This is a genomic window from Cryobacterium sp. Y57, assembly GCF_002929505.1.
In the GTDB taxonomy this organism is placed as follows: Bacteria; Actinomycetota; Actinomycetes; order Actinomycetales; family Microbacteriaceae; genus Cryobacterium.
In genome coordinates this window covers 1-57671 of the sequence record NZ_PJJL01000071.1, presented here as the reverse complement: position 1 = coordinate 57671, position 57671 = coordinate 1, and the positions used below count along the sequence as shown (strand labels likewise).

At 61.9% G+C, this 57671-nt stretch carries 47 protein-coding genes, 2 tRNA genes and 1 pseudogene (1 of these 50 running past the window's edge); 36 read left to right on the top strand and 14 right to left on the bottom strand.

All coding sequences use genetic code 11. From position 1 onward, the window contains the following. Positions 1–2310, top strand: the 3' portion of a protein-coding gene (locus tag CXY72_RS14410; protein WP_104128367.1) for an oligosaccharide flippase family protein. Its footprint begins 636 nt before the window's first position; 2310 of the gene's 2946 nt are visible here — the last part of the coding sequence; the start codon falls outside the window, past its left edge; the stop codon is at positions 2308–2310. 13 nt (positions 2311–2323) lie between these two features. Beyond that, on the top strand, positions 2324–3484 hold the full coding sequence (locus CXY72_RS14405) for a glycosyltransferase family 4 protein (RefSeq protein WP_158252588.1): 1161 nt from the start codon (positions 2324–2326) through the stop codon (positions 3482–3484). Position 3485: 1 nt separating this feature from the next. Here CXY72_RS14405 and CXY72_RS14400 read toward each other — a convergent pair whose 3' ends face one another. Then, positions 3486–4577, bottom strand: coding sequence for a glycoside hydrolase family 16 protein (locus CXY72_RS14400; RefSeq protein ID WP_233197872.1), 1092 nt, complete (start codon positions 4575–4577; stop codon positions 3486–3488). 359 nt (positions 4578–4936) lie between these two features. Between CXY72_RS14400 and CXY72_RS14395 the strand changes: the two genes are divergently transcribed. The 18 genes from CXY72_RS14395 to CXY72_RS14315 all read left to right on the top strand — a co-directional run bounded on the left by CXY72_RS14395 (position 4937) and on the right by CXY72_RS14315 (position 25912). After that, on the top strand, positions 4937–7225 hold the full coding sequence (locus CXY72_RS14395; protein WP_104128364.1) for a hypothetical protein: 2289 nt from the start codon (positions 4937–4939) through the stop codon (positions 7223–7225). A 426-nt stretch (positions 7226–7651) separates the two neighbouring features. Continuing rightward, complete coding sequence (locus CXY72_RS14390) at positions 7652–8503, top strand: glycosyltransferase family 2 protein (protein ID WP_199184053.1); 852 nt, start codon at positions 7652–7654, stop codon at positions 8501–8503. Further along, positions 8500–9546, top strand: a complete 1047-nt coding sequence (locus tag CXY72_RS14385) for a glycosyltransferase family 2 protein (RefSeq protein WP_104128363.1) — start codon at positions 8500–8502, stop codon at positions 9544–9546. Before CXY72_RS14390 ends, CXY72_RS14385 begins: the two co-directional genes overlap by 4 nt. Beyond that, positions 9543–10862 (top strand): glycosyltransferase family 2 protein, encoded by a 1320-nt coding sequence (locus tag CXY72_RS14380; RefSeq protein WP_104128362.1) that lies wholly within the window; start codon positions 9543–9545, stop codon positions 10860–10862. Before CXY72_RS14385 ends, CXY72_RS14380 begins: the two co-directional genes overlap by 4 nt. A gap of 6 nt (positions 10863–10868) precedes the next feature. Next, a complete protein-coding gene (gene recO / locus CXY72_RS14375; protein ID WP_104128583.1) occupies positions 10869–11609 on the top strand; it encodes a DNA repair protein RecO in 741 nt (246 codons plus the stop codon). Next, positions 11606–12439 carry an isoprenyl transferase gene (locus CXY72_RS14370; protein WP_233197856.1) on the top strand — a complete coding sequence of 278 codons (834 nt, stop codon included), beginning with the start codon at positions 11606–11608 and terminating at the stop codon, positions 12437–12439. The genes recO and CXY72_RS14370 overlap by 4 nt, the downstream gene beginning before the upstream one ends. 117 nt (positions 12440–12556) lie before the next feature. Continuing rightward, entirely contained in the window at positions 12557–13213 is a 657-nt protein-coding gene (locus tag CXY72_RS14365; RefSeq protein ID WP_233197871.1) for a DsbA family protein, read from the top strand. Next, positions 13210–13350 carry a hypothetical protein gene (locus CXY72_RS19630; RefSeq protein ID WP_158252586.1) on the top strand — a complete coding sequence of 47 codons (141 nt, stop codon included), beginning with the start codon at positions 13210–13212 and terminating at the stop codon, positions 13348–13350. The genes CXY72_RS14365 and CXY72_RS19630 overlap by 4 nt, the downstream gene beginning before the upstream one ends. Positions 13351–13482: 132 nt before the next feature. Continuing rightward, complete coding sequence (gene dusB, locus CXY72_RS14360; protein WP_104128360.1) at positions 13483–14661, top strand: tRNA dihydrouridine synthase DusB; 1179 nt, start codon at positions 13483–13485, stop codon at positions 14659–14661. Then, entirely contained in the window at positions 14654–15904 is a 1251-nt protein-coding gene (locus CXY72_RS14355; protein WP_104128359.1) for a deoxyguanosinetriphosphate triphosphohydrolase, read from the top strand. Before dusB ends, CXY72_RS14355 begins: the two co-directional genes overlap by 8 nt. Positions 15905–15996: 92 nt before the next feature. Further along, a complete protein-coding gene (gene dnaG / locus CXY72_RS14350; RefSeq protein ID WP_104128358.1) occupies positions 15997–17862 on the top strand; it encodes a DNA primase in 1866 nt (621 codons plus the stop codon). A 220-nt stretch (positions 17863–18082) separates the two neighbouring features. After that, positions 18083–19711, top strand: a complete 1629-nt coding sequence (locus CXY72_RS14345; RefSeq protein WP_104128357.1) for an ABC transporter substrate-binding protein — start codon at positions 18083–18085, stop codon at positions 19709–19711. Positions 19712–19807: 96 nt separating this feature from the next. Continuing rightward, positions 19808–20899 (top strand): ABC transporter permease, encoded by a 1092-nt coding sequence (locus CXY72_RS14340; protein ID WP_104128356.1) that lies wholly within the window; start codon positions 19808–19810, stop codon positions 20897–20899. 2 nt (positions 20900–20901) lie between these two features. Then, positions 20902–21993, top strand: coding sequence for an ABC transporter permease (locus CXY72_RS14335; protein ID WP_104128355.1), 1092 nt, complete (start codon positions 20902–20904; stop codon positions 21991–21993). Further along, positions 21993–23690: an ABC transporter ATP-binding protein gene (locus tag CXY72_RS14330; RefSeq protein ID WP_199184052.1), complete on the top strand. Its 1698-nt coding sequence runs from the start codon at positions 21993–21995 to the stop codon at positions 23688–23690. The genes CXY72_RS14335 and CXY72_RS14330 overlap by 1 nt, the downstream gene beginning before the upstream one ends. A 5-nt stretch (positions 23691–23695) precedes the next feature. Continuing rightward, positions 23696–24610, top strand: coding sequence for an ATP-binding cassette domain-containing protein (locus tag CXY72_RS14325; RefSeq protein WP_104128354.1), 915 nt, complete (start codon positions 23696–23698; stop codon positions 24608–24610). A gap of 229 nt (positions 24611–24839) precedes the next feature. Next, a tRNA-Asn gene (locus CXY72_RS14320) sits at positions 24840–24912 on the top strand. Between the two features lie 124 nt (positions 24913–25036). Further along, positions 25037–25912, top strand: coding sequence for a sensor histidine kinase (locus CXY72_RS14315; RefSeq protein WP_104128353.1), 876 nt, complete (start codon positions 25037–25039; stop codon positions 25910–25912). Positions 25913–25953: 41 nt separating this feature from the next. On the opposite strand, the gene def is transcribed toward CXY72_RS14315, so the two are convergent. Beyond that, on the bottom strand, positions 25954–26526 hold the full coding sequence (gene def, locus CXY72_RS14310; RefSeq protein ID WP_104128352.1) for a peptide deformylase: 573 nt from the start codon (positions 26524–26526) through the stop codon (positions 25954–25956). 40 nt (positions 26527–26566) lie between these two features. Here def and CXY72_RS14305 point away from each other — a divergent pair, with 40 nt between their 5' ends. The 5 genes from CXY72_RS14305 (at position 26567) to CXY72_RS14285 (ending at position 30625) form a co-directional block, all read left to right on the top strand. After that, positions 26567–27481, top strand: a complete 915-nt coding sequence (locus CXY72_RS14305; protein ID WP_104128351.1) for a DMT family transporter — start codon at positions 26567–26569, stop codon at positions 27479–27481. Positions 27482–27636: 155 nt separating this feature from the next. Further along, positions 27637–28917 carry a glycosyltransferase gene (locus CXY72_RS14300; protein WP_370446266.1) on the top strand — a complete coding sequence of 427 codons (1281 nt, stop codon included), beginning with the start codon at positions 27637–27639 and terminating at the stop codon, positions 28915–28917. Between the two features lie 39 nt (positions 28918–28956). Further along, a tRNA-Ile gene (locus CXY72_RS14295) sits at positions 28957–29030 on the top strand. A gap of 171 nt (positions 29031–29201) precedes the next feature. Next, the gene (locus tag CXY72_RS14290; RefSeq protein WP_104128579.1) at positions 29202–29438 is read left to right on the top strand and encodes an AlpA family transcriptional regulator; all 237 of its coding nucleotides are present in this window, start codon (positions 29202–29204) and stop codon (positions 29436–29438) included. A gap of 119 nt (positions 29439–29557) precedes the next feature. Then, a complete protein-coding gene (locus tag CXY72_RS14285; RefSeq protein ID WP_158252585.1) occupies positions 29558–30625 on the top strand; it encodes a site-specific integrase in 1068 nt (355 codons plus the stop codon). 150 nt (positions 30626–30775) lie between these two features. Here CXY72_RS14285 and murJ read toward each other — a convergent pair whose 3' ends face one another. Further along, positions 30776–32326, bottom strand: coding sequence for a murein biosynthesis integral membrane protein MurJ (murJ, locus tag CXY72_RS14280; RefSeq protein WP_104128349.1), 1551 nt, complete (start codon positions 32324–32326; stop codon positions 30776–30778). Positions 32327–32987: 661 nt separating this feature from the next. Here murJ and CXY72_RS14275 point away from each other — a divergent pair. From CXY72_RS14275 to CXY72_RS14265, 3 genes are all read left to right on the top strand, one after another. After that, positions 32988–35174: a transglycosylase domain-containing protein gene (locus CXY72_RS14275; RefSeq protein ID WP_158252584.1), complete on the top strand. Its 2187-nt coding sequence runs from the start codon at positions 32988–32990 to the stop codon at positions 35172–35174. Between the two features lie 22 nt (positions 35175–35196). Further along, positions 35197–36231, top strand: a complete 1035-nt coding sequence (locus CXY72_RS14270) for a hypothetical protein (protein WP_104128347.1) — start codon at positions 35197–35199, stop codon at positions 36229–36231. Positions 36232–36449: 218 nt separating this feature from the next. Then, complete coding sequence (locus CXY72_RS14265) at positions 36450–37325, top strand: helix-turn-helix transcriptional regulator (protein ID WP_104128346.1); 876 nt, start codon at positions 36450–36452, stop codon at positions 37323–37325. Positions 37326–37423: 98 nt separating this feature from the next. Here CXY72_RS14265 and CXY72_RS20705 read toward each other — a convergent pair whose 3' ends face one another. The 3 genes from CXY72_RS20705 to CXY72_RS14245 form a co-directional block, all read right to left on the bottom strand. Beyond that, positions 37424–37792 (bottom strand): DUF4440 domain-containing protein, encoded by a 369-nt coding sequence (locus CXY72_RS20705; protein ID WP_104128345.1) that lies wholly within the window; start codon positions 37790–37792, stop codon positions 37424–37426. 552 nt (positions 37793–38344) lie between these two features. After that, positions 38345–38578 carry a DUF2283 domain-containing protein gene (locus CXY72_RS14250; protein ID WP_233197855.1) on the bottom strand — a complete coding sequence of 78 codons (234 nt, stop codon included), beginning with the start codon at positions 38576–38578 and terminating at the stop codon, positions 38345–38347. 112 nt (positions 38579–38690) lie between these two features. Continuing rightward, positions 38691–39569, bottom strand: a complete 879-nt coding sequence (locus tag CXY72_RS14245; protein ID WP_104128343.1) for a LysR family transcriptional regulator — start codon at positions 39567–39569, stop codon at positions 38691–38693. Positions 39570–39678: 109 nt separating this feature from the next. On the opposite strand from CXY72_RS14245, the gene CXY72_RS14240 reads away from it, so the two are divergent. After that, on the top strand, positions 39679–40644 hold the full coding sequence (locus tag CXY72_RS14240; RefSeq protein ID WP_233197854.1) for a DMT family transporter: 966 nt from the start codon (positions 39679–39681) through the stop codon (positions 40642–40644). 201 nt (positions 40645–40845) lie between these two features. On the opposite strand, the gene CXY72_RS14235 is transcribed toward CXY72_RS14240, so the two are convergent. After that, entirely contained in the window at positions 40846–42000 is a 1155-nt protein-coding gene (locus CXY72_RS14235) for an MFS transporter (protein WP_255409294.1), read from the bottom strand. Between the two features lie 150 nt (positions 42001–42150). Between CXY72_RS14235 and CXY72_RS14230 the strand changes: the two genes are divergently transcribed. After that, positions 42151–42513 carry a MerR family transcriptional regulator gene (locus CXY72_RS14230; RefSeq protein WP_104128341.1) on the top strand — a complete coding sequence of 121 codons (363 nt, stop codon included), beginning with the start codon at positions 42151–42153 and terminating at the stop codon, positions 42511–42513. Between the two features lie 436 nt (positions 42514–42949). On the opposite strand, the gene CXY72_RS14225 is transcribed toward CXY72_RS14230, so the two are convergent. Both CXY72_RS14225 and CXY72_RS14220 read right to left on the bottom strand, forming a co-directional pair. After that, on the bottom strand, positions 42950–43624 hold the full coding sequence (locus CXY72_RS14225; protein ID WP_104128576.1) for a response regulator transcription factor: 675 nt from the start codon (positions 43622–43624) through the stop codon (positions 42950–42952). Then, entirely contained in the window at positions 43621–44916 is a 1296-nt protein-coding gene (locus CXY72_RS14220; protein ID WP_104128340.1) for a sensor histidine kinase, read from the bottom strand. The genes CXY72_RS14225 and CXY72_RS14220 overlap by 4 nt, the downstream gene beginning before the upstream one ends. Before the next feature lie 132 nt (positions 44917–45048). Here CXY72_RS14220 and CXY72_RS14215 point away from each other — a divergent pair, with 132 nt between their 5' ends. The 3 genes from CXY72_RS14215 (at position 45049) to CXY72_RS14205 (ending at position 47491) form a co-directional block, all read left to right on the top strand. Then, positions 45049–46020, top strand: a complete 972-nt coding sequence (locus CXY72_RS14215; RefSeq protein ID WP_104128339.1) for a CPBP family intramembrane glutamic endopeptidase — start codon at positions 45049–45051, stop codon at positions 46018–46020. A 219-nt stretch (positions 46021–46239) separates the two neighbouring features. Next, positions 46240–46671, top strand: coding sequence for a GNAT family N-acetyltransferase (locus tag CXY72_RS14210; protein WP_370446265.1), 432 nt, complete (start codon positions 46240–46242; stop codon positions 46669–46671). A gap of 190 nt (positions 46672–46861) precedes the next feature. Then, entirely contained in the window at positions 46862–47491 is a 630-nt protein-coding gene (locus tag CXY72_RS14205) for a class I SAM-dependent methyltransferase (protein ID WP_233197852.1), read from the top strand. 114 nt (positions 47492–47605) lie between these two features. Here CXY72_RS14205 and CXY72_RS14200 read toward each other — a convergent pair whose 3' ends face one another. Beyond that, entirely contained in the window at positions 47606–48463 is an 858-nt protein-coding gene (locus CXY72_RS14200; RefSeq protein WP_104128338.1) for a chromosome condensation regulator, read from the bottom strand. 422 nt (positions 48464–48885) lie between these two features. On the opposite strand from CXY72_RS14200, the gene CXY72_RS14195 reads away from it, so the two are divergent. Beyond that, positions 48886–49476, top strand: a complete 591-nt coding sequence (locus CXY72_RS14195; protein ID WP_104128337.1) for a recombinase family protein — start codon at positions 48886–48888, stop codon at positions 49474–49476. 320 nt (positions 49477–49796) lie between these two features. On the opposite strand, the gene CXY72_RS14185 is transcribed toward CXY72_RS14195, so the two are convergent. Then, entirely contained in the window at positions 49797–51101 is a 1305-nt protein-coding gene (locus CXY72_RS14185) for a cell wall metabolism sensor histidine kinase WalK (RefSeq protein WP_146071193.1), read from the bottom strand. Between the two features lie 137 nt (positions 51102–51238). On the opposite strand from CXY72_RS14185, the pseudogene CXY72_RS14180 reads away from it, so the two are divergent. Next, positions 51239–51451: pseudogene (locus CXY72_RS14180) on the top strand (helix-turn-helix domain-containing protein); the annotation flags it as partial. Positions 51452–51476: 25 nt separating this feature from the next. Here the strand turns inward: CXY72_RS14180 and CXY72_RS14175 are convergent. From CXY72_RS14175 to CXY72_RS14160, 3 genes are all read right to left on the bottom strand, one after another. After that, on the bottom strand, positions 51477–52343 hold the full coding sequence (locus tag CXY72_RS14175) for a DNA/RNA non-specific endonuclease (protein ID WP_104128334.1): 867 nt from the start codon (positions 52341–52343) through the stop codon (positions 51477–51479). 1140 nt (positions 52344–53483) lie between these two features. Next, complete coding sequence (locus CXY72_RS14165) at positions 53484–53828, bottom strand: hypothetical protein (RefSeq protein ID WP_146071192.1); 345 nt, start codon at positions 53826–53828, stop codon at positions 53484–53486. Between the two features lie 468 nt (positions 53829–54296). Further along, positions 54297–56303, bottom strand: a complete 2007-nt coding sequence (locus CXY72_RS14160) for a fructose-specific PTS transporter subunit EIIC (protein WP_104128331.1) — start codon at positions 56301–56303, stop codon at positions 54297–54299. A gap of 663 nt (positions 56304–56966) precedes the next feature. On the opposite strand from CXY72_RS14160, the gene CXY72_RS14150 reads away from it, so the two are divergent. Then, positions 56967–57671: ABC transporter ATP-binding protein (locus tag CXY72_RS14150; RefSeq protein WP_104128573.1), on the top strand; the 705-nt coding region annotated here is incomplete at its 3' end.

Below are 57671 nucleotides of genomic sequence, written 5' to 3'. Positions count from 1 at the left end.
CTCATCGTGGCTAGACCGGCGCTACGGGGATTGCTGGACTGGCCGGTGGCCTGGCGTGCGATCAAGCTCGGTGTTCCGCTCGCGCTCGGCGGCTTGGCAATTTTTGTGCTCAACGCGGGCGATCGAATTGTAATTCAGCGCATTCTCGGGCCGGAGGAAGTCGGGCGGTACCAAATCGCGTACGTGGTGGGTTCGGTCGTTATTCTCCTGCTCACCTTTACCAGTTCGGCCTGGACGCCGCGTTTCGCGGCCCTGCGCGATGAAAGCCAGCGCTGGCTCCTCGCGGTGCAGTCTCGCAATGAGCTCTATCGACTGCTCATGCCAATGGTTGCTGGTGTGACCCTGGCAGCGCCGGCCTTGCTGCGAATTGTGGCTCCTTCCAGTTTTCGTCCGGAACCCCTCACCCTCATTGTCTTCGTGGTTTCGATTTCCGCGTTCCCCGTTGCGGCGAGTGGCGCAACCGGACGACTCCTCATCACACTGCGGCGGGGAAAGACGATTGGCCTCATCGCCATCGTCGCGGCGGCCGCAAACATCGGCCTCAATATTGTCCTGGTACCGTTTTACGGCATTTTGGGGTCTGCCCTGGCTACCCTTCTCGCGTTCGCTATGCTCGCCGCTCTCCAGCGGTTAGCTCTGCCAGATCGCCCGGCCTTTGCCCGTCCGCCCACTCGGCTGATCTGTGCGGTGGCTGCCACTGTTCTTATCGCAGGCGGGTCAGTTCTGCTTCCGCAAACCTCTGGCTGGAACGCGGGCCGGTTCGTCATCGCCGTGCTGTGCCTGCCCTGGTTCCTCGGAGCATTGCGACGGGTACGGGCCGTCCCGTCCGAACGAGCTGCCATTGTCTCGCCACGTCTCTCTGTCCGCGCCGACTTTTCCAATCCTGAGGAGCCACTCTTGCCCCACACAGTGCAATTCGCCCCAAACCCAGCCCTGCCAGCGGATCTTGTGGACTTGCCCCCCCATGCCCCCGGACCGTGCCGGATCATCGCGGTAGACGTGGACCAGCCATTCCCCGAGCTGGACATGGAAAGCCGGTACGAGCGTGCGCTCATCGTTTGTTGGCGCGCAGGCCACCCTATTGGGACGGCTTACGTTGAGCTTGGCGGCACGAGTGCACCCGTGCTTGACCAAATGCAGCACCTGATCCAAAAGACCCAACCGGTCGGTTCCCGGAGTTCGCGACCGATCGCCGATACGGAACTTCCGAGTATTACTGTCGTGGTGACGACAACCGTGCGTCGTGTGCGAGAGCTGCGACTGCTCCTGGATTCGTTCAAGCGTGTCGACTACCCGTCGGTGGAATTTATTGTCGTTGACAACCGTCCGGTGATCGGCGAAGGTGACCCGCTTCCTGAACTGGTCAGGGGCCGCACTAACCTACGAGTGATTCGCGAAACCCGCCCTGGCGTTTCCGCCGGCCGCAATGCGGGAATGGCAGCCGCTACCGGCGATATCGTCGCCTATGCCGACGACGATGTGCGTGTGGACTCCCAGTGGTTGCGCGCTTTGGGTCGCCGTTTTGTACTCCAGCCGGACGTTGACGCGGTGACAGGGTTAATCCTGCCAGCCGAGCTGGAAACGCCCGCGCAGATTTGGTTCGAGCGCTATTACGGCGGATTCAGCGGGGAACGAACTTTTACGGCCCTCACCCTTGCAGCCGAACCCGGGCCGGTGCGAGCCTTGCGCGGATCACGCATCACTGTGCGCACCATGGATGGCGCGCTGGAGCGCCGCGTTTCGCTCTACGGGGTCGGAGCCTTCGGGGCCGGAGCGAACATGGCGTTTCGTCGCCGGGTGTTGGAACGGTTGGGGGGCTTTGACACCGCGCTGGGCACTGGCACTCCGGCACGCGGAGGAGAAGACCTGGCGACACTGATCGATGTGCTCTGGGCCGGAGGAAAACTGGCCTATGAACCAGCAGCTGTGGTTCACCACAGGCATCGGCGGGATTATCCGGGACTCGTCAGCCAGTTCCGGGGGAGCGGTGTCGGCTTTACAGCCATGTTGGTGTCGTTGATTCAGCATGATCGTCGTCACCTGCTCTCGATAGCCTGGCAGCTCCCACAGGCTGCGGCGCGCATTCTCCAGCAGGGATCGACTCGTATACGCGGCGGTCGGGTCGCCCGCTCAAGATCGCGCGGGCCTGCCCACGTCGAAGTGTGCACTGGCGGGTATCCGAGATCGCTCGTCCTCACCGAACTAGGCAATTACTGGCGCGGTCCAGCGGCCTACCGGCGCAGCCAACGAGCAGATCAGGCGTGGTCGAAAACATCTACTGAGGCCATCCACGTCGAGCGCCGGGCGTGACATGGGCGGGAATTTGAATATTCTGACGTCGGCAACAGCGCTGGCGGCAGCCGGGGGCCTCGAACTGTGCACGTACCAGGACTCGACGGCATTACTACAACGTGGGCACCGCGTGCAGGTGCTGTATGAACGCGATGGAAAACAACGTGCCGTGCTCGAGGACGCGGGCGCACGCGTCGACGGCCCGTTCCGGTTCGGCTTCGATCCCAGACATGCCCTGCGTGACCTGGGTCGATTCTGGCCTGCTGCCAAACTGGTTCGTAAATCGCGCGCCAACGTGCTGTGGCTCAACCGTCCTGAACATATTATTTGGGCTCAGATCGTGGCCAGATTCGCGGGAATTCCGATTGTCTGTCACCTGCACCACGCTCCGAATTTCCGTTGGACCCGTCTCGTGAACGTTGGGGTTACCCATTTCATCGCCGTCTCCCGATTTGAACGAAAGCAGTGGATCGACCGGGGCATTCAGCAGGAACGAATTACCGTGTTACACAATGCGATTCTGACGACGGACTATCCCGTGGGCGATCGCGAAGAACAGAAGAACGCCCGTCAAACGCTGGGCATTGACCGAGATCTGCGCGTGGTGCTGTTCTGTGGGCGGATCACCGCGGGTAAGGGGATTCTGACGTTGATCGAAGCCTGGCGACGCCTCCACTATGCGCCAGGACGGGCGCTCCTCGTGCTGGCCGGTCCGTTGGATGCAACGGAGGCTCCAGCTGTGGAGCGTGCTCTCGCCGAGATGACTCCTGGCAGCTATCGACCGTTCCCCGCGCAATCACAGGTTCTGCCGTTCCTGCATGCCGCCGATATCATCGTGGTCCCTTCGCTGGACGCCGAGCCCTTTGGCCGCGTCGTTATCGAAGGGATGGCAACCGGGCGATCGGTCATCGCTTCCCGCAGCGGCGGCATCCCTGAGATCCTGTTCGGAACAATGGACCGGTTCCTGGTCGCGCCAGGCGCCGGTACGGAGTTCGTGGCGCAAATTGATGCACTCCTCGATTGGCGCCGCACCGAGCCGCGGCTCGGTGCGGCCTGCCACGCGTGGGTCGAAGAGAACTTTCCCTATGCCGAACACGTGAACCGCCTCGAGCAACTGCTTCAGCGATACGGGCGGGTAAGGAAACCCGGCCGTCTCGCTGGCAGTCGTCGCACGTCGAAACTGGTGGGTTGATCTATGGAACGTAGTTGTAGATCGTGGCCCAGTCGATCAGTAGGTGGCCAGTCGTCGATGCCGCCGGCGTCACGCCGGTCGTGCCGACCTGCATCACCCAGTGCAATGGCTTGGTGGGAATGTTCGTCGTGGTCGAACCGATGACGGTGCCATCGATGATGAAGCTGAGCCGCTGCGGTGTCCAATCGATGGTGTACGTGTGCCAGTCGGAGTATTTTGCGGAAGTGTTGACGACTAAGCAGTTACGCGACGGGCTGGCGAGACAGTGGTTATAACCCTTCACGACGTCCGTGAGTCCGCTCTCCGGAAAGTCGATCTCACCATCGTTCCAGTTGTTGCTGTCAGGCCAGAGCAGAAAGCCTGTGCCATAACCAGCGGCCGGGTCGGCCTTCATCCGCACGCTGAAGCGCCCATAAACTTGGCCACCCCACTGACCGTTCACGAGGGGAACCGGGGCAGCGCCGAGGGGACGACCGTTTTCCGTGTGCAGGAGCAGATCCAAGTTACCGTCCTGGGCCGAAATGATTCGCTGGTCGTAGTCGCCCATTTTCGAGGTGTCGGTGAATCCGGTATAACTGAGCCATTTCGATCCATACGATCCAGGGAACGAACCCCGTGCCAGCGGTGCCGTGAAATCCTCGGTGAAGGTCTGCTTCCAGCCGGTGAGATCCCCGACCGGCATGGCGACGCCGCTCGGGTTTGTGACCGTGGGCACCGGAGCCGGAGCCGGATTCGTGTTCGCCGCTGCCACGGTGAAGTATCTGACCGGGCCAATGTCGGTCCAGCTGCCGCCCACGTTCACGCAGGGCCAATAGCTGAAGGTACCCGCAGCAAATGTGGCAGTTTTGGCCAAGGAAGTGCCCGTGCGGGTAAGGGGCACATTGGACTTCAGCGGAAAGTCGACGTTTGCCTTCGACGCGCTGCGGGCACAGATTCCAACTTGTGTGGCGGTGACGGACTGGCTACTCGCTATTCGTGCGGTTGCACGCACGGAAGTTCCGGTTACGGAGGCCGTCACGCTCGTGGCCGAGTAGCTCGTGGCCGCGAAGGCCGGAGCCGTCGCGGTCAGGCTCAATGCGAGCAGAATGCCCACGGTCAATGCGGCGGTCAGCGTGCGGGCATGCCGAATAGCGCCGTGATATCTGGATATGGTGGTGCCCCTCGATTGGTCATGACTACTAGAGACCAAGCCCATGGCCAACAATCGACCCGCCGTCGGAACCTCGGATGGTTCCCTGTCTCCAACGCGCTTTGCTCGAATTTTCTCCACAAAAGAGACGCGTTTTCTTTGGTGAGAAAGAATCTAACACGGCCTCGAGCATCGTGGGTAAAAAATTTTTACGGAATCTCGGTACTCCGTTTCCGTCCCCTCTCCCGTTCTCACCGTTTCCCTGCCGACCGTCGAACTTCACCTGCTGGTCGATACGCCGGACGCTATCAAGGAGTCTGCTCATGAAATCACCCCAACTCACCGCGCCACCGGTTGCCGGTGTCGCTGGCGAAATTTCCTCGCCTCGCACATTGCGTGACGCAAGTTCGCTGCGTGCGCCGACCGGCCTCGGCCTACGGGCCGGTGGTCAGGAACTCCTGACCGCCCGTGCGCGGCTCTGGATCGCCGCCACGGTACTGATGACCCTACTGATGGCTGCGGTCGGGACTGTTTTTGACCTGGGTCCACTGCGTACCGTGACGGTGAGCCTGTTCCTGCTGGTTGAACTAGGCATTGCCCCGATGCTCCTCATCGGTCGGATATCCGTTCTCTGGTTCGCATTGTTGTCGGTCGTGACGAGTCTGGCCACGACTATTAGTATCGGTTTCGTGATGTCGGTGACCCACCTGTGGTCCCCAGGTGAAGCCCTCGGGATCGTGATTACCGCGACAATTCTGTTGCTCGCGCTGTCGTTCCGTCGGGATCTTGTCCTGGCGCGTGGTGCGGGGCGGGAAACTGATCGAGCCGCACGTACTCCCCGTGGACAGGTGACCCCGGTCTCGTTCCTGACCCCGGCTCGGTTGATCGCAGCCGGGACCATCGTGGGGTTGATCCTGGTCATCGTCGCAGCGGCCGGCGCTGCCGGGAACCCATCACCCGGAGGCCTGTTCCGGTTACTCGGCCCGACCTGGTACCTGGGACTGGGTGTCCTCGTTCTCTGCGTGCTCGGCGCCTATCGACTGCGGACGAGTCCGGCCGTTCCCATCGTCGCGTTGTCCACGGTCGTTGTGCTGTCCCAGGCTATTACGTATGGCACACCTGCCGTGATGTCGGCAGCCAGACACATTGGCATCGTCTCCTACATTCGTGCCAATCAGGGCACACAGCCGGAGTTGGATATCTATCAGGCGTGGTCGGGACTTTTCGCCGGTATCGCTTGGCTGTGTGACGCCGCGGGCATCGCAGATCCGATCGGCGTGGCGACCTGGTGGCCCGTCTTGCTCAGCCCGGCGCTCACGCTCGGTGTTGCAGCACTCGCGAGTCGCTGGCTGTCTGGTTCCTTTCGCATCTGGTTTGCAGCCGCAGTGTTCACGCTCACCAGCACCCTCAACATCATCTATTTCTCACCACAATCGGTCGGCCTGCTGTTTTCGCTCACGATATTCGCGCTCGCAGTCGTACCGCGCCGGATTGGAAAACCCGGGTCATTCGGGCAGATGCGACCACTCGGATATGGGCGCCTGGGCCTCATCTTCCTGCTCTCCTGCGCTATGGCGGTGTCGCACCAGATTTCGCCGTATCTCACGGTGGCGGGGCTCGTGGTGCTGAGCCTCTTTGGCTACGTCCGACCCTGGTGGACTTCACTGCTGGTGCTTGCGCCGGCGCTGGGCTGGGCCGCCCTCAACTGGGGAGTGCTGGGCCGATTCATCTTCCTGGGCGCCATCGGTCGGTTTTGGGAGAACCTTCAACCGCCGGAGCATACTTTCACGCAACTTCCGATACCCCTCGTCACGAAACTCACTTTCTACGGCCCCGCCCTGTTCCTCGTTATTGTCGGAGTGCTCGCAATAATCTGCGTCGTGCAGGTGCGTACTCGGTACGTCTTCGCGCTACTGGCCGCAGCGGCCAGTTCGGTCAGCCTGTTTGCCGTCACAAATTACGGTCAGGAGGGTGTCTTTCGGGTCTCGTTGTTCGCCGCACCCTGGCTTGCCATACTCGTGGCTGGCCTGGTATGGCGTGGTCGAGGGGTGACGAATCGTCACCGTGGCAACCGCTGGTGGTCATTCTGGCACGCTCGAACGTGGACCACGGCAGGCCTGTCGGTGACGCTCGCTGCGCTGCTGGGCATGAACGTTTACGGACAGACAGCCCTGGATTGGAATCGAGTGATGGCCCGCGATACCGTCGAAGCGCTCAACGTTTACGAAGCGACGGCCCCTGACGGCGCAATGATGATGCTGACCGGAACGGGCAATGCCACCCCACAGGGCGGCACCTCACGCTATTTGAGCCTCGGCTATCTGTCCCGCGAAGCACTCGGCGGATACCCGTCGGGATCCGCCGATTATGACGCGGATGCCGACGTCGTGCTGCTCACGAAAAGCCTCGTGACGAACTGGCCGGCAACGCAGCATTACGCCCTGATATCGGAGTCGATCGGCGCATACGACGAACGCTATGGGTTTCAGAGTTACGCGCATTATCAGGATTTGTCTGCGGCAATGGCAGTATCAAGGCTCTGGGTACCAATCTTTACCGGAGAGACAACAACGCTCTACCAACTGCGCGCATCGGAGGCACCGATCAGCTAGCCCCGTCGGCGAAATCGATGTGTTGTGGCCGCTGTGAACCGGGTGCATTCGCCTGATTCGCAGCGGCTGCAGTCCGTGCCGCGCCGGTAGTGTTCGTGGGCGTTTCGGTCGTGACCGCAGGTGCACAGCGCGTCCATGGGGTTGCCTCTGGCGCTGTTTTTGCTCTCGGCTGCTTCAGCCATGTGAGGCTCTCTTTCCTGGTTCTTCAACGAGCCACCTTACGAACCAAAACCTGCGCAGGCGTGATCATTGCACAGTTGGGGATATAAATGAACCCCCAGTTGGGTGGCTTGTCACGTATTACTACAGCGCTATCCTGAGACTGCTCGGTGAGTAATGCTCACTGAGTAGTTCGGGGCGCATCGTTACCGATGCCGCTGGGCTTTTTCCTGAATACCGCAACCCGAAAGCTGACAGGACATACTTGTGAAGGATAACTCCGCAGTACCCACGCACCATAACCCGCGTATTTCCATCGTCATTCCCGCTCGAAACGAAGCGCGAAATCTTGAAGTGATCTTGCCCATGCTTCCTCTAGTACACCAGGTGATTCTGGTCGACGGCGCATCCGTCGACGGCACAGCCGATGTCGCTCGTCGGGTGCTTCCCAAAATTGAGGTCATTCATCAGACGCGGCGGGGGAAGGGCAACGCGCTCGCCTGCGGTTTTGCTGCAGCGACCGGCGACATTATCGTCATGTTCGATGCGGATGGTTCGGCGGACAGCGCCGAGATTCCGGCATTCATTGCGGCGCTGACCGCTGGCGCCGATGTGGCCAAAGGGAGTCGGTTTCGTCCAGGAGGAGGAAGCCACGACATTACCCGATTCCGTGGCCTGGGCAATCACTGTCTCAATCTCCTGACGAATATTCTGCTGCGCACCCGCTACACCGACCTGTGTTACGGCTACAACGCTTTCTGGCGGGACATTCTTCCCCACCTCGACCTTCCCGACGTCACCCTCAAGCAGCGCTCAGACGGGCGCATGATTTGGGGTGATGGGTTCGAAATCGAAACCATTCTCACCTGCCGAATGGCCGCTGCCGGCCTGATTGTGACCGAGGTTGCCAGCTTCGAAAAACTGCGCATTCACGGTGTGAGCAACCTCAACGCTGTCAGTGATGGATTGCGCGTGCTCAAGACGATTCTGGACGAACACCGACGAGCGCGCCGCGCCGGCCCGGCCAGGTCGATTGAACGTACCCGCGTCCGCACGAGCCGATCGGTGCCTGCCGTTCACTTAGCCCTGGTGTCGAACCCCGCTGAGGAAGCTGCGTGATCTCCACGCCACGTGACGTAAGCATCATCATTTGTGCGTACACCCAACTACGTTGGGATGACATTGTCGCCTCGGTCACGTCAGCGACCGATCAACCAGAAGCGGCCGAAGTCATTCTGGTGATCGACCACGAAGAGACACTCCTCAAACGTGCCCAGCTGCGCTGGCCAGAACTCAGTGTGATCCCCAATACCGAGCGTCAGGGATTGTCGGGAGCGCGTAATACCGGGGTTGCCGCGGCGCAGGGCCGGATCGTTGCGTTCCTCGACGACGATGCCGCTGCCGCCGACGACTGGTTGAGTTGGTTGGTGCAGCCGTTCACTGATCCCGACGTCGCCGCAGTCGGTGGCCGAGCCGATCCCGTCTGGCCACACGCAGACGCGCCGCGAATCCTCCCACCGGAACTGTTCTGGATCGTCGGCTGCAGTTATCTGGGCCTGCCCACCACGCGATCGGATGTCCGCAACGTTATCGGCTGTTCAATGGCCTTTCGGCGCGAAATCCTGATCAACCTCGGCGGTTTCAACGTCGACACCGGCCGGGTCGGCCGGGTTCCGCTTGGCTGTGAGGAAACTGAACTGTGTATCAAGGTGCATCAAGCGGATGCGACGGCTCGGGTCGTTTATGAACCGCGCGCCGTGGTGCGTCACCGGGTGACTACGGACCGCACCGGCTGGTCGTACCTGATTCGGCGGAGCTTCTTCGAAGGCATCTCCAAAGCCGTCCTGAGCAGGCACCTCGGTTCGGGTGATGCCCTCGCCTCGGAGACGTCGTACACGCTGCGGGTTCTCCCACGTGGAATCGTTCGGGAACTCGGCAGTATCGGCCGGGGTGGCGCTGCCCGCGCAGCGGCCATCGTCCTCTCGTTTGGAGCGGCCGGTGCCGGGTATCTCCGTGGCACCCTGGGCCATCACAGCGGTACGGTGCTCGCGCCGACACCTGCGCATCCAGCCCCGAGCGCCCGGGTCGTTGAGACACCTTCGGCCATCACTCCCAACAGCGCTGAAGCGGCACTTTTGCGGTCGCGCGAGACTGCGCGATGAACCGGCAGGTACTCCATCCGGCCATGGCAAGCGAGCAGCGGCCGGACTGGCCAGGGGCCGTCTGGGTCGGAGAGATCGACGCGGCGACGATCGCGGCGGCCGACGCGGCGGCATCCGTTCTGCTGGCTTGTTCTGCGGGATACTCCCGGGCGCGTTTGCTCGTGCGTGACGGTGCCCGAATTCGTGGATTTATCGACATACCGATAGAACAGGGGAAGGTGGGCTGCGACGTCATTCGCGACCGTATCGCCGATCTCGCGCCGGCACCCGACGTCTGCATTCCCCACACGCTTCCGACCTTCACGGTGGTGGTGTGCACGCGCGATCGCCCCGCGATGCTGCGCGAGGCGCTTCGCTCCATCGTGAAATTGGACTATCCGCATTTCTCCGTCATCGTGGTCGACAACGCCTCGGCCACCAGCGCAACCCAGGATCTGGTCGCCCAAGAATTTCAGTCGGGTCTCGTCACTGTTGTGGTCGAACCGGTGCCGGGCCTGTCGCGAGCGCGCAATGCCGGACTCCGACACGCTACCGGAGAATTTGTGGCCTATACCGACGACGATGTAGTGGTGGATCGAAACTGGCTGCGCGGACTCGCGGCCGGCTTCGCACGCGGCGATGACGTCGATTGTGTTTGTGGGTTGGTTCCAAGTGGTGAGCTGCGCACCGAGGTGCAGTTGTATTTCGACGGCAAGGTCACCTGGTCGCGCAACCTGCGCCCGCGAAAGTTCAGCCTCGCCAGTCCACCGATCGACCTCCCGACCTTTCCGTTTTCGGTCGGAGAGTTCGGCACCGGGGCGAATTTTGCGCTGCGCCGCATCCGCGGCCTGGCCCTCGGCGGATTCGACACGGCCTTTGGCGTGGGAACCCGCACCGGCGGCGGCGAAGACCTCGACCTATTCACCCGGGTGTTGTTTTCCGGGCGGAGCCTGGTAGTGGAACCGGCGGCGATTGTCTGGCACCGCCACCGCGACGACCTCGCCGCGCTGCGCATCCAGGCACGCGGCTACGGAATCGGCCTCGGCGCATGGTTGACGAAGATAGCGCTGAACTCGCGAACGGCCGTGCTGGCGGTGGCCCGATGCCGATCGGCCCTTTCCGTTCTGCACGCGAAAGCCCCCCGACGGACACCCGACTCCGGTGTGCAGACCCTCGCGGGGGTCGGCTGGTACGAGATCACCTGCATCGCGCAGGGTCCATGGCAGTACTTTTTGCAACGCTGGGCCGGTGAAGGCGTGCTACCGGTCGCGCTGCGATGCTCGGCGCACGACACCGAGCTCGCGATGCGCGGGGAAGGAGTCCCAACAGTGGGATAATTGGATGTGCCTGTCTACCGAGATGAAGCCGTCGTGCTGCGCACCCACAAGCTGGGTGAAGCCGACCGCATCGTCACCATGCTCACTCGGCAACACGGCAAGGTGCGCGCAGTCGCCAAGGGAGTGCGGCGCACCGGCTCTAAATTCGGGGCCAGGCTCGAGCCGTTCATGGTCGCCGACGTGCAGCTCTATGAGGGCCGCAGTCTCGATATCATCACCCAGGCGGAGTCACTCGGCTCGTATGGCGCCCTGATCACCGCCGACTACGGCAGCTACACCGCCGCGAGCGTGATGGTCGAGACCGCCGACAAACTCACCGAATCCGAGGGATCGCTCCAGCAATACCTGCTGCTCGTCGGCGCGCTGCGATCACTGTCCCGACAGGAACACGGTTCCCACCTCACCCTCAACTCCTACCTGCTGCGTGCCGTGTCGATGGCTGGCTGGGCACCGAGCTTTCAGGACTGCGCCCGGTGCGGCGCGCTCGGCGAGCTCAGCGCGGGAGGTCAACACAGCGCTATGGTCGTGCAGATGGGCGGCATCGTCTGCGACGAGTGCGCCGCCCCCGGATCGCCCCGGCTCGATGTGGAGACCATCGACCTGCTCAGTGCATTGCTGACCGGCGATTGGGAGCACGCCGCCGAGTCGCCCGAACGCGCCCAGAATCAGGCGGCCGGCGTCGTAGCCGCCTACACCCAGTGGCACCTGGGCCGCGGGCTGCGCTCGCTGGAACACGTCGCTCGATGATGGCGAGTCTGTTCGGTCTCAAAGGTTCAGCGCACGCCCCGTTCACCCACCGAGACGCCGTTGCGTTCAAACCGCTCGACTGGACCGGCCTATATCCGCCCGATCTGCCCCGCAAAGTCGTGCCGGATCATGTCGCCGTCGTCATGGACGGCAACGGCCGCTGGGCCAACGGGCAAGGCCTCACCCGCATTGAGGGGCACAAAGCCGGCGAGGCAGCCCTGCTTGACGTCGTCGCCGGAGCCATTCAGATCGGCGTCAAACATCTCAGCGTGTACGCCTTCTCCACCGAGAACTGGAAACGTTCGCCCGAGGAAGTACGTTTTCTCATGGGCTTCAACCGCGACGTGCTGCACCGCCGCCGCGATCAACTCAACGAGTGGGGCGTGCGCATCAGGTGGGCCGGGCGCAAACCGAAGCTGTGGGCATCCGTTATCACCGAACTGCAGTTCGCCGAGCGACTCACCGCCGGCAACGATGTGCTCACCCTCACCATGTGCGTGAACTACGGCGGTCGCACCGAAATAGCGGATGCCGTGCGCGCTCTGGCCGAGGACGTCGCCGCCGGCAGGCTGAAGCCGTCCGGTATTACCGAGAAAGCCATCGCCCGGCAGCTGTACGTGCCGGAACTGCCCGACGTCGACCTGTTCGTGCGCAGCTCGGGGGAGCAGCGCACGAGCAACTTCCTGCTCTGGCAGAGCGCCTACGCAGAGATGGTCTTTCTCGACACGCTCTGGCCGGATTTCACGCGGGTCGACCTCTGGCACGCTATCGGGCTCTACGCTTCGCGCAACCGGCGCTATGGCGGCGCAGTCGACACTCCCGCGATCTGAACACCGCCGGTAATGGTCCAAACGGGGAATACGCAGACACCAGCCCCCGTTGTGACGAAGGTGACTGACACCAATACGAGCGCTGCGACCGCATCCACAACAAGCCCACCAACCGACATCCGCCCCATCAAGGTCGACATCTGGTCGGATGTGCAGTGCCCCTGGTGCTACATCGGTAAACGCAAGTTCGAGGCCGGCGCCGCCCAATTCAACGGTACCGTCGAGGTGGAATATCACAGCTTCGAGCTTTCACCCGACACCCCGGTCGACTATGCCGGCACGCCGTCTGAGTATCTGAGCGAGGCTAAAGGCATGTCTCCCGGCCAGGTCGCCGAGATGCTCGAACGTGTCACCGGTATTGCCGAAAGCGTGGGCCTGCACTATGACTACGACTCGGTGCACCAGACCAATACGGTCATTTCCCACGAGTTGTTGCATTACGCCAAGGCGCACGGTCGTCAAATCGACATGAAAGAGCGTCTCCTGAAGGCGTACTTCGTCGATGGGCGTCATATTGGCCGAATCGAGGATCTCGCCGATCTGGCCGCGGAAATCGGCCTTGATCGCGGGGACGTCTTGCGGGCGTTGACCGCGCATGACTTTCTCGCCGATGTGAAAGCGGATGTCGCGCTGGCTACTGAGTACGGCATCCAGGGAGTTCCGTTTTTCGTCATCGATGGCAAGTACGGCATCTCCGGCGCGCAGGATCCTGCTACTTTTACCCAGGCTTTCAACCAGATACTCACCGAAAGATCAGAGGAGAAAATCGCATGAACGACACCAACACCGCCATCGTCCCGCCGGTAACCACCGAACCAGCCGGTCGACCCACCATCCAACTCCTCGGACAAACCGAAGCGACCACCGACGAGGCTGCCGGCTCGTGCTGTGGCGGCGGCTGCTGCAGCTGATCTAGACCCAGCGCGCACCGGCGCAGCTATCGCACGGTCCATTCCCTGCGGCAGCTGCGCTTTTGTGTGCCGTGTGGCCTGGCGCCGCGGCCGATTCGCGGATCCTCCGCTTTCTGGGAGAATTGAACCAATATGACTTCACGCACCCCTGCAATCGGTGATCCGGCGCCGTCAGCGGTCGAACCGCTGAGAATAGGCTCACTCACGCTCGATGTGCCCGTGGTGCTCGCGCCGATGGCCGGTATCACCAACACGGCGTTCCGCCGGCTGTGCCGCGAATACGGTGCTGGATTGTTTGTCAGCGAGATGATCACCTCTCGCGCACTCGTGGAGCGTAACGCCGAGACGATGCGGCTGATTACCCACCACGAGAGCGAAACAACCCGTTCCATCCAGCTGTACGGCGTCGACCCGAAGACCGTGTCCGAGGCCGTGACCATGCTCGTCGCGGAGGACCGCGCCGATCACATCGACCTCAATTTCGGCTGCCCGGTACCCAAGGTCACCCGCAAGGGTGGGGGAGCGGCCCTGCCCTGGAAGATCGGTCTGTTTCGTCAGATCGTCGAAGCTGCCGTCACCGCGGCCGGCCCGATTCCCCTGACCGTGAAGATGCGTAAGGGCATCGACGCCGACCATCTGACCTATATCGAGGCCGGCAAGGCCGCTGCCGGGGCCGGCGTGTCGTCCATCGCCCTGCACGGGCGCACGGCCGCCGAGTTCTACTCCGGCCAGGCTGACTGGTCGGCCATCGAGAAGCTCAAGAATGCCATCAGCGACGTGCCGGTACTCGGCAACGGCGACATCTGGTCAGCCGACGACGCCCTGCGCATGGTTCGTGAGACCGGATGCGACGGCGTCGTCGTCGGGCGCGGATGCCTGGGCCGTCCGTGGCTGTTCGGCGACCTTGCCGCTGCGTTCCGCGGCCAGCAACTCAAAGCTGAACCCGGCCTCGGCCAGGTCATCGACGCCTTCCGCCGCCACGCTGAACTGCTCACCGAATACTTCGATAGCGAAGACCGTGCCTGTCGCGACATCCGCAAGCATGTTGCCTGGTATTTCAAGGGTTACCCGGTGGGCGGCGACCTGCGCGCGAGCCTTGCCATGGTGCAATCCCTGGCGCAGCTCGACGACCTGCTCGGTACCCTCGACGCCTCGTTACCCTACCCGGGCGCCGATGTCGAGGGGCCGCGTGGTCGCGCGGGAACACCGAAGAAACCGTCGCTGCCCGAGCATTGGCTCGAGTCGCAGGATCTTGTCGGTGCGCAACGACTGAATCTGACCGAGGGCGAAGGGGATACCAGCGGTGGCTAACAAAACCGGATACAGCGAGACCGATGAGGCGCGTTGGCTTCCCGAGGAGCATTATTCGCGGCGCAGCGATTTTGCCCGCGACCGGGCACGCCTGCTGCACTCGAGCGCGCTGCGCCGCCTCGCGGCCAAGACGCAGGTGCTCAGTCCAACGGCGGGGCTCGACTTCGCCCGAAATCGGCTCACCCACTCGCTCGAGGTCGCTCAGGTTGGGCGAGAGATTGCGTCGCGCCTCAACGTCGACCCCGACATCGTCGATACAGCCTGTCTCGCGCACGACATCGGGCATCCGCCGTTTGGGCACAACGGTGAGAAGGCACTCAGCTTGTGGTCCGAAGACATCGGTGGTTTCGAGGGCAACGCCCAGACCCTGCGTCTGTTGACCCGGCTGGAACCCAAGGTGTTCGGGCCCGATGGTCACAGCTATGGCCTCAACCTCACCCGAGCCAGTCTCGATGCAAGCTGCAAATATCCCTGGCCCGAGAGCTCCTCGGTCTACGACCCGAGCGGGCGCGCCAAGTTCGGGTTCTACCAGGACGACATCGCCGCGTTCGAGTGGCTGCGCGCCGGAGCGCCCGACCGCCGGCTCTGCATCGAAGCACAGGTGATGGATCTCTCCGACGACATCGCATACAGCGTGCACGACTTTGAAGACGCAATCGTCAACGGCTACGTCGACGTGGCCGCCCTGAGCAGCCGCACCGATCATGACGAACTCCTCGCCACCATGTCAGAGTGGATCGGCGACGCCACCAGCGCCGACGACCTCGCTACCGCGTTCAACCGTCTCGACTCTCTCGATGGCTGGATGGAGTCCTGGACCGCCGGACGCCGCGACCAGGGTCGGCTCAAGAACCTGACGAGCCAGCTCATCGGTCGTTTCAGCGGTGCCGCTGTGCACGCCACCAAGGAGGCGCACCCCGGCGCGAATATGCTGCGCTTCGGGGCTAACGTGGTCGTGCCGCGCGAGATCCAGGCCGAAATCGCGGTGCTCAAAGGTATCGTGGCGGCATTTGTGATGACCCGCAACACGCGCAAGCCCATCTACGTGCAGCAGCGGCAGGTGCTCACCATGCTGGCTGAAACCCTGCATCAGTCCGGCGACGAGCACCTTGACCCGGGCTTTCGCGAAGACTGGCATGCTGCCGCCGATGATGCCGCCCGAAAGCGCGTCATCGTCGACCAGGTGGCCAGCCTCACCGACCAGTCAGCACTGGCCTGGTACGAACGCCTGGTGCAGGGCTAAAACTCCCCCCTCCCGACACCTTTCTGTGGACGGGGCCCGGGCCCGGGCGCCTGGCGACGGAGCCCGTCGCCCCGGGACGATAGAATTTAGGCATGGCTGGACTGATTCGACAAAGTGACATCGAAGAGGTCAAGGCCCGCACCAATATTGCCGACATCGTCGGTGATTACGTCACCCTGAAGTCCGCGGGTGTCGGCTCGATGAAGGGTCTGTGCCCCTTTCACGACGAACGCAGCCCGAGCTTTCACGTACGTCCCCAGGTGGGTTTCTACCACTGCTTCGGCTGTGGTGAGAGCGGTGATGTGTACTCTTTCCTGCAGAAAATGGACCACGTCAGCTTCAGTGAGGCCGTCGAACGCCTGGCCGGTCGGGTCGGCCTCGACCTGCACTACGAAGACGGTTCTGGCGCAGCTCCCGACCACGGTAATCGTGCGCGACTGCTCGCTGCCAATCAGGCAGCATCCGATTTCTTCATTGAGCAGCTCGGCAGTGCGGGTGCCGAGGTCGGCCGCGCTTTCCTGGGCCAACGCGGATTCGACGCCGACGCCGCGACTCGATTCGGGGTTGGGTTCGCCCCGAAAAGTTGGGACGAATTAACCAACCACCTGCGTGGTCGCGGGTTCACCACCGAAGAACTCACCCTGTCCGGCTTGGTCTCCAGTGGCGACCGCGGCATCTACGATCGCTTCCGTGGTCGCCTGGTGTGGCCCATTCGAGACATCACCGGGCAGACCATCGGCTTCGGCGCCCGCAAACTGCTCGAGGATGACAAGGGCCCCAAGTACCTCAATACGCCGGAGTCTCCCGTGTACCACAAGGCCCAGGTGCTCTACGGCCTCGACCTGGCCAAGCGTGATATCTCCCGCAGCCACCAGGTCGTGGTGGTCGAGGGCTACACCGACGTCATGGCCTGCCACCTGGCCGGAATCACCACGGCCGTCGCGACCTGCGGCACCTCATTCGGTGTCGACCACATCAAGGTGCTGCGCCGTGTGCTCGGTGACGATTCGGGCGTTGGCGAGGTCGTCTTCACATTCGACCCGGATGCCGCCGGCCAGAAAGCCGCCATGCGCGCCTTCAGCGAAGAGCAGCGGTTCTCCGCCCAGACTTATGTGGCCGTCGGCCCGGAAGGACTGGACCCCTGCGACCTGCGGCTGCAACGCGGGGATGACGCCGTACGACGGCTGGTCGACTCGAAGAAGCCCATGTTCGAGTTCATGATTCGGCAGATTCTCTCTCAGTACAATCTCGACACCGTTGAGGGCCGAACTGCGGCCCTGCGTGCCGCGGCTCCCGTGGTCGGCGATATTCGCGACCCCGTGCTGCGCCCTGGCTATACCCGCGAACTCTCCCGCATGCTTGGAGTCGACATGGGCGAAGTGGCCAAGGCGGTCACGAACGCCCAATCCGAGGCACGCGCCGCGGCGAGCGGCGCACCGAACGCGCCGCGCCACGCCGGCACGATCGAAGTCCTGCCCGAGCGCCCGTTCTCGCTGGTCGAATTGCCCGGCGACCCGGTCACCCGGCTCGAGCGCGACGGCCTCATGGCGATGCTTCAGCGACCGACACTGATCGGCAGAGACATCCTTGACAGCGCGGTGCAGACATCCTTTTCCAACACCTCGCTCGCGGTCGTGCGCGATGCCATCGCGGCGAGTCTCGCTCATTTCGACGCGCTCGACTGGCTCGATCGGGTGGTCTCCGAGGTGCCTGACACCTTCAAGAACCTCGTGCAGGAACTCGCCATGGCGAATCTTCCTGAGCGCACCGAAAAAGATGTCGCCCGTTACGTACGCGACATCACGATCGTGCTCATTGACAAAGACCTGCTCAGGCTCAAGGCAGAATTGCTCGGGCGCCTCCAGCGAGCGGATACCGCCGACACCGAGATGTACCGCGCTCTTCAGCGGGAACTCGTGCGGGTCGAGGCCGAGCGCCGCGCCCTCCGCGAGGAATGACCGTACAACCGGCATTTTTCATATGCTCGCCAGTAAATCGCAGCAAAGAACTTCACCCTGCAACATCTGAGCGCGAGTTTGTTGCAGATCTGTAAAGAAGCTGCGGCTGATCGTTGCTATCTGCAACTTCTGTGCTAACTCTTGGCTAACAGCAAGGAACAGCTGCGCTCTGTTCGAGCGTTCCTGATCAGAGGACTTCTAGAGGAAGAGGACGACGGATATGACATCCGCATTCACTAACGGCACGCGCGCTCTCGCTGCCACAGCCGGACTAACCGCTGCGGCGCTCGTTCTGGCCGGCTGCGCTTCGGGCGGTTCTACCCCCAACGCCGGGGGCACTATCATCCTTGGTACGACCGACAAGGTCACCACCCTCGACCCAGCTGGTTCTTATGACGCTGGATCGTTCAATGTTCAGCTGCAGGTGTTCCCCTTCCTCATGAACACGCCGTACGGCAGCTCCGAAGTCGAACCCGACATCGCCACCAAGGCGGAGTTCACCTCGCCGACGGAATATACCGTCACTCTCAAGCCCGACCTCACCTGGGCCAACGGCAATGCCCTCACCTCATCGGACGTGAAATTCAGCTTTGATCGCCAGCTCGCGATCGCTGCCGATAACGGCCCGTCATCGCTTCTCTACAACCTTGCGAGCACCGCGGCCGTGGACGACACCACGGTTGTCTTCACCCTCAAGGCTGCCAACGATCAGATCTTCCCCCAGATCCTGTCGAGCCCGGCCGGTCCCATTGTCGACGAAGAATCCTTCTCGGCCACGGAACTGACCCCCGACAACGACATCGTCGCCGCCAAGGCGTTCGCCGGACAGTATGAAATTGCGAGCTACGACTTCAATAACATCATCTCGTACAAGAAATTCGACGGATACCAAGGGCTTTGGGGCGCCGCGAAGAACGACGGCGTCAACGTGAAGTACTTCACCGACTCGTCCAACCTCAAGCTTGAGGTTCAGGAGGGCAGCGTGGATGTCGCCCTGCGCAGCCTGTCAGCTACCGACATTGACGACCTCCGCGGCAACGACAATGTGTCTGTTCTGGACGGCCCCGGTGGCGAGATCCGGTATATCACCTTCAACTTCAACACGCAGCCGTACGGAGCGACGACCGCCGAGGCCGACCCGGCCAAAGCATTGGCTGTGCGTCAGGCAGTGGCCGATATTGTCGACCGCGGCGAGCTCGCCGACCAGGTCTACAAGGGCACAAACACCCCGCTGTATTCCTATGTTCCCAATGGCTTGACCGGTGCGAACGAGTCCCTCAAGGGCCTCTACGGTGACGGATCGGGTGCGCCTGACCTCGACAAGGCTAAAGCGACCCTGGAGGCTGCCGGAGTGAGCGTTCCAGTCGATTTCAGCCTGCAGTACAACACCGACCACTACGGGCCCGGATCGAGCGATGAGTACGCGCTGATCAAGGATCAGCTCGATTCGTCCGGCCTGTTCAACGTCTCACTGCAGTCGACCGAATACGTGCAGTACGTCAAGGACCGTACCGCCGACGTGTACCCCGCGTACCAGCTCGGTTGGTTCCCGGACTACACCGACGCCGACAACTACCTGACACCGTTCTTCCTGACCGACAACTTCCTCAGGAACCACTACAGCGACCCGGAAGTCAACGACCTGATCCTGAAGCAGGCCGTCACGGTTGACCCGGCAGAGCGCACCGCACTCATCGGTGAGATCCAGAACAAAGTCGCGGCCCAGCTGTCGACTCTGCCGCTGCTGCAGGGTTCACAGGTCGCGGTGACCGGTACGGACATCACCGGCACCACGGACACGCTCGACGATTCCTTCAAATTCCGCTATGGAGCACTCTCCAAGGGATAATCGGCACGTCGACTAAAGTTTTTTAGTCAGATCACCGGGGGTGTTCAGCGCGAATTCGCTGGATGCCCCCGATTCTTTTGCAATCGTGAGGTAGTTATGTCCATTGTGGCCCTGAAGCCATCCGCGTCGACAGGCGGACGCGCTTCGAAGAAGAAGCCCAGTCAGGAGGGCGGAATCGGTCGATATCTGCTGATTCGGTTTCTCCTGATCATTCCCACGATTTTCATCCTGGTCACCATGGTGTTCTGGCTCATGCGCGCAACGGGCGACCCCATCACAGCGGCTCTTGGTGGCCGTCTTGCGCCTGAGCAGCTGGCCGAACGCATCCACGAGGCCGGCTACGACCGCCCTATCCTGGTGCAATATTTCGAGTACCTCGGCCACATCTTCACCGGCAATTTCGGCACCACGATCAGCACCAACCGGCCAGTCTCCGAAGTTCTCCTCACCTACGGGGCGGCGACTGCTGAGCTGGTCTTTTATTCCCTCCTGGTGGCACTCATCGTCGGAATCCCGCTCGGTATGGTCGCGGCTTACTGGCGCGACAAGGCACCGGATGCCGTCCTGCGCGTGTTCGCCATCCTCTGCTATGCCACACCAGTATTCTTTGCCGGACTCCTGCTCAAGCTGGTCTTCGCCGTGTGGCTCAAGGTGCTCCCCGTAGCAGGGAGAGCCACGACCGGCTCCGAACTGGAAATGGGGTTCCTGCCCAATAAGACCGGCGTCTACACGATCGACGCCCTGCAGACCGGCGACCTCGCGGTCTTCGGGGATGTTCTGGCCCACGCTGTGCTCCCCGCGCTGGCCCTGGGGCTACTGACGGCCGGAGTGTTCCTCCGCCTCGTGCGCACCAACGTCATCGGCACTCTGGGCACCGACTATGTAGATGCCGCCCGCTCGCGCGGTGTCAATGAATTTCGTCTGGTGAGCAAGCACGCCTACCGGCCAGCCCTCATCCCCATCATCACCGTCATCGGCCTGCAGATCGCACTGCTGCTCGGTGGCGCCGTACTGACCGAAACCACCTTCGAGTGGAAGGGCCTGGGATTCATCCTGATCGAATTCATCAAGGCCCGCGACTTCGTGGCCGTGCAGGGCATCGTCGCACTGCTCGCCGTCATCGTTGCCCTGTCCAACTTCATCGTGGACATCATCGCCGCGCTCATCGACCCGAGAGTGCGGTACTGATCATGACAACGCTCACTGAAACCACTCTCTCACCCCGGGCTCCGCTGTGGACCCGCCTGCCCGTCGTGCATCAACTCCGCCAGAGCGTCGGCCTGCAACGCGGCATGCTCGTAGCCGGCCTCGTCATCACCGGCGTCTTCATTCTGACCGCAATCTTCGCGCCACTGCTCGCGCCGTACGGCTACAGCCAGCTGCGCGATGACAGCGGCCCCTTCGGAGCCCAGCAGGCGCCCGGCGGCGCACATCTGCTCGGTACTACCGTCGGCGGCTACGACGTGTTTTCGCGTGTTATCTGGGGCTCGCAGACCGCGATCACCGTGATGGTCATCGCCATCGTGCTCTCGATCTTTGCCGGCGTAGCCCTCGGCCTCGTCTCCGGTTACTTCGGCGGATGGCTCGACCGGGTGCTCGTCGTCATCTGCGACGCCGTGTACGCCTTTCCGGCGCTGTTGCTGGCGATCGTCATGGGCATCGTCATCTCTGGCGGCCGCTCCGGCCTGTGGGGCGGGATATTCGCCGCCGCGATCTCGATCACCGTTGTCTTCATTCCGCAGTACTTCCGAGTGATTCGTGCCGAAACCGTGCGCATCAAGGCTGAGGCCTACGTGGAGTCGGCCCGGGTGCTCGGTGCGAGCAACGGCCGCATCATGTTTCGCCACGTTTTGCGCAACGCCACGCGAACCCTGCCCCTCATCTTCACGCTGAATGCTTCCGAGGCGCTGTTGACACTGGCGGGCCTCGGCTTCATCGGCTTCGGCATCGAGCCATCCTCGGCTGCCGAGTGGGGGTACGACCTGAACAAATCACTGTCCGACGTCTCGAGCGGTATCTGGTGGACCAGCCTGTTCCCGGGGCTGGCCATCGTGCTTGTCGTTCTCGGCATCACCCTGGTCGGCGAGAGCCTGAACGACCTCGCCGACCCACGACTGCGCAGTCGACGTGCGCCCGGCAAGACCGCCAGCGGCGTCGTCGCTGCCACCAGCGTCGTCCCCGGCGGAACCCTCAATGCCGGACCTGGCGGTATCGACGGGCTTGAGGCCAGCTCGCCGGCTTATGACCAACACCCGAACGACGACCCATTCGAGGCCAAATAATGAGCTCCCTGCCCGACGTCGTTCGCATCGACAACCTCAATGTGACCTTTGCCACCGATGGCGGAGCGGTCACGGCCGTCGACGGGGTCACGCTGCGCGTCGCGCCCGGTGAGGTTCTCGCTATCGTGGGGGAGAGCGGCAGCGGCAAAACCGTTACCGCCAAGACCATTCTGGGTCTGCTTCCAGAAACGGCGATCGCCCAGGGTGCCGTGATTCTCAGCAGCAAGGACGGCTCCCAGTCCAATGACGTGCTCTCCGTGAGCAAGCAGAAGCTGCGCCAACTGCGGGGAACGGATGTCTCCATGGTTTTTCAGGAGCCGTCTACGGCGCTGAACCCCGTGTACACCGTCGGCTGGCAGATTGCGGAGGGCATTCGCGCCCATGGTGAGTTCAGCCGCACAGAAGCGCGCGCCAAGGCGATTGAGATTCTCGGTCGGGTCGGAATCCCCGACCCGGAGAGCCGCGTCGACTACTATCCACACCAGTTCTCGGGCGGGCAGAAGCAGCGCGTGGTCATCGCCATGGCCCTCGTGCTCGACCCCGGGCTGATCGTCGCCGATGAACCGACCACGGCCCTCGACGTGACGGTGCAGGCCGAGATTCTCGACCTGCTGCGACGCTGCCGCGACGAGTTCGGCAGTGCGATTGTGCTGATCACCCACAACATGGGCGTGGTCGCCGACCTCGCCGACCGCGTGGTCGTCATGTACGAGGGCAAAATCGTCGAAGAGGCCCCCGCTCAGGAGCTGTTCTCGAACCCGCAGCACGACTACACCAAACGACTGCTCGGCTCGGTGCCGCACGTCGGTCAGGGCACGACGCGGGCCACCGCAAGGCTTGAGGCTCGCGAGGCTCACTGGGCAGCAGCTAAGCCGGTCGTTGTCGCCGACAACCTGAAAATTCAGTACCCAGGTCGGCTCGGCAAACCTGGTTTCACCGCCGTCGATGGAGTGAGCTTCACCATTCGTCCGGGCGAGGTACTCGGCCTGGTCGGTGAGAGCGGATCGGGCAAGACCACGATCGGGCGGGCCATGGGCGGGCTGACCCGGGTGACTGGTGGATCCCTCACCGTGCTCGGCCATGAGATGAACGGATTCAAGGAACGCGCCTTCAAGAAGGTGCGCAGTGACATCGGTTTCGTCTTTCAGGACCCGGCATCGAGCTTCAACCCGCTACTCACGATCGCTGAGTGCGTGGCCGAACCGCTCGTCGTACACGGACGTGCGGCCAACCCCCGTGCCGCCCGTAGGCGCGTCAACGAGCTGCTTGAGGCGGTCCAGCTGCCGCGCGCATTCGGTGACCGCTACCCGCACGAGCTCAGCGGTGGACAGCGTCAGCGCGCGAGCCTAGCGCGCGGACTCGCGCTGGAGCCGAGCCTGCTCATCGCGGACGAGCCGACCAGCGCGCTCGACGTGTCGGTGCAGTCGAAGGTGCTCGAGCTCTTCGCTGAGCTGCAGAAAGAGTTTGGCTTCGCTGCGCTGTTCATCAGCCACGACCTGGCCGTCGTCGACATTCTCGCCGACCGCATTGCCGTGCTCTACCAGGGAAAACTGGTCGAGGAAGGAACTGGCGCGGAAGTACTCGGTGCCCCGAAGGATGCCTACACCCAGAGGCTGCTGGCGTCGCTGCCGGTTCCTGATCCGGCGGCGCAGGCTGTGCGGAGGGATGAACTTCGTATCCTGCGTGCGGCAGGATAGATCGAATGAAGCATGGCGCTGCATCCGTTCCCCCGATTCAAACGAGCGATCTGACCATCGAATACCCGCCGCACGGGGCGAGCCCGGCGTTCGTCGCGGTGCACGGGTTCACCCTGCGCGTCGCACCGGGGGAGGTCGTGGGTCTGCTCGGTGAGAGCGGCTCGGGCAAAAGCACCCTCGCCCGGGTGCTCTCCGGTGACGCATTCGTGAACGATGCCGCTGGCATCCGTCCGCAAATCACCGGGGGAGAGGCAACCGTGCTCGGGTTCGAGCTGCGCCGTATCAGCAAACGTAAGCTGACCCGGCTGACCTTCGAAGTGGGGCTGCTGGCCCAGGATGCCGCCGATACCCTGCCGTCGACGATGACGGTGGCCGAGATTGTCGCCGAACCGGTACTCGAACGGGATCGACGGTTCAACCGTCGTGCGCTCGGCGCCCAGGTGGCCACCATGATCGATGCGGTGCGCCTGCCGCTGGCTCTTCTCAGTCAGTATCCCTATGAGCTCTCCAGCGGTCAACGACAGCGGGTAGCGCTGGCCCGAGCCCTCGTATTCGGTCCGGCCCTGTTGATCGCTGACGAGCCCACAGCGGGCGTTGATGTACTGGTGCGCGACGCCGTGGTTGACCTGATCCGCGAATTGCAGCAGGAACGATCCTTCTCCGCGTTAGTGATCAGCTCCGACCTGGCCGTGCTGCAGCGCGTCACCAGTCGCATCGGCGTCATGCACCAGGGCGTGCTGGTCGGTCTCGGTACCATCGACGACGTCTTTCGAGACCCCTGGCACCCGTATGTCCGTGGACTCGCCGCAGCTTTGCAGCCGCCCGCCGTCACTCCCGCAGGCCCTGCTGTCGTCGATGATGTGGGCAGCATCGAGGTTGGCGACTCCAGCGGTGAAACCGGTGGCGTGGCCGGGAACTGATCTGGGTCGCGATCGATCGCATCCGCTGTGAATCGTGATCGCTCACGATCGGCCCGACACGCCCGACCTGCTTTGGCGCACCAGACTGCTCAACTGTTGCCCATGGCCCACTTTTCGTGGCCTGCAGAGGCTTTTCGGTGATTGAAATGAGAAGTTAGAGCCAATCGGCAGTCGTCGTGGTTTTGGCACAACAAGAAATCTTGGTACAGTAACAACGCTGTTCCAGTATTCCTCGATAGCTCAATTGGCAGAGCAGCGCACTGTTAATGCGCAGGTTCTTGGTTCGAGTCCAAGTCGGGGAGCGAAAGGCCACTCAGGGCTCCACCCCGGGTGGCCTTTTTTGTCGGTATATTTTTTGTTTCGACAGAAAGTTTTTTCACCTCTTAAAATGCGCCATGCTTTCGGCACAAGAAACGGCGGTCAGCAGTGGAATTCTCGCAACTTCTGGTACCGGCACTCGGCGTAGTATCCGGGGCGCTACTCGTGTTGTGGACCATCTCGTTGCTGCGCTCACGTCGGGTCATCTTCGATCGCAATGCCGCTGAACGTGTGCGCATTGAGCTGGAACTCTCCCTCGCCGAGCAACAAGGGCGCCTGGCCATCATTCGGGAGTTACAGGATGGCGCAGTGCTCACCATCGCTCGCCTCGTCACGCGGGCCGAGGGCGCCCGCTACATGGCGGAGAGTGATCCTTCAACGGCCGTACGCGCCGCCACGGCGCTCGTTGATGATGGCCGGGTGGCCCTCGCTGACATGCGTCGCGTGCTGACAATCGTGCGCGAGGGTGAAACGGTTGGGGCCTTACAGCCAGGCCCGCAGTCAACCCGCGACCTGTTTCGCGTGATGCGTGACGCCGGTCTGGTGGTCGGCTTCATCGAATCGGGCGAACGATTCGCGCTCAAGGCGGGTGCCGAGCTGGCCATCTTCCGAATTCTGCAGAGCGCCCTCTCAAACGCGCTCAAGCATGGCGGCGTTGGAACCGAAGCGCGCGTGTCGTTCACCTGGACCAGGGACGGCCTGCAATTGCTCGTCGACGATGACGGCATCCGCGCCGCAGCCCGTCGGGACGGCAAGGAAGCCGGCGAACAGGCTGCACGCACCCCGTACACGATCGAGGACGACCTCAAGGCCCTCAGCGAGAGCATCGCCGGCCCCGGCATCACGCAGATGCGGGAGCGCGCACAGCTTTTCGGCGGTGTCTTCAACGCCGGAACGGTACCCGGGCTGGGTTTCTCGGTGTCGGCCGTGTTCCCATCCCTGCGGTTTCACAACGGCGTGCACGGAGTAGACCTCGGCCGGTGACCTCGGGACCACTCACCGTGCCTGATCCTTGTGTCTAGCTGTTAGCCCTCGAGGTTGTCGACCCCAGGAGTCCAGCTCAGGCCGGGCACGCCCCAGCTTTTCTTCCGTTCGATTTTCGCCGCCGCCTTCGCGTAGACGTGCTCGAGGCGGTCAACGTACAGGGTGCCGTCGAGGTGGTCGAACTCATGCTGAAAGATACGGGCGAGCCAGCCGTCCGCTCGAATCTCGAATGGTTGTTGCTCGGCGTCGACGGCGCGCAGAATGGCCGACTCTGCCCGTTTTAGTGGAAAACGTTCGCCCGGAAATGACAGGCATCCTTCGTCTTCGTCGACATCTTCGTCGTCAACGGGCTCGGCCGACACGGGGGTGATCCAGAGTTCAGGGTTGATCGCGACGCCTCGCCAAGACAGGTCATCGTCGTCCTGGTAGCTGTACGTGAAGATGCGCAGCCCGACTCCCACCTGCGTGGCGGCGAGACCGACCCCCGGCGCAGCATCCATCGTCTCAAACATGTCTTTCACCAACGCGCGCAAATCGTCGTCGAAATCAACGACGGGAGCGGCGGGGGAGTGGAGAACGGGGTCACCTGAAATTACTATTGCGCGTACGGCCATTCCTCCAGAATATCGTCAAGCTTGTCGATAGGGTCGTCAAGTGACTCCTGACCTAACCGATCTGGCGACAGAAATCGCCATTGATCCGCGGCAGGCCATCGGAATTCCGCTGGCCTTGGTCGGCGCCGTCTTTCTCTCCCTCGGCGCGCAATTTCAGCATCGCGGCGTGAATAAGGTCGAGGCGCGCACCAAAGCGGTCACCGGCGGGCTCAGCGTGCGCCAGCTGACCCTGCTGCTGGCCCGGCCGTCCTGGGTGTTTGGATCTCTTATGCTCGGCCTGGCTGTTGTGTTCCAACTGACGAGCCTTGCCTTCGCGCCCATCATCGTCGTGCAGCCGCTCGGGGCGGTCGCTCTCGTCATCACTGCCGTTCTGAATGCACGAGTCAGCCAGGTCAAGCTCAATCGGGCGAGCATTATCGCCATCTCTATGTGCGTGGGCGGCGTAGGCCTGTTCGTGACCGTGGCCGCGTTCACGGCCGTCGACAAACCGGTCACTGATCAAAACCTGGTGACAATCCTCATCGTTCTCGCGGTCGTTCTACTGGCCTTTGCGCTTGCCTTCGGGTTTCTCCGCCGCCGGTCACAGGCAATTTTCTACATTCTCGGTGCCGGCGTGCTCTACGGATTCGTAGCGACGTTGGCCAAGGTTGTCATCAATCGCACCCAGCACGGAAACTTTGAGTGGCTTACGTTGACGTGCGTGCTCGGTCTACTGCTCGCCGCTGTGCTGGGAGCGTACTTCGTGCAGAACGCCTACGCGTCGGGACCACCGGATCTTGTCATTGCAGGGCTCACTGTTGTTGACCCGCTCGTCGCCGTCGGCATTGGAATCATCGTGCTGGGAGAAGCCAGTCAGGCACCGCCCGCGGCTGCCGTTGCTTTCGTCGTGGCCGGGGCAATCGCCATTTGGGGGGTTTTTCTGCTCGCGCGCTATCACCCCCAACTCGACCGCTGACTCGTGAAGAATTTTGGGGCGCCGCGGTGCGGGACACCGCTGGGTGGGCACGGTTTAGAATAGGGTTCGAGTGCACCGCGTCATTTCTAGCGACTGCACTTAAGATTTCCTGCCGGATGATGCTCTCCGGCCCAACAACGTAGGGACCACTCCACTTGTCAGATTCGACCGACTTGCTGAGCAGCCCAACCCCGGGCAATACGCCCGAGCGCGCCGCGGGTGCGCCGTCTGAAAAGCCGCGGATTCGTGTTCTCATTGCTGCTGACACTTTTGCACCTGACGTGAACGGTGCTGCTCGATTTGCTGAACGACTGGCCGCCGGCCTAGTGGCACGCGGCCACGAAGTTCAGATCATGGCTCCTGCGGCGTCGCGCAAGCACGGCAGTTGGACCGAAATGCACGAGGGGCAGCCGATGGTGGTGCATCGCCTGCACAGCTGGCGCTGGTACCCGCACGACTGGTTACGCTACGCTTTGCCCTGGCTGATTCGCGGTGAAAGCCGGCGCATTCTCGACTCGTTCCATCCCGACGTCGTACACTTTCAGTCCCACATCAACGTCGGCCGCGGTGTTTCGATCGAGGCGGCCAAGCGCAACATTCGCCTGGTCGGCACGAATCACTTCATGCCCGAGAATATGGTGAAGTTCTCCCTGGTGCCGGTCGGCTTACAAGATCGCGTTATCAAGGCGGCCTGGCGTGCTGCCCGGCGCACGTTCGGCCGCGCCGCAGCCGTCACCACCCCGACCATACGAGCCGCGCAATTTTTGGAGAAATACACCGGTCTCACCGATGTCCATGCGATCTCCTGCGGAATCGATGCTGACAACTACGCGCCGAACTTCGAGCCGCGCACAAAGAACCGAATCCTATTCGTCGGTCGCGTTACCGGAGAGAAGCAGATCGACGTACTCCTGCAGGCGGCAGCGCTGTTGTCACCCGACCTCGACGCCCGGGTCGAGATTGTCGGCGGTGGCGACCAGAAACGCAACCTGGAGCACCTGGCCGACACCCTCGGCATCCGCTCCCGGGTCACGTTCACCGGTTATGTGACGGATGACGAGCTGCGCGCGGCGTACTCACGGGCTACGGTTTTCGCCATGCCGTCCATCGCCGAGCTGCAGAGTATCGCCACGATGGAGGCCATGGCGTCGGGATTGCCCATTGTGGCCGCCGATGCAATGGCGCTTCCACACCTCGTTCATGACCAGGCCAACGGGTACCTATTCAAGCCGAGCGATGCGCAGGATCTGGCGGACAAACTGACCCTGGTGCTAACGGCTACCCCGGAACGCCTGGAGGCACTCAAGCGGAAGTCACTCAAGCTCATTGCCACGCATGACATCAAGCGCACTTTGAACACGTTCGAATGCCTGTATCGTGGGGAGCCGGTGAGCGATCTGGTCACCAACGGGGTTTCGTCGCAGACGCCGGGATAGTCACGTATTTGTGGGTACGACCGTGTGGTCGTTCTCTTTGGGGCGGTAGCTCAGCTGGTTAGAGCAGCGGACTCATAATCCGTCGGTCCCGGGTTCAAGTCCCGGCCGCCCTACTGTAAATTTGATCTGATCAGGGTTTCTTGTCTTTACCGAAAGGGTAAGACTTGACGCACTATCCGTTTATTGGCCGTTTATTCAAAAATTTCCGCCTCCTCCGGGTCTTCGTAGAGAAGGTGCACGACCCATTTCGAGTTGTCTGGAGTGACCTCGATTACCTACGGGTTATGGATAGCGAACAACACTTCGGGCTCGGCCTGGAGCCGGTTTTAACGACAAGCGAGCTCGCCGAGTACCTCGGCGTTCAGACGCAGGCGATTTACGACCTGCGTACAGACGGACGTGGTCCCTCGGGCATTCGAGTGGGGCGGGAGATCCGGTTCCGCGTGTCCGACGTGGTGCGATGGCTCGACGGGCTCCATGAGCCAGAGACTCCCGTCGTCGATCACGAGGCCAAACGCTGATGGCCGGGCGACCCCGACTGCCAGTCAGCACGTTCGGTGCCATCACGACTCAACAGGTCGGTCCGGGGATATTCCGGGCGATTACTCGTTTCCGCGACTGGGATGGTCAAACGCGGAGGGTGACGGCGACCGGCCCGAGTCGCAATACGGCGCAGGCATCGCTCAAGGCAGAACTAGCGGCCCGCCTGAGAGCCGGCGGCAGTGGCGACTTGCTCACCGCGAGCTCACCGTTTCTGCTGCTCGCGGAGGCATGGCTGGAGGATGTGATGCTCGATGTCGACCGTGCCCAGGGCACGAAGGACACCTATCAACGCGCGTTGCGCGTGCTTGTGCTGCCCTACTTCGAGAACTTTGCGATTAGGGAGGTGACTGTTGGTCGCATCGAGCTCTTCCTGAGGCAGCAGCGAATGCAGTCGTATACGCGAGCGAAGCATTCACGAACAATTTTGGGCATGATTCTGGCGTTCGCAACGCGGCGGGAAATCATTCCGCGAAATCCGATGAAGGAGACGTCGCGCGTGAAGAGGCCCCCGCACACACCGAAGGCGCTCACGGCCGATCAGATTGCCGCTATCCGCCTTGCAGCCCGCGAATGGCGCACTCAAGAAGGGAGAATGGGGCCGCGGTCCGATGGCCAGGTGCGCGACATTATCGAGGTGATGCTCGGCACCGCCACGCGCATCGGAGAAGTGCTCGCCATTCGGCAGTGCGACGTCGATCTGAAAGCCGACCCGCCGCGGGTGAATATCAGCGGCACCCTCGTCGTGCACAACAAGGCCGGCGTTCACCGTCAGGAGCATCCCAAGACGCACGAGTCGAACCGGGTCATTGGCATGCCGCCCTTCGCGGCCGAGGTTATCCGCCAGCGTTTGGCCTCGCTCGATCCGGAGGATGCGGAGCACCTGATCTTCTACTCGAGGGTGGGCACCCCGCTCGCGCCATACAACGTCAGGCGCACGTTCCGGGAGATACTCCGCAATGCGGGGCTCGAGGGTCTGAACATCACGCCGCACTCCTTTCGCCGCACCGGGGCGACGCTGCTCGCGAATGAGCTTGGAATGCAGGCGGCGGCCGACATGCTCGGGCACACGTCGACGTCGACGACCAAGGCGCACTATGCGGAGCCGGACCGCACGGTGAAGTCGGGGCCGGCGGAGGTGATGCAGCGGTTGGCGCCACTACAGTAGGAGTTTCAGAAGGGAACGGTGAGCGGGACACTCAACAGGCGATCGACGACTCGCGCTTCGTTCCGAAAGGGGAACCCTCAATGGGATTCCCGATGGAAGCTTACGCATCCGAGAATGGCTGTCGGATCGCGGGAGCAGTGCTTGCTGCGGCTACCGCCGGAGATCGTTGATTGTGCGGTCGCCCAAGAGCCAACTGATCCCAACAAACACCCCGCTGACGATCGAGGCGGCGAGGAGGAAAATCAGGGCCCTTCCAATGAAGCTAGCTAGCGTGCCGATGATAGTCGTCGTGGCCAGCCCGGCTGCGGCGCTGATCATTGCCGTCGCCAGTAGCCGGGTCAGACCCCACACCGCTCCCGGCTTGGAATCGGGTTCGTGTCCGCGTTTTCGAAAAGTTCGTCTGAGTAGGACGTGAGCTGTCGACCATCCGGCGATGTTCGCGATCGAGATGCCGGCGGCGATTCCGATCACGGTCAGCTGCGGGGGAAGCAGGATCGCCGCTGTCAGCGCACCGGCTGCAGAGAGCACGGCGATGGTGAGTTGTGTGATGAACGGGCCTCGGGCGTCTTGCAGAGTGAAGGATGTGCGGTTGAGGACGTAGGCCTGGCTGAAGCCGACGAGGCCGACCGCCAGCACCTGCAAGACGTGGCCGATGAAGGGCGTGCCGAAGATCACCTCAGTCAGAATCGGCCCGACAGCGACGAAAACTGCCGCAGCGGCGAGTGACACATACGCGACAGGTCGGAGCGCGAGATTGGAGAGGGACTCAACTTCAGCGAAGTTGTTGCGTGCGGCGGCGCCGCTCATGCGTGTGTAGAGGGCCGTGGTCAATGACACGGTCACAATTCCATGGGGCAGAAGCATTAGCAGGTATGCGATCGAGAGAGAGTTCAGGCTTGGCCCGTCGATGCCTAATTGGTTGAGTGACTCTCCGGCGCTGCTGGCTACGTTCGCCGTCATCAGGTAGGCCACTTGACTGGCAAACACCCCACCCAGAGTCCAGCCGGCCAGCGAGGACATGTGGCCGAGACCGGCAAAGCCCCATCGGAAGCGCAGACGGAAACCGATGCGACGCAGCGGAATCAGCAACAAAAGGGACTGGACGGCGATGGCCAAGGTCGCGGCCCCGCTGAGGACCGCGACCATCAGTGGGGTCCACGAGCCAGCGTCACCCAGTCCGGAGGGCAAAGCGACGAGGAACACCAGGATGCCGCCGATGCCAACGACGTTCGAGATTGCAGGTGCCCAGGCTGGGGCACCGAACACGCCGCGCGCGTTCAACACCTGCGACAAGACGGCGAAGGCGATGAGAAAGAAAATTTGCGGCAGGCACCAGTACGCCATCGACGTAGCAAGCCCTAGCCACGGCGCGGACCACGTCGTGGCGTAGATCCAGACGATGCCCGGCGCACACAAGGTAAGAACGACCGTGGCGCCGGCCCCGCCGATAAGGATGATCGTCAGAAGGCGGTCAGTGTCTTCCTGCCCCGCGGGGCCAGCGTGCAGGTTCCGAACGATCTGGGGAACAAGTACGACGCCGAGGACGCCGCCGGCGATCAAGGCGAACAGATAGGTCGGCGCCGAGTTCGCGATTTCAAACGTTTGACCCGCGACAGCCGTACTTGTTCCGCCGATGGCGGCCACCAGCAGAATGGCCTTCGCAAAACCCAGCGCCCTGGAAACCAGAGTCGCCGCCATCATCGAGCCGACTGCTCCACGGGCGCTCAACGTGAACGACCTGAACCAGTGCTTCGCCGTCGACACCCAGCACTAGATTCCCCCATTGGTCAACATTCCCACAACTCGGGTCCAGTGCCACACTGCCGCACTTGCCCGAACTCCGTTTTGAACTGCTTCTCGGGGGAACGCCATACGGGACACTCGAACTTCGGGCCTTTCGCTGATGGCCGCCGGACCGTGGCTGACTTTGGTTAGTTCATTTCGTGTCGTGCTGTTGTAGGCGCGGCCGAAACTGCGACCGTTAGCGCGGAGGCGGTTGCAGGACGCGTCGGCGTCTCTTGGCGACCAAGACGGTCGTAATAAGAAGGCTGCCTGAAATGACCAGACCGGCGTATAAATAGAGCTGGAAAGGTCCGATACCGAAGTTGCTGAACGGGACGGGCCCGCTGGTGATCCGGAGATATCGGTCCGGATCACCGTGAATGAAACAGCACAGGAGGACTCGGCTCACGACAAGCAAAAGTCTCGCTCCGCGGTATGCATGGTTTTTGCGGTCCTTGCCAGATTTTACTGTCAGCTCGATGGGGCCTCGACGTGGTCCTGCGCAGTTGCACATGCTTCCCATTCGCGAGCACAGGGAATGTTTTCTAGCGTTGCTGTTGTACCCGATAGTCTCGCCACAGTGTCTACTAAACAACGAACAACGATCGGTGCGCTGGGGGGACTCGCTGGCTTCATCGGCCTGAGCGTCGTCGCCGGCGTGCTCGTTGCCGCTGCGCTTACCCCGGCCGTCGCCGTTTCCGGCATAGCTGTAACGAACACCATCAACGTTTTCGAGACGCTGCCGGAGTACCTCTCGATCGATCAGCTATCGCAAAAGAGCAATATTTGGGCCTCGACCAACCGCGAAGACCCGGTGGGCAGCCGGGTGCTGCTGGCGTCGTTCTACCAGCAGAACCGCGTGGAGGTCGCTTTCGACCAGATCAGCGACTATGCCAAAAACGCCGCGATCTCGGGTGAAGATCCGCGTTTCTACGAGCACGGCGGCATCGACTTGCAGGGCACCTCCCGCGCCGCGATTGGCCTGCTTGCCCCGGGCCTGGGCAGTGGCGGCGGCGGCTCGTCGATCACCCAGCAGTACGTGAAGAACGTGTTGGTGCAGAAGTGTGAAGAGCTCTCCGATGAAACCGAGTTGGACGTTTGTTATGAGGCCGCGATCACCGAGACCGTTGACCGCAAGCTCAAGGAGATGCGCCTCGCGATCGGTGTCGAGAAGAACTACGACAAGGACGAGATCTTGCGCGGCTATCTCAACATCGCCGGCTACGGAGGCACCGTCTACGGCATCGAATCCGCCGCCAACTATTACTTCAACACCACCGCGGCGAACCTCACCCTGCCGCAGGCCGCGAGCTTGGTCGCTACCGTGAACAACCCGGTGGCGTATCAGCTGGACCGCCCCGACAGTGAGACCAACGGGACGGCCAACGGTTATGCGGCCAACAAAGAGCGCCGCGACTACATCCTCGGCGAGATGCTTGAGTACAAGAACATCAGCCAGGAGGAGCACGACACTGCCGTCGCCTCAGTCATCGAACCGACCATCACCGCGCCGAGTACTGGATGCCAGACGGCCGGCGCGAACGCGTACTTCTGCGACTACGTGACCAAGGTTTTACTCAACAATGAGATCTTCGGAGCGGATGCCGAAACCCGCCTCGCTGCGTTTCGCCAGGGCGGCTACGACGTGTACACCAGTATCGACCTCGAGCTGCAGGATGCTGCCGTCAAAACGCTGGCCGAGAACGTGCCGCAGACCTACGCCGGCTGGGATGTGGGCGCAGTCGTCACGACTGTTGAGGTCGGCACCGGGCGCGTGTTGACCATGGCCCAGAACAAGGAATACAGCCAGGACCCCCTGCTGGCCTCGTCTGGTACTAAGTACACGGGCATCAACTACAACACTGACCAGAACTACGGTGGCTCCCTCGGGTTTCAGCCCGGATCGACGTATAAGGTCTTCACCCTCGCCGAGTGGTTGAAAGAGGGCCACTCTCTCAATGAGCGCGTCGACTCACGCCGCAAGGCGAACTGGGGCAACTTTCAGGACAGCTGCCTCGGCAGGCAAAACTGGGACCACGACACGCCACCCTTCAACCCGCGCAATGACGCGAATGAGTCCGGCACCAACTACAGCGCCCTCCAGTCAACCCTCGGCTCCATCAACACCGGCTTCATCGGCATGGCCAAGAAACTCGACCTCTGCGGCATCCGCAAAACCGCCGAGGCCTTCGGTATTCACCGGGCCGACGGCAACGCCCTGCAGCAAGGCGCCAGCTCCGTGCTCGGTACCAACGAGATTGCCCCGTTGAGCATGGCCGTCGCCTTCGCTGGCATCGCCAACAACGGCGAGACCCACAGCGCCGTGGCCATCGACAAGATCATCGGCTCCGACGGCGTCGAACTGCCAATTCCCGCATCCAAGGTGACGCAGTCCGTCAAGCCGGAGGTTGTCGCTCGCATGATCTATGCCATGCAACGCGTGATGACCGGGGGTACCGCCACCGCGTCGAACAGGTCAACGTTTCCGAAGGTGCCGATGATCGGCAAGACCGGAACCACCGACGCAAGCAAAGACACCTGGATGACCGGTGCCAGTACCAAGGTCGCTACCGTCGCCGGGGTGGTCAATGTGAGCGGTATCGCCCGCAGCCAACGCAACACGTTCTTCTCAGGTCTTCAGGCCGCCACCGCCCGGCACCGCATGTGGCCCGATGTGATGAGCGTCGCTAACACCAAGTACGGCGGAGACAACTTCGCCAAGCCGACCAAACCCATCAGGTTGGGCGGTCGAGCCGCGGTAGGGTGAGGATGACAATTCGACGGGGCGTATGGACAATTTTGCGCTCCAATTGCGTGCGGCCGCTGAACGCGACGATGCCCTTCATGCGGCACTCGACCAAGAATTTGCCGAACTGAACGGCTCCAGCCGGGACACCCAGGACGTGTTGGACGCTCTCTGGTGGGCGGCGCATCCATTGCAGCCGACACCTATCGGCCATACAGACCCGGCCGTGTACCTCATCGAGCTGCAGGCCGCGGTCTTCTCACGGGCGGCAGTACCCGAGCCGCCGGTCGAACGCATAGAGGCGGGATTGATCGTGCGTGCCACTGCAAGTGAGCACCGGCTGCGGCAGCTCACGCTCCATCTCGCCGCCCGCGCGGCAGCCGTCGATCAGCTGGTGACGCGGTTCGGTCGCGGTCTGGCCCAATCGACGGATGCTGTGGTGCCGGTCGACGAGGACCTCACCGCCGGAGTGAGTTCCCCCTCACCCCCCGCACCGACTGACTCATCCGCTGCTACGGGGATCTATAGCTCTCGGCCAACGTCCCGAGTGCGTTGGCGCACAATTGTGTTGGCCATCGGGATTACCGTCGGGGTACTGGGAACTTTAGGCGCCCAGGCCTTGCAGCACAGCTTCACGGCGACTTTCGCGAATGCCGCCTCGTCTCCCGCCCCATTGCCGGACGCGGCCGCTATCAGGGCAATCACCGCGATCTTCGACCAACCGGCAGACCCCCAAGCTGGCGAGCTGGCTGACCTCGGACCCGCCTACAACACCGTACGGGTGGCGGGACTCCCGCCGCGGGGCACCTACGGAATTTACCTGGCCCAACGCGGTACCAGTCAATATTGTCTCGTCATCCAACACGTCGACCGGACCGCGTCCAGTATCTGCGCGGGAGCCAACGTGATCGCCCAAGAGGGACTGCGCCTCAACACCGTGGTTTGGGGCGCTCTCGGCGTCGACGAGACCGGGCCGCCGGTACTTCTCGATCTGACGGCAACCTGGTTGACCGACGGTACGGTGATGTCCAGCACCATGCCACACGTGCCGCCCGGATCCGCTTACGCCATACCCTGACCAAGAGGAACGAGGCGCAGTTGAGGCCGCCACCGGTTGTGGCCTGGTGATACATCAGGCGTCTGCACTCCCGGGAACCCCCTGTGGGACGGGAAGGCCTCGGTCTCTCGTTCCTTCGGCGGAGAGGGATCCCCCAGAAGGAGGAGAGGCATCTCCCAGAGTGAGGAAAGCCTCGCCCCTGTGCGTCGAAGCGCTACTGCGGCATCTACTGTCAAGGCATGACGAAGATTCGTGCACAGTTGGTCCGTTTCCGTGAGCCAGCGCTCGGGGCGTTGTTCTTCACTGCGTGGTTTGTGCAGTCGTCAAACCGCATTGTCGGGTACGTGCCGTCGCGAACGGATACGTTCCTGACGAATCCGTACGCGGTTTTGATTGCGGCGGGGTTCGGACTGGCCATCGCGCTCTGCCGGGATCGACCCGGCACCGCGCTGTCATTGACTGGGGGCTTGCTGGTCTTGCAACTCTTGTTTTGGCCGGCGCGCTTCAGCCAAGTCAGCTGGGTTGCCTATCTCGTCCTTGTTCTTCTTGTTGTTGGCATCAGCGCCTTTAGCCGGGTCAACACACGCCGGGTATTGTTGGGCCTGTCGATCGTTTGCAGCGTTGCCGTGAGCGCGTTACTGAACGTTCCGTTCCTGTCGATGTCCGGCGTGTGGGGCACCATCAACGGCAAAGAAGCGGCCAGCATCGAAGTCGTTCAAGGATTCGTCACCTGGTCGGTGGTGGGCATTCTGCTGACGCTGGGTGCCTGGCATATCGGATCGCGACTTCGAGTGCCAGCCATGCGCCCCGAACAGGAATCATCCAGCGAACTTCCCACGAGCGCGGCCGCGACCGATACACAGATCTACGCCCCTGATCCCGATCGCCCGCACCCAGATTCCGCTAGTTGGAAGTCGATCGCCGCCCTATCGTCACGCGAACGGGAAATATTCCTCCTGGCCGCCCGCGGGCTGAGCAACAACGACATCGCCCACAGCGCTCACATCGGCCAGTCAACGGTCAAAACTCACCTCAGCAGTATCCTCACCAAACTCGGATTCACTTCCCGGGCACAAATCGTCGCTCACGCCTACCAAAGCAGGCTACTGCGCTGATCGCGGGGCATCGACATTCCAATTCTGTCCCACGGCCGCCCCGGTCTGCAGTGGAACGCAATGTTCGCGATAGACGGGACGTCCGCAAGGGGAACCCCCTACGGACTGTCGATTCGAGTTCCCCGATGGAAGACGATCCTGGGTCCTTGCCCATCGAGTCTCCAGATTGACGATCGGCGGGTTGAGCCCGCCTGCAATTCGAGTACGTACGTGAGCAAGTAAAGGTCCGGGCCGACTCCCTCAACGTGCACCGCTGCTAACTTGGCGTGGCCGAGACCAGACGACATCCGGGGTTCACGAAGCGCGCATATCATCGCTTCGCGTGACCATAACCGACCTGACTGGCCGATCTCGACGAACGCCGGATCGAGGAGGTTTTCCACTGAAATATTGTTCGTGCGCACTGCGGGGTCCAACAGTCTTCGTTCTGCACCGAGAACGGCAGCAACGACCCACTCTTCAACCATTCGCCCACGATAACAAAGGAGGCGCCCCAAGCCGAACCCCGTGCGGTCACTTCCCACGACTCAAGGAGAGGAGTCCCGGCAAGCTCATGGGAATGTGGTTGCATGGCCTAATGGGGACGAGAGGATGGGCGGCTACTGCGTTGTGCGGGCTGGCTATCTTCATGGCATTGCCGCCTGCGGCGGCGATATACACGGTTCGAGATCCAAGCTATTCGTGCGTTGTGGACGCACTCCCGGCGTCGCGCGAGAGCGTCGATCCCAACGAGCCGATCGTTGGCCGGATCACGTTGATCCCTCTGGGACTGCAGTGCGAATTTACGTCCATGACCGGGCGGGCCATGACCTTGAAACCCGATGTTGTGTTGACGGCTATGTTCGCCACTTCAGCAGCTTCCGTTCTCGCGGCTGGCTTCTTGCTGGTCCAGGGGAGCAACCGTCGGCGAGTCCTTCTGAATGCAGAGAGACGCCGGGAAAGTCCCAGTGAAACGGTCTAGGGCTGAGTGCACCCACGGACCGCGAAACGAACGGCCATAGGACCGGAGCGCCACTGGGTCAGCCGATTCGCTTGGCTTGTTTCAGGGTGGAAGGGCGCAGCAGAGACTTGGCACCGAGGATCTCGACCCCCAAAAGCTTGCCGTCTTCATCGAAGTCGAGAATGACTTCGCCACGGCCGTCGATTTCGTGAACGTCCTGCCGAACGGCCTCCCCGGCGTTTATCCGAGGTGAAATGTTGAAATAAGCCGCATCCGCAGACCGGTCATAGGTGCCTCGCCGCAATTTCTTCACGGCGCAAGAATACGGTCTTAGGCGCCCGTAAGCCGAAGGTCAAACGGGACGGACACCCTGAGCGTTTCGCATCTTGCTCGATTGACCGTTGCGCACGCCGAAACGGCCGGGCTTAGAGTGCTGCCGTTGGAGTTTCGGCGATATCACGCATACGTTCAACGCTCGGGTGCCACGGACGCTCCGCTGGTCCTGTAAAGACGAGGGTGCGTTCGAGGTATTGTTCGAGCTCGATCATCACGAGGTTTTCGGGGAGCATTGTCAGTGCCAGTGCTGGCATGATCGCCACTCCGAGTCCAGCGGAGATCATGCCTAGTAGAGTGCTGGTTTCATGCACTCTTTGTGCTGGTGCGTAGTTGGATCCGGCCATGGCGTGCAGGGTGGTGATCTGAGGTTCACAACCGCTTGTCGAGGTGAGAAGGGGGTCTTCAGCGAGGTCGGCGAGGTTGATGCGTGTCTCATGGGCGAGTGGATGGTCGGAACGTAGGACTGCACGGAAGTCGTCGCGGGCGAGAATCACAGCGCCGTGAGGTAACGGGTCAGAGTCAACCAGGACGGCAGCATCTACCGCTCCAGACTCGAGCCAATCCTCGAGTTCGTCGTCGCTGCCCTCGAACAGGCGCACGTCGAGTCCGGGAAGTTCCGCACGCCACCGGGTGAGGAGCTCGGGGACAAGCCGATGCGATGCCGTCACACCAGCGGCGAGGCGGATGGTGCCCACAGCGACTGCGCCGCGATGACCGAGGATGGTTGCGTCGAGAGCTCGCGCGCTGGCAAGAACGCTGCGGGCATGGGCGAGAATCGCCTTACCTAGATCTGTCGATGCGATTGTCGGCGTTCGGGTGATGAGAGGTGCGCCCGCCGCTGACTCCAGCGTGGCGAGCGAATGCGACACGGCCGACTGGCTCATCTTCAACGCGTCAGCGGCAGCTCCAAAACCTCCCTCATCCACCACTGCAACGAGAACCTCCAACTGCCGCAACGTCACAGACATAGATCAACTTGACTCATGATCGGATGACTCAAATGCATTTGATTCATGCCCTGAGCATAGTTGAGACTGAACAGGACGAAGGGGAAACATGGAAATCACGAGGCGTTCGGTGTCACTGGACAGAGGGGGAGTCGCCATCGGTGCTCAATTTCTGGGAGCCGCGGCGGTCTGGGGGGCGAGCTTTCTCTTCATCAAGGTCGCCGTGGACGGTCTCTCCACCGCCCAAGTCGTACTCGGCCGACTGTTCTGTGGGGCTGTCGTACTTGCCCTGATCATGCTCGTCACACGGCGACGTTGGCCCCGCGGCATCCGCGTGTGGAGCCATCTGACCGCGATCGGAGCGATCATGTGCGTCGCCCCATTCCTTCTGTTCTCCTGGGCCGCTCAATACCTGCCGTCAGGGCTATCGAGCATCTACAACGCAACCACCCCGATCGCCACGATGCTCGTAGCATTGGCGATCCTTCCTGACGAACGGCTCACCAAGATCAAGATGACAGGACTGTTTGTCGCCGCGGGTGGTGTCATCGTGGTCGCGGCCCCGTGGGACACCATTGCTGACACAACCAACGGCATGTTTTTCTGGGCGCAGCTAGCCTGCTTGGGAGGGACAACCTGCTACGGCCTCGGCTTCACCTACACACGCCGATTCCTGCGTAAATACGACTACGACGCTATCACCGTCTCCGCCTCGCAGATCGGAGCAGGAGCGGTAATAATCCTGCTGCTCACGCCGTTTATCGGTATGAGTCCTGTCTCTCTCACTCCCGGAATCGTTGTGAGCGTGGTCGTTCTCGGTGGCATCGGAACCGGTATTGCCTACGTCTGGTATACCAACGTCATCAATGCCTGGGGCGCCACCAACGCCTCCACAGTCACCTACCTCACCCCGATCACTGGCATCATCCTCGGAACGCTGATTCTCGGCGAGACGATTATCTGGAATCAAATCGTCGGCGGAATCATCATCATCATCGCCATCCTGGTCGGACAAGGACGACTCCGACCAACCCATCACTCCCCAGTAACGCGACCCCACACACAAGCCGCAGAAGAGGCCCGAACTCCCAGCTAAACAACGCGCGATCCCCGCGGTTACCTTATGGAACCCAGAAAGCCACCGCCTCAGGTCCACCGGTGGTGACATTAGCGGCGTCAGCACCCAACTGGCGCTTTCCGCACTCGCCAGTACAGTTCGTCCAACCCGCCGTCAAACTGCGATCTGTTCCCGTATAAAGAACCGTGACCGAACCGCTTGTAGGTGTCATTGCTGCGATCATGAGCGGGCTTCCGCCGTTCCACGGGTGATGCTGTTCTTGGCACGCGCTGTTTGAGTGGGAATCCGGACGGCTACGGCACTTAGGATGAGGCCAAGCACGGCGAACCCGGCGCCAGCGAAGCCGCCCCAACGCATCATCCCGGTTGCAACTGCGACACCTCCGAGTGCGGCACCGATGGCGTTGGCTAGATTGAACGCTCCGACGTTCACCGCAAGCGCTAATGACGGTGCGGCGGCGGCATGACGTATAACGAGGGATTGCAAGGGTGCGATCGTAGCGGTCGACAACAGCCCCAGCATCACGACCAGGGCGACCATAGCGGTCGGTATTTCAGCGGCTAGAGGAAACACAGACAGGGTAATGATGAGGGCGATGAAGACTCCAGCTAAAGTGCGACCGAGTGCCCGATCAGCCAGGCGTCCTGCTACGAGGTTGCCGACGACCCCGCCGATGCCATAGGCCATCAGCAGTACCGGTATGGCGCCTGCGACGATACGCGTCACGTCAGTCAGGAGCGGCACGAGGTAGGTAAACACGATGCCGACTCCGGCGAACCCGACGACGGTCGTCGACACGGCCAATAACACCGGCCTTCGCAGCAGCGCTCGGATCTCATCGACAATTCCCGTCGCGGGCGCCGGAGTGCGGGGCATAGCCCACGCCAGCAGGAGCAAACCAATGAGTGCAACGGCAGCGATCACAACGAACGGGAGCCGCCAATTCGTGCCTCCGCCTAGCAGCGCTCCCAACGGCACCCCCAGCACTGTGGCCAGGGTCAATCCGGAGGTCACGATCGCGACGGCCTGCCCCGACTTAGCCGGTCCCATCGCCTTGGTCGCGGTGATCAGGCCGATTGCAAACAATGTTGCCTGGCTGCAGGCGGAAACGACGCGTCCGATTATGACCCAACCAAACGCGGGGGCGATTACGGTCAGCGTGGTACCGGCGATGAAAACCACGGCCAGACTAAGTGCCAGTCCTTTCCGTGGCAGCCGAGCAGTGAGCGCGGTAATGATGGGTCCGCCGATAGCTACCCCGAGCGCGTAGGCGGTGACTGTCTGGCCCGCGGTGGCGATATCGACCGATAAATCCGAGGCAAAAAGAGGCAGCATGCCTGCGACGAGATACTCTGCCGTACCAGTGCAAAACACCAACAGCACGAATCCAGTCAGCACCACTGCTGGGCGTGCAGCACGGTCACGTGGGAGACTTCGAAGGACGAATTTTTCATTGTTCACTTTGATAGCATCAACTCTCACATCAATGAGAAGGCAAGCTCGCCGATAGGAGTTGCTGGTCACGTGCGAATTTCCGCGGTTGTTGAACACTCTGGAGTGCCGGCCAGGCTGCTTCGTTACTACGAAGAACAGGGCCTCCTCAACCCGCTGCGCAATCCATCGGGATACCGCGACTACAGCGATCAAGATGTCGAACTCGTTCGCCGTATCCGCCACTTACTTAATGCCGGGCTCAGCACAGCGACGATTCGAACGGTGCTGCCCTGCCTGACAGACCAAGCAGGACGCCTGGCTCCAATCTGCACCGACCTCATTGATGACCTCAAACGCGAACAGATTCGCATTGACGCCTCCATCGACGCCCTCAAGCAATCCCGCGATGCCATCGAACAAGTCATCGCCGCCGGCGTCTCCGTGCCCGGATGATGAGCCTGCAGCACGCTCGCTAGCGAAAAGTCGCTCTCCCCGAGGACAAGTCCGCGGTATCTCCCCTTTTGACACGACGCAGAATCACCCTAGATTTTTCTTATGGTTCTTGATTCAATGCATACCCGATCAGGGCCCAGCCTAAAGACAGCCGGATCGCTGTTCCGCAGTGAATGCGCCCGGTATATAGGTGGGAGATGCGCGCCGGCGATGAGATTCTCAACACCAACGCTTGATTTGAGGCGCAGCCTCGACCATGCGGAAGGAGGGCCGCCACCTCCTCTGGCCGACGAATTTCATAAGGTCTTGCCTCGAATACCGCCCCGAAAGGGAACCCCTCACGGGTACATATGATGCCTGTCTGGCGGCCGTTCAAGCACGAGCATTTAAGAGGTCATCTCGGAATGATGCAGGCGGGAGGGCGGGCATGATCTGGCTACCGCGCCTCATGCACGCAGATCGCGATCTGGGTTCGGTTCTCGGCATCCAGCTTCTGCAGGACGCGCGCCGTGTGCGTCTTCACTGTCGAGAGGCTGATGAAAAACTTCGCAGCAATCTCGGCGTTCGAGAGTCCGTCAGCCACAGCATCGGCGATCTCACGTTCCCGATCGGAGAGCCGATGGAGGCGGGCGCGGGCGTCGGCCGTGCGGTGAGGTGCGGGTTGTTGGGCGACCGCTGCAACGAGCTGGCGGGTCACCGACGGAGAGAGCATGACTTGGCCCGCTGCGACCCGATGGATGGCGGTGATGAGATCGTCTGGTGGGGTGTCCTTAAGCAGGAAGCCACGGGCACCCAGTCGCAGAGCCGTGAGGACGAGTTCGTCGGTATCGAATGTCGTGAGTACGATGATGCCGAGGTCGGGGTGGTCGCGCAGTAGGTGCCCGGTGGCGGTGAGGCCGTCCATCGTGGGCATACGGATGTCCATGAGCACCACATGCGGGTCGAGTTGCGCGACCGCGGCGCGGGCTGCCGCGCCATCCGCTGCCTCGCCCACGACCTCGAGGCCGCGGTGCCCTTCGATGATGAGCCGCAGACCGGCTCGCACGAGTGATTCGTCGTCGACGAGCAGAAGACGCAGTGGAGCGGGGGTGCCAGTGGCTGTGTCGGTCATTGCGGCCACGGTAGCTGGGCATGCACGACGAAGCGACCCCGGTCGTCTGGGATCACCTCCAGATGACCGCCCGCGAGCCGAAGGCGTTCGGCGAGGCCGACGAGCCCGAAACCCGAATCCACCGCGTTGGCTGAGGTGTTCGAGGATCGATCTGTATGCTGCACCAACGCGTTCGCGATCGTGAGGGTGAGGTGGTGCCCGAGTCGTCCGGTGAGTTGCAGCGTCACGGGTTGTCCGGTGGCGTGCTTGCGGGCATTGGTGAGCGTCTCCTGGGCGACGCGGTAGAGGTGGCGCCCCGTTGCATCCGGAAGCATGTCAAGACGGTCGGTGACGTCGGGTGACACAGTGACCTGCACGGGATTACCAGCGCTGATTGCCGACTGCACGAGATCATCTAGTTGAGCGAGCGTGGGCTGCGGGCGCACATTCGCGTCGACGGTGACATGCGCCACATCAGCAAGGCTCGCACTGTCTCGATCGAGACCCCGCCCAGCGGCAGTCTCGCGAACAGGCCCATGATCGCGCACGACCCCCAGTACCTCGCGCAGTTCAGTGAGGGCGAGGTGAGCGTTCTCCCGCACAACTTCAGCCGTGGTGGCGGTCTGCTCGGCAGTGAGGTCCGTGCGGTGGCTGAGCGCGCTGGCGTGCAGGGCTACGAGCGAGAGGCGGTGGGCGAGGGCGTCATGCATCTCGCGCGCGATGCGGTTGCGTTCATCGGCTTTCGCCGTCTGTTCACGGGCCGTCTGCTCACTCTGCGTGAGTTCGGCCTGACGGCGCAGGCTCGCGATGAGCTGTCGGCGGCCACCGATGTAGAGGCCGATGAGCGTGAGCACCGTCGTACTGACCACGGCCACCACCGCCAGCTGCCACAACGGGGTGGCGTCGTCGACGGGGTACAGTGAGCTCCCGACTAAGCCAGAGGTGATGAAGAGTACGGAGGTGATAGCGATCTCGAGCAGGTGGCGCCGCGTAGCAATCGACACTACTGCGAGGATGACTATGCCCGCCGAGAGCATCGAAATCGTGCTCACAAGCACGACGAGCGAGGTGACGAGTAGGGGTGCCCGATGCCGCAGTGGGTAGAGCGCGAACGCGACGAAGGCAAGGCAAACATCCAGCACTAGGCGCAGGCCGAACATGCCGTCTTCCTGGATCGACGCTGTGGTGTCGGGAATGTGCATCGCGTACACGCCGAAGAAGGTGAGGAGCCCCACGAGCGCGCCCACGAGCATGCGCCAGATCTGCCTCCATATGCGCCGCGTGTCAGCGGGTGCAGCGGCGGAAGTTGACATCGCACTCAGTCTACGTCGCGGGTTCCGGCGGTACACTCGGTCGAAAGGACGATCGTGCGCTCACCATTAAGACTGGTGACACATGTTCTGGCAGCCGATGTGCACCGCTCCTGCACTCGCGAGAGTTGGCACATGACCAACACTGAACACGCTGCACACTTCCACCGGATGGCCCGCACCTCACCGCGGTATCGATGGTGGCGGCCGATGCTGGTTGGCCTTATCGCTGCGGGGCTCTACGTGGTGTTCTTGCTCGCGCTCTCTGTCGTCATCGGTGTTATCGCTGTGGTGAGCAGCCCCGCCAGCGGTGACGAGGACCTCGAGGCGGGACCGCTGGGGTCGTTGTTCGCCGACGGTGGTGAGCTGCCGGACATGAGCGACCCCACCACCGCCGCATTCCTGCTGTTTTCGGTCGTGCTGATGCTGCCAGCCGTGATGCTCGCGATGCGACTTGTGGGCGCCAGACCGACCGGATCACTCTCGTCGGTTACCGGGCAGCTGCGATGGGGATGGCTCGGCCGCTGCCTGGGCTTCGCGGCCGTCTCGTACGCCGTGGGTACGGCGCTGTCCATTGGCTTGTCGGTGCTGCAGGGGGAGCAGTCGCGGGTGAGCATCGACGCGTCGACCGTCGGCTGGATGATGGTTGTGGTCGTGCTGCTTGTGCCACTGCAAGCGACGGCCGAGGAGTACGTGTTCCGCGGATACCTCATGCAGATGATCGGCGGGTGGATACGGCATCCGGCGTTCGCCATCCTGCTGCCCGTCCCGCTGTTCGTCCTGGGACACGACTACGGACCGCTAGGAATGCTGGATGTGGGGTTGTTCGCCGTGATCGCGGGATGGATCACCTGGCGCACCGGCGGGCTCGAAGCGGCCATCGCCCTTCACGTCGTGAACAACTGCGTGATCCTCGCGCTCGGCGCCGTCGGACTGGCTGACCCCAACGCGACTGACAGCACTATCAGCGGACTCGTGGTCACGACCGTCACCTCGGTGCTCTTCTGCGTGATCGTAACGCGAGCGGCGGATAGTGGGAACGTGCAACGCACAGCGCCAGTGCGGAGAGCGCCTCTCACTGAGCTGTGTGAACGGGCCACAGCATAGGAATGCGACGCTGAACTGACTACGGGTCCCACAAGCGGGACGACCAACGTGACAGAATCGGCGTCGATTCACCGGGCGACCACGCGTGCCGATGCTCTATCACTTGGGAACGCCGTGCGGGACGCTTGCGCCGCGCACTAGCTTCCATGTGCAATTGGACCGGCGGTCGGTGCACGGCGACCAGGCTCGGCGCGGCCAGTCCCAACACGATTAGATGGGATGATGAATCCAAAATATCGGTTCTCATCGGACGTTGCCAAGATCGACCGTGACCAGGTACACCGCTGGATCAGCGAGCAGTCCTATTGGGCACCCGGGCGATCACGCTCGCGGCAGGACGCAGCGATTGACGGCCCGCGCAACTTTGGCGTGTACGACACTGATTCCAACAGGCAGGTCGCCTACGCGCGTGTCATCACCGATGGCGTTACGTTTGCCTGGCTTTGCGATGTCTTCGTGGACCCCGCGGTTCGCGGTCACGGCATTGGCAAGGCCCTCATCACGGGAATTCTAGAGGAGTGCGAGCCCCTGGGGCTGAGGCGCATCGCGCTCTCGACCGACGATGCACACGGCTTGTATTCCAATTTAGGGTTCACCGCGTTGAATATCCCCGAGACATGGATGGAGCGCATCGTCAACCCCGGCGTATAGCCGTCATAGAACTATCTCTTGGAAGCTCGAGGTCCCTTTTGGGGGCCGGGACATTCGCCCACTCTCCTCGGCCGAAATCGTGGAGTCATGCTCCAGCTGACCCCCACGACTCCCCGAGATTTGGAAGAAGTGACCGAGCTTCTTCGCGTCGCTGACCAACGTCTACCGGGATTCTCCTAGACTCGGTCCCGTGACTGGCAATGTGGTTCGGGATGCATACGCCGGTCAGGCGGAGGAATACACGGCGCTGCTTGGATCGATGGCTAACACGCACGAATCGGATCAGCGGCTTATCGCCCAGTGGGCGCGCGACCTGCGGGGCACGGTCATCGACGCGGGGTGCGGTCCTGGAAATTGGACCGATTTCCTCAAGAAACATGGTGTCGATGCGGAGGGTATCGATCAAGTTCAAGCGTTCATCGGGCAAGCGAGAAAGAGATTTCCGACGGTCCCGTTCCGAGTCGCGTCATTGGGCAATCTCGGGGTCCGAGACGGATACGCAGCTGCAATTCTTGCGTGGTACTCCGTTATCCACCTTGCCCCGAATGACTTGCCAGCGGTTTTGCGCGAGTTCGCCCGCTGTATTACTCTTGGAGGCAGCCTCCTTTTCGGTTTCTTCGAGGGTGACGCCGTCGAGCCGTTTCCGCACGCCGTTACGACCGCCTACTTCTGGCCTATCGGTGAGATGAGCACGCAGCTCGAGGCCGCAGGGTTTCACGTTCAGGCGGTGAACACCCGAACCGATCCGGGCACGCGGTCCCACGCCGCGATCATCGCCCATCGGATCGATGGTTCAGTGCCCTCAGAAGTTCCGGGCTAACCACAAGCTCCGACGTCGATTCGTCCAAGGAACTTCCTTGGTCTAAATCTAAACAGCCTGTGTCATAAGCCGAACGGCAAACGGGACTGTGCTCGAAGCAGGATGGGTTTCCCGTCAGCCGGTCGCGGCGAGGTGCCAACCCGCAGTGTCGCACTGCCCGTCATCGTTGTTGCCGGCGGCCAACACAGACCCATCGGCGCGAAGCCCAAGCGTGTGCACAGAACCCGCCGCAACCGCCACAACGTCACGCCAAGAGGCGACATCACACTGCCCGCGACTGTTGTCGCCGACAGCGAGAACCCGGCCCCCTGCCACAACGGCAACCGTGTGATAACTGCCCGCGGCCACAGCTACGACATCGCGCCACACAGCGACATCCTCGACGCCGGACGTTCGGTCTCCCGTCGCGATCACATGCCCGTCCCTGGTGAGGGCAACGGTATGCAGACATCCCGCCGCCACCGCATGCAGATCGTGCCATCCGGTCACCTCGCACTGTCCCCTGCGGTTGTTTCCCACAGCTACGGCCGTGCCGTCTCTCCGGAGCCCGACGGAGTGCCAGTCGCCCGCTGCAACGGCGACCAGGTCGTTCCACTCATCAACATCGCACGCCCCTTTGTTCCGTCGACCAGCCGCTCGAGCTGTCCCGTCTGCGACGAGCGCGAGAGTGCGTCGCCAACCAGCAGCCATACAAATGACGTCCGTCCAGTCGTCGACATCGCACTGTCCGTCGTTGTTCCAGCCGGTCGCGAGGACGGTGCCATTCTCACGCAACCCCACCGTGTGGGATCGCCCGGTGTTGGACGCCGTGTGCACGTTCCCGACTGCGACAGCGACGATGCCGCTCCACCCCTCGACGCAACGCTCTTCCGCCTTCGGGATGCCCGCGGTCAGCACCAACCCCTCCGCGGTCAGGCCAACAGAGTGACGCCGCCCTGCGGCGATGCGAGCGCGGAAGGATTGCTTGGTCATCCGTAAATTGTCCCAGGAGTTCCGCTGATGGCCATCAGCCCCTCGACGGTTGCGTTCCTCAGAGGAACGGGCACATTTGGAGTGCCGAACCGCTAACGATCATTATCGCCGTGATCACGGCACCCGAAAGAGGGACGTGGTGCGGACTCTCCCGTACTGTTGCGGCCTTCATTGCGGTCAGCATTCCTGGATGTCACGTTCGCCCCGCCCGACATCAAGCCCGATGAGGGGGCCGTCATGCGCTCGAGGAGGATGTCTCTGAAAGCTAAAGGTTTACAAGACACGAGACCCACCGAAATTGAGCCGTGGGAAAAGTGCAGAAATGCGCGGAATCGCGTGCTCACCTTTTGTCTCGGAAAGTCGTCTCGCCATTCAGGGTGTCTCACTATCCTCGAAGGGGCTTTGTGAGGCAGAATGAGTTTATGAGGATGCTGGGTTACACGCGGGTGAGTACGGCGAGTCAGGATGCGCAGTTGCAGCTGGATGCTTTGGTTGCCGCGGGGGTGCAGAAACGAGACGTGTTTGCGGATATCACCTCGGGGAGCAAGACGGCCATTGAGCGTCCGGGGATGAAGAAGCTTCTCGGTTACGCCGAGTCCGGCGACACTATTGTCGTGTGGCGGGTGGACCGGCTCGGCCGGTCCCTCATCGATGTCCTGAACACGGTGAACTTGCTGCGGGAGCGTGGTGTGCTCGCCCGCTCGATCTCGGATGGGATCGACCCCGCGACGACGAACGGTCGGCTGATGCTGAATATGCTCGCGACGCTGGCGGAGTATGAGCGCGAACTCATCGTCGAGCGCGTCAATGCGGGTATCGCCGCGGCACGCACTGCTGGCACCCGCTTCGGCCGGCCCGCCGTGGACCCGGCAGTGATCGCCGACAAGCTTGGGATCGTCAACGCCGCCCGGGCGCGTGGACGTACGGCCGCCGATGCCGCCCGCCTGGTCGGATGGAGCCGCGCGACCCTGTATCGCCATCAACATGCCCTCACCGCCCGCGAGGGCCAGTGATGTAGTCCGCCGTGGACGGCAACGAGCGGTGGCGGGTTCTTTGACTTCACGTCGAGGATCCGGGACCTCTTGCGTCTCTCGCCCGGGACGCGGGGCATGAACTCGGGCGAACTCGATGCCTTCAGGGCCTGTGCTGGCGAGCTTCACGTTGAAGCCGGCCTGGATGAGGATCGCCTCGATCACTTCGCCGACATCAGCGTCGTCTTCGATAACGACCGCGATGGGATCAGCGTTCACGCTACCCCCGGTTTGCTTTGTCCGCTAACTCTGCCAAGCCGTCCCAGTACGTGAAAGCAAGAACAATGTTGTTTCACGGGTGCTCACGCAACAATTTGCTCACTTTCGTGACCAGGCTGCGCCACCACGTCCTCGTGATCAGAAAGTGCGAGCGGTAGGGTCAATTCGAACCTGCTGCCGCGCGTCGATGACTCGACTAGGCGCAGGTCGCCGCCGTGGCGCCGTGCAATGTCACGGCTGATGCCCAGGCCTAGCCCCGAGCCGTCTTGCGATGAGAGCCGCGCCGATTCGGTGCGATAGTACGGCTCGAATACCCGTGCAGAGTCGGTGGGAGCGATGCTGCATCCGCTGTCAGTTACGGCGAAGGTTGCCGTGGTGACTGTGCGGGTTTCACTCACGACCACCGTGCCACCGACCCGGTTGTATTTGATGGCATTGGTCAGCAGGTTATCGAACACTTGCCGAATGCGATTGGGGTCGACGTCGGCCCAGAGTGTGTCGGAGGCGATCACGTCGATCGACACGCTGCGCGCATCGGCTGCTGTGCGACGTGCCGCGACGCACGTCTCGATGAGCCCGCCCACGTCGGTGGCCGTGATGTGCAGCCCCAGTAGGGCAGTGCCGGTGCTCCGCCCGAGGAGCAGGTCCGCGAGTATCGTGTCCATCTGCTCGGCGTTGCGCACGATTATCCCGACGCGCCGCCCAACCGTCTGGGCATCATTTGTGTGCAGCACCAGCTCGGCATTGCCCAGAATCGACGTGAGTGGTGTGCGCAGCTCGTGCGTGACCGCTTCGATCAGGTCGTCGCGGGCGCGCACCGCTTGCTCGGTGAGGGCGGTCTGTGCTGCGAGTTGCACCTTTTTTCGACGGATGCGCGCGCCCGACACGCCTGCAGCCCCCGCCAAAATCAGCAGCGTCAGCGGGTAAGCCACGATGCGGGTGAAATTGCCCGGTTCCATGTCTCCGCCGTAGGCCTGCAAGAGTCCGACCGGGCTTGTGACCAGGAGAAGGGCGACGAGAAGGGCGACGCTAGCCAGTACGCCTCGCATGCCAAACGAGTATGCGATCCAGATCATGGGCAGAATCAGCAGCAGGGCGCCGCCCGAGAGCGTTGCACCTTCCGCGTGCGCGGTGAACCGAATACCGAGCAGGTCGAGAAGCGGAAGCAGCACCGCAAAGCGTTGCAGGCCTGGCCGGTTGTGCCAGATCAGGGTGATCACAGTGATCACGGTGATGATGCCGGCGCCAGCGGCGTAGAGAAGCGGGTCAAGGGCAGCCGGTTGGCTGAGCAGTACCGCCGAGCCGACGACCACCAGGGCGCCGAACATGACGCCTTGAAACTCCAGCAGGGCCCGACCCGTGTCGCGGCGTGCCTGATTTGTCCCCACTGACTCAGACTAAGGTTCCACGCGGCCATTACCCGGGCAATGCCCACTATGGGGGGAGTGAAAAACTGGGTTGATCCTGTCGTTGCCGGGCCGAAATCTGCCGTGACTCCTGATTCTGATTTGGCATTCTGTGTGACTTTTGGCGGTCTTTGATTCGTGAGCGTCAACGGGAGGGCATTGCCCTGGCGAAGAATCGTGGCTTGTACCGTGGTCGTACTCCGTCACTGGACGCGACCCGCGCAGCCGAGCTGCGTGAGGAGGCTGCTGCGGGCGTTCCGAAGTCTGTGCTTGCTCGAGAGTTTGGGGTCAGCCGTGAAACCGTCTATGTCTACCTTCGCGCTGGGGACTGAGCTGGCTGTAGAGGATCCGGTGTGGTTAGAGGTGGATGCCTGCGGTGTCGTTCAGTTCAACCCAGCGCGTGCGATGATCGGTGTCTTCCTGGATCGTTGGGGCCGGGGCGTAGACGTCTGCTTCGGATAGGGCGGTCAGGTTGAGCCCGGTGAGGTCGAGGATGTCCCTGATGGGTACTTGGTAGGTGCGGTATGGTCCCAGCGGCGGGGGAGTGCCGTACATGCGGGCTGAAGCGCGGACCGTGTCAAGGTCGATGTCCTCTAATTGCGGGCTTTGGTCGAGGACGAACCCGGCAGCATGCAGAACGATGGAGCCGTGCAGGGTCGTGGTCCATGCTGTGATCTTCCAGAATGCTTGCGGGATCTTCACCCCGCGATATATCGGATCTTCGGCTGAGAGTACGGGGGCGGTGAAGACGCTGATGCGGTTACCGTTGGTGCGTGCGTAGGTAAGGACGTGGTCCTCGAGGCCGAGCCAGAGTTGTTTCGACTGGTTGAATGCCGCGGCTTGGGGTGCGGCGTTGGTGTAGGCGAAGGTATCGTAATTCGCTCGCCGGGCTGTCGTTGTATCGCCCCAGACCGGGTCCAGGCGCCGGACGAGATGTCCGCGGTCGAGATCGTTTCTGGCATAGAGAGCCTCCCCGGCCTGTTCGTAGATCGGGATACGCGAGTCGAGGTGCCAGTCTTCGCCGCGGTCAACGGTAACGAGGTGATCCCCGTCGATGTTGACGCCGGTCGCGATCGCCAGGCGCCGCGTGGGGCCTAGGAGCACGGTGAAATGTGTGTAGAGCAGTTCACGAATCAAGGTCCCCGTGGGAGGGGCCGGGAGCGGCAGAGGAACTTCAAGGAAATTGGCGTTGTATCCAGCGGGATAAAGTAGTGCGGCCTTCATGGTGATAGTCAACCAGCCAGAACCGGCAGTTAGAGCTTTCGGATTTATATGCCGGCGTTGATGAGGAAGATTCCCGTTCGCTGATGTTGTGTATTGGTTAGGAAAACGAGTGGCCGAACGGGGGATATGACCGTTCCTTAGGGACTGCCTAGCGTTGATAAAAGACATGGGCGGCTCAAGGAGCTGTATGAATAAAGTGATCGTGACATTACGACGCCGACTTGGGAAATCGCCGGTGAACGTTCTCGTCAGCGTGAATCGGTACGGTCAGCTACCCGCCGTCCTCGAGGATCCGGTGGATTGCACAGGGCGGGTTATTCACGGTCTGTGGCTAGGCGACAGCGTCGACGACGGGTGTGATGGCACGACGTATTGCAAAGTGAGACGGGGTGAGGTGGAGACGCTGACCAGCAGGGAATCGACCGCAATGCTCACAGCCACAGCCACAGCCACAGCCACAGCCACAGCCACAGGCACCAACATCAGTTCCACGACGTTCGAAGCTGGTGAGTTTGAAGCTGAATTCGATGGGTGCACAGTCTGTTCTGCTGACCGTCTTCCGCGCATGAAACCGTCATGACAGCGAAAATCCTCGATCCCACCGCTTTCTTGCGAGATCCTCACGTTGGTATTTGGCAGGACATTCGACAGCTTCCCTGCCGATGAAAGTCAGGTAGGGAAAGGACCTTGGCGAGACTTTCACCATGCCCTACTTCCTCTGTTGAAGCGATTCGCCAGCCGCTCGTTAATCCTTTCAATTCTGGCCGGGATCTCTAGGATTTTCTTTCCAGCGTTTATCGTCTTCTTTAGTGTCTTGGTGGTGTGGGTCATAGTCGGAATCGTGGTCATAGCTGTGCGGAGCTTCACCGTTCTCGGTGAGGTCAAAGCCGACAGATTCAATCCTGGAGGCTAGCGGTGGAGCGTCTGGATTTCAGCGTTGGAGCAAGGTGGCCGCAAGATCGGCAGTGCATATGCGGTGATGCATGTGTGCCCGCGCGTTGGGGCCGGAATTAGTCCGTGACAGATTGGGCGGAGCGGCAGCGTCGCAATCTTCTGCCTTGAAGGAAGCCAGCGACGGTGCACATGTTCCACTGACGGGCGCCCCAGACGGAGCTGCAGCACTGGTGACGATGAGGACGTTTAGCTAATAGTGTCGCGCCCGCCCGACGGAACATTACGTGCATCGCGTTCGAGCAACCGCTGGCAACCGAATATCACCGCTGCAGCGATAATGATTCCCACGCCTTCGCCGATTTTGCCACTAAAGAATGCGAAGAAGGCTCGCACCACCAGCATTCCCACCAGGACATAAGCGATCCAGCGAATCTTGTGTTGTAATCTAATCACTGGCATAGTCTTGCCAATTACCCTGAACGTTGGCGCAAAAAGGGAGCGCATTGCTAGGGTTTCTAAATCTTTGACAAAGGTTGCTACTGATCGTTTTTCTTCAGCGCCGCCGAAGACAACAAGGTAGAGGCGCTGCAATACTGCACGCGGCGAATAGGCTTTTTCGCAAGAGAATCCCCTAATTGGATTTCATGGTCGATCCCCCGACCGTTGATGCGTTGGCTACTTGAAATCTGAGGAGGGCAATTTTAAGCGGTGAAAGTAACAGGGACTATTTCCTTCGCCGAGCGACCTGCGAGGACGGGTGTAGATTCGCTGATCTCAACGGTCGATGATCTTGGTGCTACTTGCGCGACGAGAAACGTGACGTGGTGGTCGTCCGGTTTTGGGCCGGTGGAGAGCACGAGCGGTACGCTCGAGGTCATGGCAGCAACGATGGTCGTGCATTCCAAGACACACTGGTTTAATAGTTGGTTTCTGCGATTGTGTACCCGAGCGGTTGTTCGGGTCGACGGAAGATGTCAACCTTTATGAGTCAGTTTCTGTAGGTGGTGAGTGCGGCCGTGTTTGGCGTGCGTTGGCGTCGTGGGCGCTGTGTCCGAACCATTAATGCGTGGCGGGTTCGGTCTTCTTTGTGCCGACTTGAACGGCGAGGGCTTCGAGCACGTCTGCTGGGGTAGTTGCGGACGTGATCGCGGCTCGGAAGGCGGGCTTCATTAGGGCGCGGGATAGTTGGGCGAGTACTTTGAGGTGCTCGGTTCCGGCTGCTGCCTCCGGAACGGCGATCATGAAGATCAACGTGGCTGTGGAGCCATCGGCTGAGTTCCAGTCGATGCCGTCTTTGCTGCGGGCGAAGGCAAGCACTGGGGCGGTCACTCCGTTCGACTTGGCATGTGGGATCGCGATGCCGTCGCCGATGCCCGTTGTGCCATGCGTTTCGCGGGTGAGAGCGGCTTGGATTACTAGGGCCTCATCGGTGACGCGGCCGGTCGTGTGCATCAGGCCGGTCAGGGCGCGGATCATCGCGTCCCGGTCGGTCTCGGCGGCGTCGAGCACGATCGTGCGTTCGTCGATGTAGTCGAGTACGGTCTTCTTCGCTGGGGGAATAGGTGCCGAGACGGATTCGCGCACTACTGGACCGGGAGCATCGACGTCTGCTGGTGTATGGCGGGCCGTCGCGCGCAGGGATATGCCGAGCAGCAGTACCGATACGAGGGCGGTGACGATGGCACCAGCGAGCAGGGCAGTGAAATACATCGGCACCCCGGAGACGGCGCCAAAGACGGCGACGATTGGGCCACCGTGCGGTACGGAGGTGGTGACCCCGAACAGGGCGGCAATGCCTCCGGCCACGGCGCCACCGATCATGTTCGCCGGGATGACCTGCAGCGGTTTGGCTGCAGCGAGCGGAATCGCGCCCTCGGTGATGCCGAAGAACCCTAGGAACAGTGCGGCGATGCCGGCTTCACGCTCGGGTTTAGAAAAGTAGCGACCGCGGATCAGCGTGGCCAAGCCCATCCCGAGCGGGGGAACGGCGATCGCGGCGGCGACCATGCCCATCGGGGCTGAGTTCCCCGCGGCGATCAATGCTCCACCAAAGAGGAACGCGGTTTTGTTGATGGGACCGCCCATGTCGAAGGCGATCATGGCGCCGAGGATCAGGCCGAGCACGACCACGCTGCCTCCTTGGAGGCCGGTGAGGAATGTGGTCATGGTGGAGAAGACCCAGCTGATGGGCTGGCCGAGGGCGAGTACGAAGGCGCCGCCGACGATCACGGTGGTGAGCACAGGAATCACGAGGATCGGCATGATCGGTTTGATGAAGCGGTGCACGGGGATTTTCTTGATGCTGAGGGCGACGAAGCCGACCAGGAATCCGGTGACGATGCCGCCAATGAAGCCGGCGCCTGATTCGGAATTGTAGAAGGCCCCGGTCGTGGCGATCCAGCCACAGATCATTCCTGGTGCGAGTCCGGGCCGGTCGGCGATGGCGTAAGCGATGAAACCGGAAAGAATCGGCACCATTAGCGTGAAACCGAGCCCGCCGATCTGGTTGAGCGTCAGCCAAAAACTGCCCTCGGGAATGACGAGCCCATTCGGGGTCGCCTCGCCGCCGAAGGAAAGCGAAATGGCGATTAGGAGCCCGCCGACCACGACGAACGGGATCATGTAAGACACGCCGTTCATCAAAGCGCGGTATAACGTACCCCCGAAGTCGGTCTTGCTTGCACTCGAGACTGTCGTGTCCCGGTCGTCGCCAGCTGCGGACGGCGGGGTGGCGAGGGCGTCCCGAATGAGTTCGGCAGGGTGGTGTATGCCGTCGGCAACCTTGGCAGAGACGATCCGCTTGCCCGCAAAGCGCGCGCGATCGATCTGGGTGTCGGCCGCGATCACGATGGCGTCCGCACGATCAATGTCGTCCTGGCTGAAGGTTCCTTCAACGCCAATGGAGCCGTGCGTCTCGATCTTTATCTCATAGCCGAGCTCTGTTGCCGCGCTCTCGAGCTTCTCTGCGGCCATATAAGTGTGCGCGATGCCGGTGGGACACGCCGTGATTCCCAGGATCAACAATCTCGGTGAAGTCAACTTCGCATCGGCGAAAGGTTTGGGCATAACTGTTGAGTCCTTCCGGGGCTAGACCGGCCGGAATTTCTGCTCACGGCCTGAGCCAATTTTATACGTCTATGTGGCTCCGGCCAGAGCACCCGGGCGCGAGCGCGCCCGCCGCAATCCGGGAGAGCGACACGGCACCTTACAACCACAGCGTCACGCCTACGCCGGATGCTGGTAGCCACCAGCGCGGACATCCGCATCGTTGACCAGCCAGCTCTCGAATTCAGCCCGTGTATTCCTGCTGCCATTTCAGGGAACGTTTATGCAGGGCGCGGCCGAGCAGCGCAGGAGTAGCTGCGTGCACTTCCAGCGGATCGACGCAACGGTATCGAAGACGAAGACGAAGACGAAGCCGGGGGAGGTAGACAGCGAAACGTTGGATTGATGGTCCGGCCGGCGCACTCGGTTTGAGCGTTGTCGCCCTGATGGGCAAGGATGGGGACAAGCACATGGGGGAAATTTGCGTTTCACGAGTATGTCCAGGGCTGTCGTCACTGCTGTTTGGCGGGGTGGAGTTCACTGTTTGCTAGGGCTGAGCCTGAAAGCAAAACCCCGTCAACAAGAGCACACGCCCGCGTTGGCGGTGGCGTTGTGATGGAGATCGTTCCGGCAGCGCCCGTGATTTCTTGTGGGGAGCCGCTTGTTCATATTGAGCATTTTCGGATGGATTTTGCCGGCATCACGGTCGTCGAGGATCTCTCTTTCGATGTGAGACGGGGGGAGACGTTTGGTTTCCTCGGTTCTAACGGTTCGGGTAAGACCACCACGCTTCGGGCGTTGCTGGGGATTTATCTGCCGACCGCGGGGGTCCTCCATATTGAGGGGCGTCCGTTCACGCCGGAGGCGGGCAGCCGTCTGGGCTATCTTCCGGAGGAGCGGGGACTGTATAAGAAGGAATCCGTCCTGACTGTGATGACGTACTTGGGTCAGCTCAAAGGCTTGAGTAAGAAGGCTGCGGTGTCGTGGTCTTTGAACTATCTTGCGCGGGTGGGTTTGGGGGATAAGGCGAAGGCTCGTATCGACAAGCTCTCGGGCGGTCAGCAGCAGAAGGTCCAGCTCGGTGTCACGATCATGAACGACCCGGAGCTGCTCATCTTGGATGAGCCGACGAAGGGGTTCGACCCGGTGAACCGGCGCCTGCTGATGGACATCATTGAGGAACAGAAACGGGCGGGCGCCACGGTGTTGATGGTGACGCATCAGATGGAAGAAGTGGAGCGGTTGTGCGACCGGGTGATCCTACTCAAAGGCGGCCGTGCGGAAGCGTATGGGACAATTCCCGAGGTTCAGAATCAGTACGGCGGGACCATGATCCGCATCGGTTACTCCGGTGAAATACCGGAGTCACCGTATTACGACATCAGTCTC

What these genes read in the sequence shown, in the direction of transcription:
- CXY72_RS14160 (WP_104128331.1), bottom strand. Translation starts at nt 56,303, where the DNA reads ATGCCCAAACCTTTCGCCGATGCGAAGTTGACTTCACCGAGATTGTTG.
- CXY72_RS14345 (WP_104128357.1), top strand. Translation starts at nt 18,083, where the DNA reads ATGACATCCGCATTCACTAACGGCACGCGCGCTCTCGCTGCCACAGCC.
- CXY72_RS14335 (WP_104128355.1), top strand. Translation starts at nt 20,902, where the DNA reads ATGACAACGCTCACTGAAACCACTCTCTCACCCCGGGCTCCGCTGTGG.
- CXY72_RS14370 (WP_233197856.1), top strand. Translation starts at nt 11,606, where the DNA reads ATGATGGCGAGTCTGTTCGGTCTCAAAGGTTCAGCGCACGCCCCGTTC.
- murJ (WP_104128349.1), bottom strand. Translation starts at nt 32,326, where the DNA reads ATGATGGCGGCGACTCTGGTTTCCAGGGCGCTGGGTTTTGCGAAGGCC.
- CXY72_RS14215 (WP_104128339.1), top strand. Translation starts at nt 45,049, where the DNA reads ATGACCAACACTGAACACGCTGCACACTTCCACCGGATGGCCCGCACC.
- CXY72_RS14270 (WP_104128347.1), top strand. Translation starts at nt 35,197, where the DNA reads ATGGACAATTTTGCGCTCCAATTGCGTGCGGCCGCTGAACGCGACGAT.
- CXY72_RS14395 (WP_104128364.1), top strand. Translation starts at nt 4,937, where the DNA reads ATGAAATCACCCCAACTCACCGCGCCACCGGTTGCCGGTGTCGCTGGC.
- def (WP_104128352.1), bottom strand. Translation starts at nt 26,526, where the DNA reads ATGGCCGTACGCGCAATAGTAATTTCAGGTGACCCCGTTCTCCACTCC.
- CXY72_RS14325 (WP_104128354.1), top strand. Translation starts at nt 23,696, where the DNA reads ATGAAGCATGGCGCTGCATCCGTTCCCCCGATTCAAACGAGCGATCTG.
- CXY72_RS14265 (WP_104128346.1), top strand. Translation starts at nt 36,450, where the DNA reads ATGACGAAGATTCGTGCACAGTTGGTCCGTTTCCGTGAGCCAGCGCTC.
- CXY72_RS14245 (WP_104128343.1), bottom strand. Translation starts at nt 39,569, where the DNA reads ATGTCTGTGACGTTGCGGCAGTTGGAGGTTCTCGTTGCAGTGGTGGAT.
- CXY72_RS14220 (WP_104128340.1), bottom strand. Translation starts at nt 44,916, where the DNA reads ATGTCAACTTCCGCCGCTGCACCCGCTGACACGCGGCGCATATGGAGG.
- dusB (WP_104128360.1), top strand. Translation starts at nt 13,483, where the DNA reads ATGACTTCACGCACCCCTGCAATCGGTGATCCGGCGCCGTCAGCGGTC.
- CXY72_RS14175 (WP_104128334.1), bottom strand. Translation starts at nt 52,343, where the DNA reads ATGAAGGCCGCACTACTTTATCCCGCTGGATACAACGCCAATTTCCTT.
- CXY72_RS14330 (WP_199184052.1), top strand. Translation starts at nt 21,993, where the DNA reads ATGAGCTCCCTGCCCGACGTCGTTCGCATCGACAACCTCAATGTGACC.
- CXY72_RS20705 (WP_104128345.1), bottom strand. Translation starts at nt 37,792, where the DNA reads ATGGTTGAAGAGTGGGTCGTTGCTGCCGTTCTCGGTGCAGAACGAAGA.
- CXY72_RS14380 (WP_104128362.1), top strand. Translation starts at nt 9,543, where the DNA reads ATGAACCGGCAGGTACTCCATCCGGCCATGGCAAGCGAGCAGCGGCCG.
- CXY72_RS14340 (WP_104128356.1), top strand. Translation starts at nt 19,808, where the DNA reads ATGTCCATTGTGGCCCTGAAGCCATCCGCGTCGACAGGCGGACGCGCT.
- CXY72_RS14200 (WP_104128338.1), bottom strand. Translation starts at nt 48,463, where the DNA reads ATGACCAAGCAATCCTTCCGCGCTCGCATCGCCGCAGGGCGGCGTCAC.
- CXY72_RS14225 (WP_104128576.1), bottom strand. Translation starts at nt 43,624, where the DNA reads ATGACCGACACAGCCACTGGCACCCCCGCTCCACTGCGTCTTCTGCTC.
- CXY72_RS14290 (WP_104128579.1), top strand. Translation starts at nt 29,202, where the DNA reads ATGGATAGCGAACAACACTTCGGGCTCGGCCTGGAGCCGGTTTTAACG.
- CXY72_RS14195 (WP_104128337.1), top strand. Translation starts at nt 48,886, where the DNA reads ATGAGGATGCTGGGTTACACGCGGGTGAGTACGGCGAGTCAGGATGCG.
- CXY72_RS14210 (WP_370446265.1), top strand. Translation starts at nt 46,240, where the DNA reads ATGATGAATCCAAAATATCGGTTCTCATCGGACGTTGCCAAGATCGAC.
- dnaG (WP_104128358.1), top strand. Translation starts at nt 15,997, where the DNA reads ATGGCTGGACTGATTCGACAAAGTGACATCGAAGAGGTCAAGGCCCGC.
- CXY72_RS19630 (WP_158252586.1), top strand. Translation starts at nt 13,210, where the DNA reads ATGAACGACACCAACACCGCCATCGTCCCGCCGGTAACCACCGAACCA.